The organism is Thermosynechococcus sp. (genome assembly GCF_046299635.1).
Lineage (GTDB): Bacteria > Cyanobacteriota > Cyanobacteriia > Thermosynechococcales > Thermosynechococcaceae > Thermosynechococcus.
This window is the reverse complement of sequence record NZ_JBKBHV010000013.1, coordinates 1-57,671: the sequence shown is the minus strand read 5'-3', so window position 1 is coordinate 57,671 and position 57,671 is coordinate 1. Positions and strand designations below refer to the sequence as shown.

General features: G+C 53.6%; 48 protein-coding genes and 1 tRNA gene. 20 read left to right on the top strand and 29 right to left on the bottom strand.

Annotated elements, in window-relative coordinates:
- Positions 1-38: 38 nt before the first annotated feature.
- On the top strand, positions 39-2,132 hold the full coding sequence (locus tag ACK4IR_RS07185; protein WP_409873704.1) for an AMIN domain-containing protein: 2,094 nt from the start codon (positions 39-41) through the stop codon (positions 2,130-2,132).
- 44 nt (positions 2,133-2,176) lie between these two features.
- On the opposite strand, the gene ACK4IR_RS07180 is transcribed toward ACK4IR_RS07185, so the two are convergent.
- The 3 genes from ACK4IR_RS07180 to bchL all read right to left on the bottom strand — a co-directional run bounded on the left by ACK4IR_RS07180 (position 2,177) and on the right by bchL (position 4,646).
- On the bottom strand, positions 2,177-3,559 hold the full coding sequence (locus tag ACK4IR_RS07180; RefSeq protein WP_409873703.1) for a ferredoxin:protochlorophyllide reductase (ATP-dependent) subunit N: 1,383 nt from the start codon (positions 3,557-3,559) through the stop codon (positions 2,177-2,179).
- Positions 3,560-3,592: 33 nt separating this feature from the next.
- The gene (locus ACK4IR_RS07175) at positions 3,593-3,736 is read right to left on the bottom strand and encodes a hypothetical protein (RefSeq protein WP_409873702.1); all 144 of its coding nucleotides are present in this window, start codon (positions 3,734-3,736) and stop codon (positions 3,593-3,595) included.
- A 64-nt stretch (positions 3,737-3,800) separates the two neighbouring features.
- The gene (gene bchL / locus ACK4IR_RS07170) at positions 3,801-4,646 is read right to left on the bottom strand and encodes a ferredoxin:protochlorophyllide reductase (ATP-dependent) iron-sulfur ATP-binding protein (protein WP_409873701.1); all 846 of its coding nucleotides are present in this window, start codon (positions 4,644-4,646) and stop codon (positions 3,801-3,803) included.
- Positions 4,647-5,266: 620 nt separating this feature from the next.
- Here bchL and ACK4IR_RS07165 point away from each other — a divergent pair.
- Positions 5,267-5,899 (top strand): CPP1-like family protein, encoded by a 633-nt coding sequence (locus ACK4IR_RS07165; RefSeq protein ID WP_409873700.1) that lies wholly within the window; start codon positions 5,267-5,269, stop codon positions 5,897-5,899.
- Here the strand turns inward: ACK4IR_RS07165 and dnaN are convergent.
- The 5 genes from dnaN to cgtA form a co-directional block, all read right to left on the bottom strand.
- Entirely contained in the window at positions 5,896-7,005 is a 1,110-nt protein-coding gene (gene dnaN / locus ACK4IR_RS07160) for a DNA polymerase III subunit beta (RefSeq protein WP_409873699.1), read from the bottom strand. The two genes, ACK4IR_RS07165 and dnaN, sit on opposite strands and share 4 nt — an antisense overlap.
- Positions 7,006-7,107: 102 nt before the next feature.
- Complete coding sequence (gene murJ, locus ACK4IR_RS07155; protein ID WP_409873698.1) at positions 7,108-8,673, bottom strand: murein biosynthesis integral membrane protein MurJ; 1,566 nt, start codon at positions 8,671-8,673, stop codon at positions 7,108-7,110.
- 76 nt (positions 8,674-8,749) lie between these two features.
- Positions 8,750-10,021 (bottom strand): sensor histidine kinase, encoded by a 1,272-nt coding sequence (locus ACK4IR_RS07150; RefSeq protein ID WP_409873714.1) that lies wholly within the window; start codon positions 10,019-10,021, stop codon positions 8,750-8,752.
- 2 nt (positions 10,022-10,023) lie between these two features.
- On the bottom strand, positions 10,024-12,555 hold the full coding sequence (locus ACK4IR_RS07145) for a CHAT domain-containing tetratricopeptide repeat protein (RefSeq protein ID WP_409873697.1): 2,532 nt from the start codon (positions 12,553-12,555) through the stop codon (positions 10,024-10,026).
- A 35-nt stretch (positions 12,556-12,590) separates the two neighbouring features.
- Positions 12,591-13,601 (bottom strand): Obg family GTPase CgtA, encoded by a 1,011-nt coding sequence (gene cgtA, locus ACK4IR_RS07140; RefSeq protein WP_409873696.1) that lies wholly within the window; start codon positions 13,599-13,601, stop codon positions 12,591-12,593.
- A gap of 191 nt (positions 13,602-13,792) precedes the next feature.
- On the opposite strand from cgtA, the gene ACK4IR_RS07135 reads away from it, so the two are divergent.
- From ACK4IR_RS07135 to ACK4IR_RS07125, 3 genes are read left to right on the top strand one after another with little or no spacing between them, the layout of a single operon-like run.
- The gene (locus ACK4IR_RS07135) at positions 13,793-15,160 is read left to right on the top strand and encodes an LCP family protein (RefSeq protein ID WP_409873695.1); all 1,368 of its coding nucleotides are present in this window, start codon (positions 13,793-13,795) and stop codon (positions 15,158-15,160) included.
- Positions 15,157-16,053 (top strand): ROK family protein, encoded by an 897-nt coding sequence (locus ACK4IR_RS07130; protein WP_409873694.1) that lies wholly within the window; start codon positions 15,157-15,159, stop codon positions 16,051-16,053. Before ACK4IR_RS07135 ends, ACK4IR_RS07130 begins: the two co-directional genes overlap by 4 nt.
- A gap of 44 nt (positions 16,054-16,097) precedes the next feature.
- Positions 16,098-16,400, top strand: coding sequence for a hypothetical protein (locus ACK4IR_RS07125; RefSeq protein ID WP_409873693.1), 303 nt, complete (start codon positions 16,098-16,100; stop codon positions 16,398-16,400).
- Here the strand turns inward: ACK4IR_RS07125 and ACK4IR_RS07120 are convergent.
- Positions 16,397-17,560, bottom strand: a complete 1,164-nt coding sequence (locus ACK4IR_RS07120) for a pyridoxal phosphate-dependent aminotransferase (protein WP_409873692.1) — start codon at positions 17,558-17,560, stop codon at positions 16,397-16,399. The genes ACK4IR_RS07125 and ACK4IR_RS07120 overlap by 4 nt on opposite strands.
- Before the next feature lie 164 nt (positions 17,561-17,724).
- Positions 17,725-17,797 (bottom strand) — tRNA-Glu (locus ACK4IR_RS07115).
- A gap of 118 nt (positions 17,798-17,915) precedes the next feature.
- On the opposite strand from ACK4IR_RS07115, the gene ACK4IR_RS07110 reads away from it, so the two are divergent.
- Entirely contained in the window at positions 17,916-18,746 is an 831-nt protein-coding gene (locus ACK4IR_RS07110) for a glycosyltransferase family 2 protein (protein ID WP_409873691.1), read from the top strand.
- Here the strand turns inward: ACK4IR_RS07110 and ACK4IR_RS07105 are convergent.
- Entirely contained in the window at positions 18,743-20,737 is a 1,995-nt protein-coding gene (locus ACK4IR_RS07105; RefSeq protein WP_409873690.1) for an elongation factor G, read from the bottom strand. The two genes, ACK4IR_RS07110 and ACK4IR_RS07105, sit on opposite strands and share 4 nt — an antisense overlap.
- 277 nt (positions 20,738-21,014) lie before the next feature.
- On the opposite strand from ACK4IR_RS07105, the gene ACK4IR_RS07100 reads away from it, so the two are divergent.
- Complete coding sequence (locus ACK4IR_RS07100) at positions 21,015-22,067, top strand: tetratricopeptide repeat protein (RefSeq protein ID WP_409873689.1); 1,053 nt, start codon at positions 21,015-21,017, stop codon at positions 22,065-22,067.
- 3 nt (positions 22,068-22,070) lie between these two features.
- Here the strand turns inward: ACK4IR_RS07100 and hmpF are convergent, their stop codons facing one another.
- The 7 genes from hmpF to ACK4IR_RS07065 form a co-directional block, all read right to left on the bottom strand.
- Positions 22,071-23,756: a pilus motility taxis protein HmpF gene (gene hmpF / locus ACK4IR_RS07095; protein ID WP_409873688.1), complete on the bottom strand. Its 1,686-nt coding sequence runs from the start codon at positions 23,754-23,756 to the stop codon at positions 22,071-22,073.
- 278 nt (positions 23,757-24,034) lie between these two features.
- Entirely contained in the window at positions 24,035-25,231 is a 1,197-nt protein-coding gene (locus ACK4IR_RS07090) for a homocysteine biosynthesis protein (protein WP_409873687.1), read from the bottom strand.
- A 5-nt stretch (positions 25,232-25,236) separates the two neighbouring features.
- The gene (locus ACK4IR_RS07085; RefSeq protein WP_409873686.1) at positions 25,237-26,037 is read right to left on the bottom strand and encodes a hypothetical protein; all 801 of its coding nucleotides are present in this window, start codon (positions 26,035-26,037) and stop codon (positions 25,237-25,239) included.
- Between the two features lie 22 nt (positions 26,038-26,059).
- Positions 26,060-26,824: a response regulator transcription factor RpaB gene (gene rpaB, locus ACK4IR_RS07080; protein WP_409873685.1), complete on the bottom strand. Its 765-nt coding sequence runs from the start codon at positions 26,822-26,824 to the stop codon at positions 26,060-26,062.
- A gap of 220 nt (positions 26,825-27,044) precedes the next feature.
- Complete coding sequence (locus ACK4IR_RS07075; protein ID WP_409873684.1) at positions 27,045-30,464, bottom strand: phycobilisome rod-core linker polypeptide; 3,420 nt, start codon at positions 30,462-30,464, stop codon at positions 27,045-27,047.
- Positions 30,465-30,687: 223 nt separating this feature from the next.
- Entirely contained in the window at positions 30,688-31,674 is a 987-nt protein-coding gene (gene thiL, locus ACK4IR_RS07070; RefSeq protein WP_409873713.1) for a thiamine-phosphate kinase, read from the bottom strand.
- A gap of 2 nt (positions 31,675-31,676) precedes the next feature.
- The gene (locus ACK4IR_RS07065) at positions 31,677-32,186 is read right to left on the bottom strand and encodes a TIGR02652 family protein (protein ID WP_409873683.1); all 510 of its coding nucleotides are present in this window, start codon (positions 32,184-32,186) and stop codon (positions 31,677-31,679) included.
- Positions 32,187-32,362: 176 nt separating this feature from the next.
- Between ACK4IR_RS07065 and thiO the strand changes: the two genes are divergently transcribed.
- Entirely contained in the window at positions 32,363-33,478 is a 1,116-nt protein-coding gene (gene thiO, locus ACK4IR_RS07060) for a glycine oxidase ThiO (RefSeq protein WP_409873682.1), read from the top strand.
- On the opposite strand, the gene rpe is transcribed toward thiO, so the two are convergent.
- Positions 33,453-34,148, bottom strand: coding sequence for a ribulose-phosphate 3-epimerase (rpe, locus tag ACK4IR_RS07055; RefSeq protein WP_409873681.1), 696 nt, complete (start codon positions 34,146-34,148; stop codon positions 33,453-33,455). The two genes, thiO and rpe, sit on opposite strands and share 26 nt — an antisense overlap.
- Positions 34,149-34,345: 197 nt before the next feature.
- On the opposite strand from rpe, the gene ACK4IR_RS07050 reads away from it, so the two are divergent.
- Positions 34,346-35,026 (top strand): hypothetical protein, encoded by a 681-nt coding sequence (locus tag ACK4IR_RS07050; RefSeq protein WP_409873680.1) that lies wholly within the window; start codon positions 34,346-34,348, stop codon positions 35,024-35,026.
- 2 nt (positions 35,027-35,028) lie between these two features.
- Here the strand turns inward: ACK4IR_RS07050 and ACK4IR_RS07045 are convergent, their stop codons facing one another.
- From ACK4IR_RS07045 to ACK4IR_RS07030, 4 genes are all read right to left on the bottom strand, one after another.
- Positions 35,029-35,616 (bottom strand): tRNA-(ms[2]io[6]A)-hydroxylase, encoded by a 588-nt coding sequence (locus ACK4IR_RS07045; RefSeq protein ID WP_409873712.1) that lies wholly within the window; start codon positions 35,614-35,616, stop codon positions 35,029-35,031.
- A 1-nt stretch (position 35,617) separates the two neighbouring features.
- Positions 35,618-36,109: a universal stress protein gene (locus ACK4IR_RS07040; protein ID WP_409873679.1), complete on the bottom strand. Its 492-nt coding sequence runs from the start codon at positions 36,107-36,109 to the stop codon at positions 35,618-35,620.
- 191 nt (positions 36,110-36,300) lie between these two features.
- Complete coding sequence (gene ubiE, locus ACK4IR_RS07035) at positions 36,301-36,978, bottom strand: bifunctional demethylmenaquinone methyltransferase/2-methoxy-6-polyprenyl-1,4-benzoquinol methylase UbiE (protein ID WP_409873678.1); 678 nt, start codon at positions 36,976-36,978, stop codon at positions 36,301-36,303.
- Between the two features lie 286 nt (positions 36,979-37,264).
- Positions 37,265-41,962: a translocation/assembly module TamB domain-containing protein gene (locus tag ACK4IR_RS07030; RefSeq protein WP_409873677.1), complete on the bottom strand. Its 4,698-nt coding sequence runs from the start codon at positions 41,960-41,962 to the stop codon at positions 37,265-37,267.
- A gap of 162 nt (positions 41,963-42,124) precedes the next feature.
- Here ACK4IR_RS07030 and ACK4IR_RS07025 point away from each other — a divergent pair, with 162 nt between their 5' ends.
- Positions 42,125-42,844, top strand: coding sequence for an SDR family oxidoreductase (locus ACK4IR_RS07025; protein ID WP_409873676.1), 720 nt, complete (start codon positions 42,125-42,127; stop codon positions 42,842-42,844).
- Between the two features lie 41 nt (positions 42,845-42,885).
- Here the strand turns inward: ACK4IR_RS07025 and clpX are convergent, their stop codons facing one another.
- From clpX to tig, 3 genes are all read right to left on the bottom strand, one after another.
- Positions 42,886-44,196 (bottom strand): ATP-dependent protease ATP-binding subunit ClpX, encoded by a 1,311-nt coding sequence (clpX, locus tag ACK4IR_RS07020; protein ID WP_409873675.1) that lies wholly within the window; start codon positions 44,194-44,196, stop codon positions 42,886-42,888.
- Positions 44,197-44,228: 32 nt separating this feature from the next.
- Positions 44,229-44,918: an ATP-dependent Clp endopeptidase proteolytic subunit ClpP gene (gene clpP, locus ACK4IR_RS07015; protein WP_409873674.1), complete on the bottom strand. Its 690-nt coding sequence runs from the start codon at positions 44,916-44,918 to the stop codon at positions 44,229-44,231.
- An 81-nt stretch (positions 44,919-44,999) separates the two neighbouring features.
- On the bottom strand, positions 45,000-46,445 hold the full coding sequence (gene tig, locus ACK4IR_RS07010; RefSeq protein WP_409873711.1) for a trigger factor: 1,446 nt from the start codon (positions 46,443-46,445) through the stop codon (positions 45,000-45,002).
- 347 nt (positions 46,446-46,792) lie between these two features.
- Between tig and gltX the strand changes: the two genes are divergently transcribed.
- The gene (gene gltX / locus ACK4IR_RS07005; protein ID WP_409873673.1) at positions 46,793-48,250 is read left to right on the top strand and encodes a glutamate--tRNA ligase; all 1,458 of its coding nucleotides are present in this window, start codon (positions 46,793-46,795) and stop codon (positions 48,248-48,250) included.
- Here the strand turns inward: gltX and ACK4IR_RS07000 are convergent.
- Positions 48,247-48,714, bottom strand: coding sequence for a pentapeptide repeat-containing protein (locus tag ACK4IR_RS07000; RefSeq protein ID WP_409873672.1), 468 nt, complete (start codon positions 48,712-48,714; stop codon positions 48,247-48,249). The two genes, gltX and ACK4IR_RS07000, sit on opposite strands and share 4 nt — an antisense overlap.
- Before the next feature lie 155 nt (positions 48,715-48,869).
- Positions 48,870-49,028, bottom strand: a complete 159-nt coding sequence (locus ACK4IR_RS06995; RefSeq protein WP_409873671.1) for a hypothetical protein — start codon at positions 49,026-49,028, stop codon at positions 48,870-48,872.
- A 190-nt stretch (positions 49,029-49,218) separates the two neighbouring features.
- Between ACK4IR_RS06995 and lepB the strand changes: the two genes are divergently transcribed.
- The 8 genes from lepB to ACK4IR_RS06955 all read left to right on the top strand — a co-directional run bounded on the left by lepB (position 49,219) and on the right by ACK4IR_RS06955 (position 55,520).
- Positions 49,219-49,773: a signal peptidase I gene (lepB, locus tag ACK4IR_RS06990; RefSeq protein ID WP_409873669.1), complete on the top strand. Its 555-nt coding sequence runs from the start codon at positions 49,219-49,221 to the stop codon at positions 49,771-49,773.
- Positions 49,774-49,914: 141 nt separating this feature from the next.
- Positions 49,915-50,571 carry a hypothetical protein gene (locus tag ACK4IR_RS06985; RefSeq protein WP_409873668.1) on the top strand — a complete coding sequence of 219 codons (657 nt, stop codon included), beginning with the start codon at positions 49,915-49,917 and terminating at the stop codon, positions 50,569-50,571.
- Positions 50,572-51,297: 726 nt separating this feature from the next.
- On the top strand, positions 51,298-52,131 hold the full coding sequence (locus ACK4IR_RS06980) for a DUF975 family protein (protein WP_409873667.1): 834 nt from the start codon (positions 51,298-51,300) through the stop codon (positions 52,129-52,131).
- A gap of 4 nt (positions 52,132-52,135) precedes the next feature.
- Positions 52,136-53,461 (top strand): aspartate aminotransferase family protein, encoded by a 1,326-nt coding sequence (locus tag ACK4IR_RS06975; protein ID WP_409873665.1) that lies wholly within the window; start codon positions 52,136-52,138, stop codon positions 53,459-53,461.
- Positions 53,462-53,509: 48 nt separating this feature from the next.
- Positions 53,510-53,815, top strand: coding sequence for a hypothetical protein (locus ACK4IR_RS06970; protein WP_409873663.1), 306 nt, complete (start codon positions 53,510-53,512; stop codon positions 53,813-53,815).
- A gap of 103 nt (positions 53,816-53,918) precedes the next feature.
- On the top strand, positions 53,919-54,386 hold the full coding sequence (locus ACK4IR_RS06965; RefSeq protein WP_409873662.1) for a VOC family protein: 468 nt from the start codon (positions 53,919-53,921) through the stop codon (positions 54,384-54,386).
- Positions 54,383-54,661 (top strand): glutaredoxin family protein, encoded by a 279-nt coding sequence (locus ACK4IR_RS06960; RefSeq protein WP_409873661.1) that lies wholly within the window; start codon positions 54,383-54,385, stop codon positions 54,659-54,661. The genes ACK4IR_RS06965 and ACK4IR_RS06960 overlap by 4 nt, the downstream gene beginning before the upstream one ends.
- Before the next feature lie 145 nt (positions 54,662-54,806).
- A complete protein-coding gene (locus ACK4IR_RS06955; RefSeq protein WP_409873660.1) occupies positions 54,807-55,520 on the top strand; it encodes a potassium channel family protein in 714 nt (237 codons plus the stop codon).
- A 73-nt stretch (positions 55,521-55,593) separates the two neighbouring features.
- Here the strand turns inward: ACK4IR_RS06955 and ACK4IR_RS06950 are convergent, their stop codons facing one another.
- The gene (locus tag ACK4IR_RS06950; RefSeq protein ID WP_409873658.1) at positions 55,594-55,815 is read right to left on the bottom strand and encodes a hypothetical protein; all 222 of its coding nucleotides are present in this window, start codon (positions 55,813-55,815) and stop codon (positions 55,594-55,596) included.
- Positions 55,816-56,474: 659 nt separating this feature from the next.
- Here ACK4IR_RS06950 and cruF point away from each other — a divergent pair.
- Complete coding sequence (cruF, locus tag ACK4IR_RS06945) at positions 56,475-57,401, top strand: gamma-carotene 1'-hydroxylase CruF (RefSeq protein ID WP_409873656.1); 927 nt, start codon at positions 56,475-56,477, stop codon at positions 57,399-57,401.
- The last annotated feature ends 270 nt before the right edge of the window (positions 57,402-57,671 follow it).

Sequence of the window (57,671 nt, the reverse complement as noted above, 5' to 3'; positions counted from 1 at the left end):
TTCGTACGTTTGGTGGCATTTGTGAGGAGTCAAGCATCGTGAGTCAGCTTTTACATCGTCTCGGGTTAGGGGTGGCTACAACAGCCCTCATCGCTGCAAGTCAAACGCCTACTTGGGCAGCAGCAACTGAAATTACCGGCATTCGCCTTGTAACAGCACCCAACGGTATTCAACTCCTCTTCAACGTGCAGGGGAATCTACGGCCAGCGGTTTTCACCGTCAATCGTGGGAATGCCTCCATTGCCGACATTGCCAATAGCCAACTTCGCTTACCCCAAGGGGGTGCTTTCCGCCAAGAGAACCCTGCTCCCGGCATTTCCTCTGTAGAGGTAGTGCAACTGGATGCCACCACCATCCGCGTCACTGTGAATGGCATTAGTGCTGCCCCCATTGGCCAAGTGATTCGCGAAGGGCGCGACGGCCTACAAATTAACTTCATCACCACTCAAGGCCCTGCCGGTTCTCAAGTGCCCCCCACCGGTCAACCCATGGCCATGCCCCCCGGACCAAGTGCAGTGCCGCCTTTTCTGCCGCGCCCGGTGCCGCCACCCGTTGGCGATATGCTGGTGAGTCCCCTCAGTGCCGAGCCGGATGTGATTCAGTTGGGCACCAATCAGCGCATTCCCCGCTTACTTTTACGAGAGGCACCGGTGCGGGAGGTTCTCTCTCTTCTGGCCCGTGCCGCTAATATGAACGTCGTGTTTCCCGAAGGGGGCGGCGAAGGCGGGGGGACTCGCATTTCCCTTGATATTGAAAACGAGTCGGTGCAGGATGTTTTCAACTATATTCTGCGGGTCACCAACCTCAAGGCCAATCGCCAAGGCCGCACCATTTTTGTCGGCCAAGACTTACCGCCAGAGGCACAAAATCGCATTGTTCGCACCATTCGCCTGAACCAGTTGCGCGCCACGCTCAAAAGTACTCTTAGCCGTACACTGAGTTCTTCTGCAGATACCGGTGGAACAGTTGGCGGTGGTGGAGGCGGTGTAGCAGCAGCCACAACGGCTACAACCTCTGTCAACCGCCAAATCACAACCACAGAAAACGAAGAGCAACGAGGCGCCTTAGAAATTTTAGAAGCCTATGGTGCTAATGGGGGAGGTCAACAGGGAGGACAAGGCCGAACCTTGTTGGCGGGTTTAGAGGCAGTGGCCGACTCTCGCACCAACACGATTACCTTGATCGGCTCTCCCCGTAAGGTGGAGACGGCGGTGCAGCTGCTGCAACAGTACGATGTGCGCAAGCGCCAAGTGATGGTCAATGTCAAGTTTATTGATGTCAACCTGTCGCGTGAGCGTAATGCCAATGCAGATTTAATCACAAACTTTGGTGGCAGCCTTTGGGGGGCAATTTTTAATCCTAATGGATTAACTATCATTCGTGGTACAACACCCAATGTTGGAGGTCTGACCCCTCCTCCTTTGCCGCCGATTCCCGGTGCCACAGTGGACAGTTTGCTCAGTAACTTTTTTGCACAGCTTCAGTTATCTATCAAAACCGGAAATGCCGTTGTCTTGGCTAATCCTACACTGGTTATTCAAGAGGGGAGCGCAGCTCAAGTCAACTTAACCCAAGAAATCTTTTCAGGCATTCAATCTACGGTTAGCTCTCAGGGAACCGGTGCAGGAGCCGCACTCCAATCGCAGTCAATTCAACCTATCATTCGACCTGCTGGTGTTATCTTTAATGTCACGGTAGAACAAATTGATGACAATGGTTTTGTTACATTGCAACTGTCTCCAGAAGTGAGCGCGCCTAGTAATACTTATTCAGTAGTTTTTCCCGGCGTTACTAACCCCTCTACAGGTACCCTGCTCTCGCAGCGGCGGATGGAGTCAGGGCGGATTCGCTTGCGGGATGGCCAAACGTTGATGCTGGCAGGCATTATTCAAGATCGGGATCGCTCCTTGGTGACCAAAATTCCGATCCTCGGTGATATTCCCCTATTGGGGCGACTGTTCCGACGGGAAAGCAACCAGCGTCAACGCAATGAGCTGGTGGTGATGGTGACACCAAAGATTATTGACGATACGCAGAATGCCGAGTTTGGCTACCAGTACTCACCGACGCCGGGGAGTATGCCGCCAGAGCTGCAAAATCGGATTTTGCAACCGCCACCGCAGCGCTTCTAAGTGTGGTTTGCCCCCTCTCGATACACGCAGAGGGGGTTCATTTTTTAGTTGGCAATAAGTTTTTGCCAGCCTAATCCCGCAAGGGCTTGGTTGCGCCGCAGGGGACGAGTCACCAGTTCCAAGATGTCGCGAGCATTGCCAAAGCCATGGATTTGGGCAAACGTGAATTCCACCGACCACTTGGTGCTGATGCCACGGGCTTCGAGGGGGTTCGCATGGGCCATGCCGGTGATCACTAGGTCAGGTTGCCATGCTTTGATGCGCTGAAGCTGGTTGTAGTTATCGGGTTTTTCAACAATGGTGGGTAGGGGATGACCCATTTCGGCACAGGTTTGCGCCAAGAGTTCTAGCTCCGCTGCTTGGTAGCGTTTATCCATGTAAGGGATGCCAATTTCATGGACGCGCATACCACAGCGAATCAAAAACCGCGCTAGGGAGATTTCTAGGAGATTGTCCCCCATGAAAAAGACCGATTTGCCCCGCACTAATTCAAGGTAGTCGCTGAGTTTTGCCCAAGTCTCGACTTCCCGCTCCGCTAGACCTTGGGGCTGAATCCCAAACGTGGCACAAATCTGTTCGATCCATGCACGGGTACCATCAGGACCAATGGGAAAGGGGGCTGTAATCAGTTGACACTTACGACGGCGAATCAGCGTGGTGGCAGTACGACTGAGGAAAGGATTCACACCAGCGACGTAGTAGCCCTCGTCAATCACGGGCAATTCCGTATAGCGTTTGGCAGGGAGCCATCCTGACACCTTGATGCCCTGTTTTTTCAATTCCAGCGTCAGTTGGGTGACGACAGGATCTGGGAGGGAACCAAAGAGAACAAGGGGTGGGTGGTCGTGGTATTGGTGTGATTCAGCTTGGACTTCCTCTTTTTTCTTGCCAAAGTTGAGAAGGCGTTGGATGGGGTTGCGTTCCTCTAGGTTACTGACAGCCGCCGATGTCGGACAACGTGCAGCCATGGCTGCTAACACTGTATCTTCCCCTTGGGTAAAGGCATAGTCGAGACCATTGGCACGGGCAACAACAATGGGAATACCGATTTCGGCTTCGAGTTTGGGAGCCAGTCCCTCCAAGTCCATTTTGATAATTTCCGTAGTGCAGGTGCCAATCCAGACAATGACACTGGGGTTGCGATCGCGCTTAATTTGGAGGCAGAGGCGCTTTAACTCTTCATAATCATTGAGTTGCGCCGAAATGTCTCCCTCCTCTAGCTCCGCCATGGCATAGCGGGGTTCAGCAAAAATCATTACCCCCATCGCATTCTGTAAAAAGTAGCCACAGGTCTTGGTACCAATGACTAAAAAGAAACTATCCTCAATCTTTTGGTAGAGCCAAGCCACACAGCTTATGGGGCAAAACGTATGGTAATTGCCTGTTTCACACTCAAAGTTGAGGGCAGTGGGAGCAGTCGCAGTCATAGGGAGAGCCTCCAAATTTAGAAACTATCGAAACTAGGTTTGCTGACTTTCAGCGGTCTTCTCACGGTGTTCTTTAGCCCGATTGCTGACAAAGGGCTTGGGGGGCAGTTGCGCAGGGTTATCGCGATTGGCCAGTTCTTCGTCAGGTTTAAAGTTCAAGCCAAGGGCGGAAATCATGCGATGGGATCGTTGCTCAGTCTCACTCCAGCGAAGGGGTTGCGTGGAGCATTCTAGGGGAGGTTTAGACCGCTGCAAGTGAACGTTCTAGCCCTTGCGGATTTAAGTAAAAGTCCGATAGCAGGGCAAAGAGGTCGCGATCGGGGGCATCCTTGGGCACCACTCCCTCAGGCCGTGCCAAAATTTGATCGGCAATGTTCAGGTAGTAGTCGCAGACATAGTTAAGACTGGGATCACTTTCGGCCATCTCAAACAGCGTCTTGCCCTTGACCCGCGACACCCGAATGTCCTCGATCAGGGGCAGAACCTCAAGAACTGGCATGGGAACGGCTTCCACATACTTGTCAATGAGATCCCGCTTACTGGTGCGATTGCCAATGAGACCGGCAAGACGCAGCGGATGGGTGCGCGCCTTTTCGCGGACGGAGGCAGCAATGCGATTGGCGGCAAAGAGGGCATCAAAGCCGTTATCGGTGACAATTAGGCAATAATCGGCATAGTTAAGAGGGGCGGCAAAACCACCACAGACCACATCCCCAAGCACATCAAAGAGAATGACATCGTATTCATCAAAGGCATTGAGTTCCTTGAGGAGCTTGACGGTTTCGCCGACCACATAGCCACCACAGCCTGCGCCTGCCGGAGGGCCACCCGCTTCGACACAATCCACGCCGCCATAGCCTTTGTAGATCACATCCTCTGGCCAGACATCCTCATAGTGGTAGTCCTTGGCTTGGAGTGTGTCAATGATGGTGGGAATGAGAAAGCCCGTGAGGGTAAATGTGCTGTCGTGCTTGGGGTCACAGCCAATTTGCAGGACTTTTTTGCCCCGCCGCGCCAGCGCCACCGAAATGTTGCAACTGGTCGTGGATTTGCCAATTCCGCCTTTGCCATACACTGCGAGTTTCACGTTGACCTTGCCTCCAATGAAGCGACACGATGACCTAAAGGATATTGTCGGCTAGCGATCGCCAGAAGCCACAGTGGTCAAATAAATTATTTTCTTGTAATAAAATTTCAGATGATTTCAGAATTAGCAAAAAAATTTCCAAGGAATAGAAACTTGTCAGAACATTACTCATTTCCTTAGAAAACTATTTTAATATTTTTGCTGTTAATTTTGTTAATAAATAAAACAAAAATACAAAAGTCTTGTTTCCGAAATGCTCAGCAGCACCATTGCACCAGAGGCTAAAGTTTGTCTGCCCGGCGATCGCGCCCAAATGAAGTCTAAAAAAAGAAACTTTTTCCCTAGGGGGCGATCGCCCGTATCCTTGTAAAGAATCATTAAAAAATCTCGAAAGTAAATGATTTGTTACAATTTAAGCAGTTGCATCCCTTTGGGCGCCACTTTCTCTCGTTTTCCCTAGGAAGTGGTTAGAATTTGAGGGAAGGCCATTGTGCCACAGCGTTTTTCTCTGCCATCTGTCTGCATGAGCAAGTCGGCTTCTGCAAAAGGTACGCCATCATTAGGAAAAAGCTGTAGGCTAGCCTTCAAACCGCTGTTGATACTGCCCGTAAGAATGGCCAATGAACAAAGATCAATTTGCCATGAGTGACAACCCCTACGAAAAGCTGCAAGTGCCGGAAGACGCTTCTTTTGAGCAAATTAAGGAAGCACGGGATGCGCTATTAGCAGCTCATCCGGGGGATGAACGGCAGCGTACCGAAATTGAAGCGGCCTACGATGCGATTTTGATGGATCGGCTGCGGCAACGCCAACAGGGCAAAATTAAAGTGCCTGAGCGCATTCGCTATGCTGAGCAACTCAATGAGCTAGCCCCGGCCAAGCCGAATCGCATTGCAAATCATCCCGCCCTTCAATGGTGGCAACAACAGTTGGATACCCCCAGCCTGCGGGGCATGGCCATTACCTCAACCGTCTATGCCGTTCTGATGGCGATCGGGCTGTCTCAGGCAAATCCGGATACCTTGGCCTTAGTGCTGTCACTGGGGGTTGGCTTTAACCTCGTATGGCTCCAACGTAAGGAACAACGCCTTGGCCGTGCCTTCTTGATCACCCTGATTGCCCTAGCGGTGGGCACCGGCATTGGCGTGGGCCTCTACCAGCTTGGTTTGCCGGGGGTATTCCTCAATGTGGATCAACTGGTGGGCATTGGCGTTTTTGTTACCTTTTGGCTCACCAGCAACTTCCTGCGCTAACTGCGAATTTGGATCGGCATTACCAAGTACTTCATCTGCGCTTCCCCCAAGGGATGGAGGACGGCCGGCTGCGTTTCGCCGTTGAGTAGCAGTTGTACAGCCAAACTATTCATCACCTTCAAGCCTTCGAGGAGGTATTTGACATTAAAGGCTACCGTCATGGATTCGCCGGAAATCTGGGCGGGCACATTCTCCTCGCCACTGCCGAGTTGCGGAGCTTCCGCAGAGAGTTTGAGTTCCTGAGCCTCAGCATCAATGTTAATTTTGACAACATTATTTTTTTGAGCTGCTAGAATTGCCACCCGTTCTAGGGCAGCCGCGAGAGCCGATCGCTCCACAGTGACTTGGCGGGCAAAGGTTTTGGGAATCAGTTGGCGGTAATTGGGGTACTGCCCCTCCAGCAGCCGACTGGTAATGCGGGCATCATTGCCAATATCAAACACCACTTGGGTTGGGTCACAGCGCAGGGCGACATCTCCCTCTTGTTTGGCCATCAGCCGCTCTAGATCCTTGAGGGATTTTGCCGGAATCGTAATCGGCAAGAGGGCTTCAGGAACCGGCTGCTCGGTGACCGTAACGGCGAGGCGGTGGCCATCGGTGGCGGCAAACTCTAAGCAATCCCTTTCAAAGGTCACATGCAACCCGGTGAGAATTTGCTTGGTTTCATCGGTGCTAGCGGCAAATAAACTCCCCTGAAGTCCCCGCCGCAATGCCTCTGCGGTTAAAGTGACAGGGGTGACATCGTCTAAGGTGGGCAGGGCAGGAAATTCCTCAGCACTCATCCCCTGAATCTCAAAGAAGCCGCTGCCATAGTCGAGGATCACCCGCGTATCTTCCGCCGTAATCTCAATCTCACGGTTGGGCATGCGCGACACCATCTCGCTAAAGAGCTTGGCGGAAACCGTAATCGCCCCCGGCACCTTCACCGCTGCATCGAGCCAGATTTGCATCCCCAAACTGAGATCAAAGACGGAGAGGCCAAGGCGGCCACCCTCGGCTTGCAGTAGAATGTTTGCCAAAATCGGGTGCGACGGATTGCTGGGGGCAACGCGACTCAGGGGAGCTAGCTTGCTACTGAGAACCGATTGCGAACAAACAACTTTCATGGTGGACTCCAGAGCAGAGGCAGGTAAAGTTTGAATTCAAGGGGGGCGATCGCAAAAACAGCTTATGAACTAGCGGATTTTCTAGCATACTACGGCAATTGATTACCGATAGCGCTTGGGCAAAAACCGCCGCACTTTGCTCAGGAAAAACTCTAGCTCCGGTAGATTTAGGGGTGAGATAGCCGCTGCAAAAACAATCAGGCTGACACTGCCGGCGATCGCCAACTGCAACAGTTGCACCCCCAAGCCCTCCTGACCCCAGAGCAATTCCAGTCCTTTGAGGACACCCCAACCTGCGCCGCCACTCAGTAGGCTGGCAAGGGCAATTCCGACCAAGGGGACAAGTAGCTTGCCCCAAGGCAGCCCCCCCAGCCGGCGGTGCAAAATCCAAGTCAGGGCAGTAAACGATACCGTATTCACCCCCACGGTGGCCATGGCCAACCCAACGGCGCCAAAGGCTTTAGTAAACAAAAAGCAAAAGAGGGCATTACATCCCAGTCCCCAGAGGGTGATAGAGAGGGGAGTGCGGCCATCCTCCAGGGCATAGAAGACCCGCACAATGACATCGCGGGCAAGGTAAAAAAACATGCCAACGGCATAGACCACCAGCAGTGCCGCCACCAATTGGGAAGCCTGAAAATCAAAGGCACGCCGTTCATAGACCACCCGCACTGCCGGCAATGCCAAAGCCGCCATCATGGCTCCTAGGGGCATCATACTTAAGGCCGTCAGTATCAAGCTTTGGCGAATGCGCTCCTTCAAATCCGCCCAGTGGTCGGGTCGGGCCAGCTTGGCAAAAATGGGCATGTAGGGCACAAGGATCACATTGGAGAGAATCCCTAAGGGCGTGAGGAATAACAGTTGCGAGTAACTCAAGGCCGAAGCCGCACCCACGGGCAGTTGAGAGGCAAAAAAGAGACTGATATAGACGCTAATCAACAGCATGCCCGACGAGAGGGTGGCAGGCCCCATGAGTTGAATTAACTCCCGCACCTCAGGACGATTGACATCAAACCGCAAGCGCAGCGTCCCCATGCCGGCCTGCCACTGGGCAGGAATTTGTACCAGCCATTGCAGTACCCCTCCTGCTAGGGTTCCCCACGCCAGCACCGCCGGGCCAAATTGATCGGCAAAGAACCAAATGCCAATAATTACCGCTAAGCTCGACAACAGGGGACTCATGGAGGGCAGCCAGTACTGATCGGCAGCGTTGAGCGTCCCAAAGCCGATGCCAATCAAACCGGCGAGCACCGCTAGGGGCGCCATGATCCGAAACTGCTCGGCGGCTAAGGCTTGAATCTCTGGATCGGCGCCGGGGGCAATGAGTTGAATCAGGGGGTCGGCCAGCAGCATTAAAATGGCCGTTAGCACCAGCAACAGCGCCCCCACAACGGTGGTGATGCTTTCCACCAAGGGAGCAGCTTTTTCCGGCGGTTGCTTGAGAACAACGCTGATGATTGAACTGTGAAAAGGACCGTTGATGCCCCCCAAGAGCACAAAGAGAAACCCCGGAATCACATAGGCATAACTGTAGGCATCCACGGCGGCACCCACCCCAAATTCGGCAGCGATCGCCTGCTGGCGAACCAGGCCTGCAACCTTACTCAACAGGGTGGCAATGGCAACAATGGTGGCAATATGGGCAAGGGAGCGGGATTTTTTCTTCACAGTGATGTTAATCCTGAGGCACCGACCTCAATGGGCTGAATTGCAAAACAAATCTGGCAATCATCCTATCAGCGATCTAGATCTCTTTCATTTCTGCGGGCAGCAGAATCGTAACACAGGTGCCTTGACCGACTTCGCTGGTGACCTGAATCTGGCCGCGGTGGGCTTGGACAATGGATTGGGCGATCGCCAGCCCCAAACCTGTTCCTTCCGACTTTGTGCCCTGAAGGCGATAAAAGCGATCAAAAAGACGCGGCAGCTCAGCGGTGGGAATCCCCGGTCCGTTGTCGGCAATGACGACGCGATAGAATTTACCCTGTTGCTCTAGCTGCACCTGAATCTGCCCCCCGGCGGGGGTATATTGCACGGCATTACCGAGGACATTGGTGAATAGGCGACTGAGGTGATCGGGGTTGCCCCAAAGGCGGTAGGCTGCTGCCTCTGAGGTCTGGGGATCTGCAATTTCTAACTCCAGTTGCAGTTGCTTCTGCCGGATCAGGGGTGTCTGCTCCTCAATTACACCCAAAAGGATGGCATCGAGGTGGCAGGGCTGGGTTTGCAGGGGAATCATGCCGCTGTCTTGGCGAGCCAAAAAGAGCAGATCATCCACCAAGCGGCTAAGGCGGCGACTGAGGCGTTCAATAACCAAGAGTTGTTGGCGTTGGATCTCGGCATCCTCGGTGGCTAGAGCCACTTGCACATTGGTTTGAATCAGCGCCACAGGATTGCGCAGCTCATGGGAGGCATCGGCCGTAAATTGCTTTAGATAGGCATAGGACTGCTGCAAGGGGGCGATCGCCAGCCGTGAAAGAAACCAGCCACTAATACTCACCAGGGTGAGGGTGATGGCGATACCGACCAAGAGATCCCAAAGGAGGGCTTGACTCGGCTGGGTCACCTCGAACCAAGGATGACTGACCCGCAAATAGCCTAGGAGGCGATCGCCCACGACCAAGGGAACCGTCATCTGCCGCAGCCAGCGATCCTCACCCACCTGTACGGTTTCCGTCCTTCGACCGAGGTGCAAAGGCAGATCAAGGGGGTCTGAAAACGTGCTCCAAACCAAGCGCCGATCGGGGGTAAATCCCTCAAGGTCAATGTGATCTTCCTCCAAGGCCGCCAAGGGATGACTGCCCAAACTGGCTTTCCAATCAATTGTTTCCCCTGTGCCTGGGTCAATCATGAGGGAGCGACTCACCACCTCCGCCACATGGCTGAGGGTATCATCAATGCGCTCGATCAGCGTTCCCCGCACGTAGAAAAAGAACCCTGTGGCAAAGAGGAGGAGCAGGAGAGCCGTCACCCCCCCATACCAGAGCGCCAAGCGGTATTGAATGGCACGCACCATCGTCATTGTGGCAACGCCAAGGGCGACCAATCCCCACTAGAGACAAACGCCGCCCAATAGTAGGGGGATTCCTCCTGGAGGCGCTGAAGCTGCACTTGCCGTAGGGCTTCTGTGCGCCCCATCCCCCGGCGCAGGTTCTGGTAAAAGGCCACCATTATCTCGCGGGTGACTTGATCATCCACTTTCCATAGCGTACCCACCTGCGATCGCGCCCCCGCCAACGTGAAAGCTCGCCGCAACCCATAGACCCCCTCGCCATTCACCACCTCCCCTCGCCCTGTATCGCAGGCGGAGAGCACCACCAATTCGGTGCTGCTCAAGTTCATGCCGCTAACCTCCAAGGCCGTGAGCACCCCATCATCCACCTCTGAACCGCTCTGGCGCCGGTTAAACCCCGCCAAGGCCAAGCCGGATCGCAGGAGGGGGTTTTCAAGCAGACCCTTCTCGCCTAAGTTGGCCAAAAAGAAGCCATGGGTGGCCAAATGGAGAATTTTAGGGGAATTAGCGGCTTTAACCGCTGCTTCTGTGGCCGCTGCCCGGCGAAACACTTGAGCCTGGGGTAGGAGAGCCTTGAGGGCTTGCGCTTCTTTAGCCGTCCCCGATAGAGAATCAAAGGACAGCCCCCGCAAGTCAAGGGAGCGTAGGGTGGATGAAGAGGGAGAAGGGCTGCCAAGGGAACGATCAAAATTCGGGTCGGCAACGATCAAAGGCGGATTGGCCGCGGCGGATCGGGATTGCAGGCGCAAAAGTTCCCGCCCGGAGGTCAGCAGGGTAATCAGATAAGATTCCACCAAATAGCGCCCTTGGGCATCCACCAGCGCCTGAAAAGGAATGGTGTTTAGCTCCCCCTCCGGCGCAATGAGTAAATGGGTGGCATTGCCAATCCACGCCCGAATAGGGGTGAACACCCGCTCAGCAAGGGCTTGAGCCGCCCGTTGTACCTCAGCCTTGGGTAGGCGAGGGTCGGCCAAATGTAACCGAGTCTGGCGCACTTGGGCATCAATTTCAGCGGCAGTCCCCAGATCTTTGCCAAGGGGTTGACCTGTAGCCCGCAAAACATAGACCCCATAGCGCGGTTCACCAAAGCGCTGCCTGCCCAAGTCGTAGGGGCGATAGCGAATAAATTCAATCAAAGCCGCATTGGCCGGAATTGCCCGTTGAACCGCAGCAAGGGTTACAGGTTGCCTGAGTTCCCCAAAGGCTGCACCGGCAAGACTTAATTCCGCTTCCAGTTGATCGGCTTGGGCTTGCAGGCGCTGCAGTTCGGAAAAAGCCGCCGCCGCGGGCGAGGCAAACACAAGCTTGGCAATCCTTGTGCGCAGGGTGATGAGTTCTTGCAGCTTGGCTTGATCCGCAGGCGCCAGTTGGCGTCGCAGTCGAACTTGGTTTTGGCTGAGGAAATCGAGTAACCGACCTTTGCGGCGCAAAATCGTGGTCAAGGCAAAGGCAGTGGCTTCAGGATCGTGGGGCAGATGCTGGAGATGCAACGTGAGAATGGCATGGGTGGTGTCTTGAAACGTCCCCAAGTAGTTGCGCTTGTACTCTTCTGAACCGACAATCAGATTTTGGCTGAGGTTCTTTTCTTCGATCTCCTCTACGTTTTTCATTAAGGTAAGGGTTCGCGCGAGATCCCCCTGTTGCCAATAGACCGCAGCAAGATTCCCCAAGGTAGCCGCCGTATGGGGGTGATTCTCGCCTAGGCGCGATCGCGCGATCGCCAGCGTGCGTTGATAGAGCGGCAGAGCCGCTGCGTAGTCGCGGCGGTCATAATAGAGGGTGGCTAAATTGTTCAAGCTGGCGGCAATCTCAGGGTGGCCGGGGGGCAACGTGTGTTCCCGAATCTGAAGGGCACGTTGGTACAGGGGCAAGGCGGCGGTGTAATTCTTTTGCTCCCGATACAGACCTGCTAAATTGTTGAGCGTGGTTGCCACGTAGGGACTTTTCTCTCCCAGGGCTTGCTCAAAGATGCGCAGAGCGCGTTGATACAAAGGCAGGGCGCGGGCGTAGTCTTTCTGCTCGGTGTGCAGGAAAGCCATGTTATTGAGAATGACTGCCACTTCAGGATGATGGCTCCCGAAGGTCTTTTCGGCGATCGCCAGCGCCCGCTGAAACAGCGGCAATGCCGCAGCATAATTCCCTTGAGCACGGTAGAGATTGGCCAAGTTATTCAGCGTTGCAGCCACTGCCTGTTGATCTGCACTCTCTGTGCGCCCATAGATGGCCAAGGCTCGTTGGTAAAGGGGGAGTGCCGCCGCATAATTGCCCTGCTCAACATAGAGTTTGGCCAATTCGTTGAGACTTGCGGCCACAAGGGGATGATCCTGCCCTAGGGTAGTTTCCACTAGGGTGACAAAACGCTCTGCTAGGGGGATGGCGACTTGGAGATTGCCCTCCTGTCGCAGTTGCTCAATTTGATCCGCCAGTTCCTGAAACGGCGGCGGCGAAGGCTCGGAGAGCGTGGGGGAACCTAAACCCAGAATCAAGCTACTTCCAAAGGCGATCGCCCCCAAGAGAAGGCATCCTCTGGTGTTCATTGTTTCCTTGGCATTTCTCAACAGCACCCATCGAATCAAGCATATAGATGGGAGACGCTAACCCCCAGTTCCTGCCAAACGGCCTCTAAGAGCGGCTCTAGCCCCTGACGAGCCACCGCCGAGATGGCAAAAACCCGTTGCCCCACATAGCCAGCGAGGGTCTCTTGAATAGCCGTGATTTGCGAGGTATCTAGGGCATCAATTTTATTGAGGGCAACAATTTGCCGGCGATCGCCCAAGCCATGGCCATAGGCCACCAGCTCATCGCGAATCGTTTGGTAGGCAGCCACCACATCCTCAACCGTGGCATCAATCAAGTGCAGCAAGAGGCGCGTGCGCTCAATATGGCGAAGAAACTCATGTCCTAGGCCTAGACCCGCATGGGCACCGGCAATGAGACCGGGAATATCGGCAAACACCGTGCCATCGCCGTTGGGTTGACGCACCACCCCCAAGTTGGGCACCAAGGTTGTAAAAGGATAGTCAGCAATTTTGGGGCGTGCCGCCGACAGCACCGAAATCAACGTGGATTTACCCGCATTGGGCAGGCCAATAATACCCACTTCCGCCAGTAGTTTGAGTTCTAGCCGCAGATGCCGCTCTTCCCCCTCCCGTCCCGGTAGGGCATAGTCGGGTGCCCGCTGATGATTGCTGAGGAAGTGCTTATTCCCTAGCCCCCCTTTGCCCCCCTTGGCCACCAGCAGCGTTTGACCGGAGGTGGTGAGGTCGCCTAGTAATTCCTCTGTTTTTGCATCCCAGACCATGGTGCCGCAGGGCACTTCAATCACCAAATCGGCGCCACAAGCTCCTGTACGGTTATTCGGCCCACCGCGTTGGCCATCTTCTGCCTTGAAAACATGGGCATAGCGAAAGTCCAGTAGTGTTTGTAAATTGGACACAGCCTTGAGAATCACCGAGCCACCATTGCCCCCATTGCCCCCCGATGGCCCCCCCGCAGGCACATACTTTTCACGGCGAAAGGCAACCATACCATCGCCCCCTTTCCCGGCTTTGACATGAATTTCCACAAGGTCAATAAATTGCATTTTGGCCGCAATGAGCTGTATATGGGGTGGATATTGAGTATTGTATCCTGCCAACTTATTGACAGTTCTTTTTAAGGGGATGGCACAGACTCCAAGGAGTGAAACTCAGTATCGAAGACGCTTGATGCATGTCAGCTGCAAAAAGAGCGATATAGTAGGCTTAAGGGAATTTTAAGTGTGGCGAGGCACTAGTGTTTATTCGATGGCAACGCCGACGACGACCCGCTCCGCCTGAAGAGGAGATTTTATTTTGGCGACTGGTGTTGTGGCTAGGGGTTGCCTTGATCTCCGGCAGCCTAGGGACACTGTGGGGGCTACTGAGTCAGAGTACACCGCTGATGCAGCGATCGCTCACCCCTCAGGAGTGGCAGGTGTTTCAACGGAGCGATCGCTGGACAGGGACAAGGCTCCATCAATCCCTAAATTTATTGCTCATTGGCTCCAAGGTCTTAACCGCCGACTTAGATCAACCGCCCGACCCCAATCTCACCTACCATGCCTTGGTCAACTCCGTGGAGGGGCTGTCGGACTCACTGCTGCTGGTGCGTTTTGATCCTGTCCAGCAACGCCTAGTCGTATTGTCTATTCCCCGCGATACGCTGACCTTTATCCCTGGACGGGGGGATGCCAAAATCAACGAAGCCAACGCCCTCGGCGGGCCGGCACTGGCGGCGCAAACCGTGAGTGACCTGTTGGGGGATGTACCCATTGATCGCTATTTGCGCATTAATGTTCAAGGCATTGAGAAACTGATTGATGCCCTTGGGGGAGTGACGCTGGATGTACCCACCGCCATGCGCTATCGGGATGACAGTCAGCGCCTCTACATTGATTTGCAACCGGGACGACAACACCTGAATGGCAACCAAGCCCTACAATTTCTGCGCTTTCGCTACGATGCCTTGGGTGACATTGGCCGCGTGCAGCGACAACAGATGTTTTTGCGGGCATTGATGGAGCAAACCGCTCGTCCGGAAACCCTTGCCCATGCCCCCCAAATTCTCAGTATTATTCGCGAAAACTTGGATACGAATTTGACGGTTGAGGAATTGATGAGCTTGGGGCAATTTCTCACCAGCTTGCCGCGATCGCGGGTGGAGTTTCTCCTGCTGCCGGGGAACTTTAACGGCTCCACTGATGAAGTAGAAGTGAGCTATTGGTTGCCCAATTATCAACGGATTGCTTGGCTAACGGATCGGTATTTCCGTGACACCTCTATTGCGGATCCGCGGGAGACAGGTTTGACGACCCCCGCCCAAGTGCAGATTGCCATTCAAAATACCACCCTGCCCGAATCATTGGTTATGCACCTAAGTCAGCAATTGGCAACCGCTGGTTACCCCGTTCCCTTGGTAGCGGAGCCATTGCCCCAGTCCATCCCGATTACCCGCATCATTGCTCAGCAGGGAGACTTAGCAGCCGCCCGCCGTGTGCAGTTATTGCTGGGATTTGGGGAAGTGCGGGTAGAGAGTACCGGTGTGCTAGCATCGGATGTGACGATTCAACTGGGCGAAGATGCCCGCGATCGCCTGCAATTGAAACCGACAAAATCCCTGTGAGTGAACCCTACGTTATTGGCGTTGATCTCGGTGGCACTGCCATCAAAATGGGGCGCTTTGACCCCAAGGGGAATTGCCTCAATGCCCTGACGTTGCCGACTCCCCAGCCCCCCTTTCCAGAACAGGTGATCAAAGCCATTGCTCAGGGGATTAAAGAACTGGATGGTGAGGATCGGGCGCTGGCGATCGGGATGGGGATGCCGGGGCCTGTGGATGCCACCGGTCGCATTGCCCGCCGTGCCATTAACCTCGACTGGTACGAAGTGCCCGTGAGCGATAGCCTCGAACACCTGACGGGCAAACCCACAGTGATTGGTAACGATGCCAACTGTGCTGGGCTAGGGGAAGCATGGCTGGGGGCGGGGAGTCAGTTCAAGGATTTAATTTTGCTCACCTTAGGGACAGGCGTTGGCGGTGCAATTATCCTCAATGGCAATCTCTTTGTCGGTCGGGATGGATCCGCCGGTGAGTTGGGGCTGATTACCCTCGACTATAACGGTCCCCCCTGCAATAGTGGCAATCGTGGTTCCCTTGAGCAACACGTTTCTGCCCAAGCTCTGCGGCGGCGGTGGGGGTGTGAACCCCATGAGATGGCAGAGCGTGCCAACAATGGCGACCCTGAAGCGATCGCCCTCTGGCAAAACTATGGTCGTGAATTAGCCGCCGGCATTGCCAGCCTAGTGTATGTCCTCACCCCGGAAGCGGTGATCATTGGAGGAGGAATTAGTGCCGCTAGTGACCTCTTCTTTCCTGCGATGATTGCCGAATTGGAAGAGCGGGTGCTGCCCACCTCCCGTAATCGCCTCCACTGCTTGCGAGCGACCCTGGGAAATCACGCAGGCATGGTCGGTGCCGCCAAACTAGCGTGGAAATACGTCAAAGATGATCTCTAAGTGACCTTAGCTAGGATTAAGTTATTCTGCTTGCACCAACAGCTATGGCTCCTACAACTCCCGTGGATGGCTCCCCAGTACTGCTCAATGTCCGCAATGCAACGGTGCGAGTAACCCCCGAGCAGTTTGATCAATTCTGCCGCGATAATCCTGACTTGCGCCTAGAATTGACCAAGGCTGGAGAGGCGACTGGGGCGCGCTTAGGGCTGCTGATTAATTCCCAAGACCGCCAAGTAGAACTCTACCCCCCGCAAGAGGACGTGGTTGTTCTGAACTCCCCCGAGGTGGTTGATTGCAGCGAGGTGATGCCGGGGTTTTTCCTGCCAATGACACGGTTGTGGGTTTAGAGCTGCTCGACAAATTTTGCCAGTCGCATCAGGCCTTTTTCAATGGTGGCTAAATCCGTAGCGTAGGAGAGGCGAATGTGATCATCCATGCCGAAGGCTTTACCGGGAACGGTGGCCACTTTTTCCTCCTCTAGCAGGCGATCGCAAAATTCTACGGAACTTAGGCCCGTTTCACTAATATCCACAAACAGATAAAAAGCGCCTTGGGGTTTGAGACAGCGCAGCCGAGGAATCTCACAAATGCCCTCATACATGCGCGTCCGGCGATCGCGGAAAGCAGCTACCATCTCGGCTACGCAGGCTTGACTTCCCTCTAGGGCAGCAAGGGCACCATATTGAGCAAAGGTACACACATTTGAGGTGCTGTGGCCTTGAATCTTCGCGGTTGCCTTAATTAAATCCGCCGGTCCAGCAAGGTATCCCACACGCCAGCCCGTCATGGCATAGGCCTTGGCAAAACCACTACACACAATCGTTTGCTCAAAGGCGGCCTCACTCACAGCACCAATACTCAGGTGCTTGGCGCCATCGTAGAGAATCTTTTCGTAGATCTCATCCGAAACCACCCACAGTTGGTGCCGCACAATCACTGCCGCCAGCGCCCGAATTTCCGCCGGTGTATAGACCATGCCTGTGGGGTTGCTGGGGGAGTTGAGAACAAAGAGCCGTGTTTTCGGTGTAATTGCCGCTTCTAGTTGCGCCGGCGTAATCCGATACCCCGTTTCAGCAGTTGTCGTCACAATTACCGGCGTGCCACCGGCCAAGTGCACCATTTCCGGATAGCTCACCCAGTAGGGGGCAGGAATAATCACCTCATCACCGGGATTGATCAGAGCCAGCATCAGGTTAAAGAGAGCCTGTTTGCCCCCATTGGTGACGAGGATATTTTCAGGCCGATAGGGTAGGTGGTTGTCGTTATTCAGCTTGGTGGCGATCGCCTGCCGCAAGGCCGGTTCCCCCGCCGCCGGACCATAGCGGGTTTTGCCTTGATCAAGAGCCGTTTTGGCCGCTTCACGGATATGGGCAGGGGTGTCAAAGTCGGGTTCGCCGGCACTGAAGCTACAGATATCTTCTCCAGCCGCACGCATTGCCTTGGCTTTGGCATCAATCGCCAGTGTTACCGACGGCGTGACCCGCATCACCCGCGTTGCCCAGTCCATCCTGTGTCTCCTGCACTACTTTCCGTATTGTGGCACTTTGACAGGAGATCGGCGACTTGAAAATACCCACCTAGCGCCTAGATCACTAGAGGGCGAGCTAATTACCCTAGCCTGTTGTGAGGCTTGGAGTAGTCAGTGTTGGCATTGAGTTTTGCGGTTTGGGATACCCCCAGGGGAATTCGAATCCCCGTCGCCTCCGTGAAAGGGAGGTGTCCTAGGCCTCTAGACGATGGGGGCGAGACTCAGCATTAGTTAATGTAGCGAATGCACTAAGCGTTTGTCAACACCTCGGGAAATTTTTGCATGGAGCGCGTCGTCAAGGAGAAAATGAGGGCGAGTTGCTGAGGAACTTGTCGTGGAACTTGCTGGCCTGTGTTCCTTCTCGATTGTGATGCCCGCCTACAATGTGGTGAGCCAGCGGGGAGAAACGGTTTTTCGGGAAACCCTTGAAAGCATTGCCATCAGTTGCCGCTACTTGCAACAGCACTTTCCCTACCCGACTACGGGGGAATTGATTCTGGTCAGCGATGGTTCAACGGATACCACCTGTGATGTGGCGGCTGATCAATGGTCGAATATAGTACCGCTGCAATTGGTGGGGTTACCCACGAATATCGGCATTGCCGCAGCACGGAACATGGGAGTGCGCTTGGCCAAGGGAGAAGTGATTTTTTTCTGTGATGCCGATGATCTATACCGCCCTGAGCACCTGTTTTTAGCCCTATCGGTGTTGAATCAGCCTCTACCGGAACCTTATGCCCCCAGCTATTTTGGGGCGGTGCGCACGGGGGTCTATTGCCGCGATCGCCTGCATCCCTACTGGCACAGGAGCCTCGAGCAAACGTTGGTGCTGAATCTCGCCGTACGTCGCGAAGTCCATGAGTTTGTTGGCGGTTTTCCTGAAGATGAAGTCTTCCGCCAGTTTCGTTATGGCGCTGAGGATGTGGCCTATGCCCATTGGTTGCACCAGTTTTGTCACACCGCCCGTCTCCAGCAGCAGACCGTTGAGTACCGCCGCTTCCCCAACAGTTTCTTTGACCGTCAGCTCAAGAAATTTCAAGCGGCTCCCGGCACCGTGGCCGACGACCTTGAGGCGGGCGATCGCCAGCAGGAGGCACAGATTCAGCAGATTATGGCCGCACGACTTCAGGAATTGCAGGCCAAGGCAGCTCAGCTTGTAGCCTAGACTTTTTTGGGACGCCGGACAATCGTCGCGGCCAATTTCTCCGGTACCTCCTGAAGGTGGTCAAATTGCCAATGGAAGCCACCGCTGCCCATGGTTAAGGAGCGCAACTCCACCACAAAGTCGTGCATTTCCGCTTGGGGCAAATAAGCCTCAATCTCTTCCCAGCCGGGCCAACCCTCCTTACTGTGGTAGCCCAAGACCTGACCGCGCCGCCCCGTTAAGGCCTGCATCACCTTAGCCGTAAAGGCTTGGGGCATCCACACCTGTACCGCCATGATCGGTTCTAGGAGTTGCGGCTCACACTGGGGAATTCCCGCTTGCATGGCAAGGCGAGCCGCTTGGCGAAAGGCCTGCTCAGAACTGTCCACAGAGTGGTAGGAGCCGTTGGTGAGGGTCACCGCCACATCCACGATTGGAAATCCCAACGGTCCTTGGTTGAGAAATTCCCGCACCCCCTGCTCGACACCGGGGATGTATTGCTTGGGAACCACGCCGCCGACAATGGTTTCACTAAATTGGAAGCCGCTGCCGCGCTCTAGAGGAGCAATATCGAGGTACACATCGCCAAATTGGCCATGCCCCCCCGTTTGATGCTTATAGCGACCATGGCTGTTTTTTGTCCCACGGCGAATGGTTTCTTTGTAGGGCACTTGGGGGAGATGGGTTTGCATGGGTAGGTTATATTTGCGGCGCAGGCGATCGAGGGCAATCTGCAAGTGAATGTCACCCTGTCCCCAGAGAATAATTTCATGGGTATCGCCATGCTGTTCCCAGCGCAGCGCCGGGTCTTCCTCAAGGAGTTTTTGCAGGGCACCGGTGAGCTTCACCTCATCACTGCGTTTACTGGGGGTAATGGCCAAGGCATAGACGGGTTCCAGTTGCGGCGCACAGGGCAAAGGCATGGCCTGACCGCTGACACTGAGGGTCTCACCTGTACGAATACCCTCTAGCCGCGCCAAGAGAACGATCTCACCCGCCGTTGCTTGCCCCAAGGATTCCAGTTGCGTGCCTTGGGCACGGTAGATACCACCCACGCGCCCCTCATTCAGGCTCATACCATCGGTCAAGGTGCCCTGCCATACCCGCACAAGGGAGAATTTGCCGCCGCCTTGGGGCAGATAGAAAGTCTTCAGCACTTGGGCAAGGGGTTCCTCACCCTTGATCTGGCGATGGGCAGCGGTTTCGGTGGCATCGGGGGCTTCGCGATCCAGAGCCGCCAAGAGGGGACGCACCCCGTAGTCCGTTTGCGCACTGCCAAAGAAGACGGGCACAATTAAATCGGCTCCCAACTCCCAGCGCAAATCCGCCATGATTTCACTTTGCGGTGGCGCAATATCCTCAAGGAGTTCCTCTAGGAGGTGATCGTCATAGTTGGCTAGAGCCTCCAATAGCTCTGCTCGTGCCGCCTGTTCGACCGCTTGTAATTCCGAAGGAAAGGGGACTAAATCCGCCGCTGCCCCCGCGTGGTAGTGATAGGCCTGCTCCGTCACCAAGTCAACGTAGCCCAAGAGATGATCCCCCTGCCAAATGGGGTACTGGTGGGGTACAAGGGGACGACTGGAAACTTGGCGATAGGCGGCGAGGATCTCCATGTAGGGGTCGTGGGCGCGCTCCATCTTGTTGACAAAGAGCATGTGGGGGATCTGCCAGTCGTCGAGGAATTTGAACAGAGGGGTCAGGGTAAAGGCGCGATCGCTGAGGGGTTCACAGACCACGATCGCCATATCCACGCCCACGAGAGCATTGAGGGTTTCTTGGAGCAATTCCACCGAGCCTGGACAGTCGAGAAGCGTCAGGTCTAAGTCCCCATACCGGGTATAAGCGACATTCAGTTCCACCCCCATCTGGCGATCGCGAGCCTCAGGACTGGTATCAAGAAGACTACTGGCCTTCCCATGTGTGGCGTGGGTCAGGCGCAAAATACTTTCTGCGAGGGTCGTTTTGCCACTGTTGTAGCTGCCTACCAAGGCAATGTTGCATCGTCTCGCCATCGCACACCTACCTTTTGATTTGCCATTTGGGTCAAAATTGTCCAGAATAGACCTTTGCAGCCCTTTTCACAAAGTGGTACACACCTAGAAATGTGAAAACCACTACAAGAGAGGCTCCCCTTCCTTTGATGTATTCCATAGAAAAGGGCTGTCGTTTGCCTTAACTAGATCTCTTAACTCTTGGCGATCGCCTTTGGCGGAATTTGCATCATCTTTTAAGGGAGCTGTAAACAACCGTTAAGTTGCGGTTAACGTTTGCGAGGAGGACTCACTCACGATGCGCTTCAATTCCCTTCTATGGGCTAGTATTGCCAGTCTCGGCTTTTGGCTAGCATCGCCAGTCCACGCCAATACTCAAGTCAGCACGCTAATGGAGGAAGGGCGACGGCTAGTGGAAGCAGGAAACTATGCCCAAGCCTTGGCCATTTATCAGCAACTGCTCCAGAGCGAGAGCCGTAATCCCCGCGTGCATTCTGCCATTGGCTACATCTATGCCCAGCAAGGACAATTTGCCGAAGCCGCCCGTGCCTACCAACGCGCCATTGAGCTGGATCAACAAAACGCTGATTTTTACTATGCCCTAGGCTACAGTCTGGGAATGATGGGGGAAAACGACGGTGCTGCTGCCGCCTACCGCCAAGCAATTCGCCTAAATAACCGTAATGCCCAAGCTTATGAAGGACTGGCGGTGATTCTTGCCCGCATGGGAGATTCCCAAGGCGCTATGCAGGCCTACCGCTCTGCCCTCAGTCTTGACCCTCGCAATTGGGCAGCTCAGAAGGGATTAGGTGTTTTGCTGCTCCAACAACGCAATATCCCTGAAGCCCTTAGTAACCTGCAACAGGCGGCAACCCTTGCCCCCGGCAATGCCTCGATCCAACTCAATTTGGGGATGGCTCTCCTAGCAGCTGGGGACACGAGTAATGGGTGGCAGGCAATTGATCGTGCGGCTAACTTGGGTCAGCGAGATGCGGATCTCCTTGAACAGGTGGCAGAACTCGCCGTTGCTGCCAATCAACCGGAGCGTGCCATTCAAACCTATCGCCGTCTGATCACGCTGCAACCCGAACGGGTAGCCACCTACTTCAGTTTTGGTGAACTCTTAATGCAGCAAAATAATCCCCTTGAAGCTGCGGCGATGTATCGTCAAGCCACGCAGATCAACCCCAAAGATGCCGAAGGATTTTATCGCTTGGGGAAAGCCTTGGCCGCCCAAGGTCGGCGTCAGGAGGCTCGCAGTGCCTATCAAATGGCTCTAAAGCTGTACCGCGAACAAAATAACCGCAGCGGGGAAACCAAAGTCCGAGAAGCAATGCGGCAGCGCAATTAGCAGCTAAGCCCCCTGCCCCAAATTCATGATCACCTGCTGCAACTCAGAAATGAGGGCACTGGGGCGGCCATTGAGGATATTTTGGTTCAGTCCCTCTAGACCTTGACGCAGGTGATTGAGGCGATCTTGGACGGGCTGTAAAATTTCCCGCAGCAGATTCGCCTGCCCGCGCTTGGCGGCGAGTAAACGTTGGTCTTCAATCAGTGCCTGTTCTTCTTGACTGAGTTGGTCTTTTTGCTGCTGTTGCAGCTTGCGGCGCTCTTCGAGGTCGTGGCGTAGACTTTCTAGATCGGTATAGGCCTGCTGCAATTCTTCGGCCAGTTGATTGACGGCCACACTGTACTCTTGAAACTGGCGCTCGAGTTCACTGAGGATGGGAATAAGGCTAATGCCCTGTTGGGAGGCAGGATCTTTGCGCGCCTCTAGCACTTGCTTGTGAATTTTGTAGATCGCTTCTTTTTCACGGATATTTTGCCGCTGTCCTTCAAGCGCTTGATTGAGCAGATTACAGCGCTGGCGTTCGTCCTCCAGTTCTCCTGCCAGTTGCAGGCGATCGAAGTCACTCGCTTCTTTGACTCTTTGCTCTAGTTCTGCCAAGGACTCCAGCGCCATCTTTAGCTCTTCTTCTTGATCGTTGACAAAGGCAGAGGCACGTTTGAGGTCATTGCCGCGGTTGGCCACTTCTTTTTCCAGTTCCTCCATGGGCATTTTCATCAGGGCATTGACATCCACTGCCTCTGTGAGATCACTAACCATGGCTTGGCGCATTTGCTGGATCATTTCCTCCTGTTGGACAAGGAGGTGGCGTTCTTTTTCAAGCACGGATTGTTTGTAGCGGCAGAGTTCCTCCTGAAGGGCGATCGCCCGGCTATCCTGCCAAAAGACTTCTTGGGCTTTGCGCCAAGCCTCTTCTTTTTCTTGAAAGGCTTGAAGCTGCTGCTCTAAGGTGGCTTGTTGTTGGTTCACTTCTTGCTCAAGGTGCTCTAGCTGCTGCCAGTATTGGTTGAGCAAAGACTGCTGTTGGTCTAAAATCTGAAAGCATTCTGTGAGGGCGGGATGCCCACTTCCGTTCAGGCTATTCGCCAATTCCTGCAAGATTGAGTCCACTTGGCGAATTTGCTCAGGGGAGAGGCCAACACTGTGGCTAGATTTGAGTTGTTCCCAGCGCTGCTGCTCTTGGTGTACTTGGTGGCGTAGATTTTCAAGGGCTTGGCGCTCTGCTTGAATTCGCTGTTCCTCGGCGGTCAATTCCTCCCGCAGTTTGTTGAGTTGTGCCAATTGCTCCTCAGCGCCTGCTAGTTGTGCCTCGAGTTCTTGAAGTTCTTCTTTGCGCTGTTCAAATTCCTGTTCCCGCTGACTGAGAGCCTCTGACTGATACAACAAAGATTGCTTCCAGCCTTCAATTTCTTCCTCTTGGCTTTGGAAACGCTCGCGCATCCGCGTAAAGCCGTGCAAAATACCTGTAAGGCGGCGCGTCGCTTCATCCACATTGTGAATTTGGCGGTTGGCGGCCATTTCCACAAAAACCAGCACGCCGTTGCCATAGTCGCGACTGTTGTCAAAGGGAATCGTCTCTTCGTTTTGGGGGACAGGGTGCCAATACCCGGCCTGCTCGCGCATGAGCAACTTCAGTTCGGATTTCGTCCCCATGAAACCCGTTTTTTTAATCACCTCGGCGAGATACTGCACAGCCCTTGACCTCTACCCTAACGCTGAGACTGACACACAACGGCAACAGATGACAACCGTAATAATACGCATGACGGATTTGAGTTAGTGAAGGATGCAGCTTTGCGTTTGCCAGCGATCGCTTCAATCCAGAATCCTATATCTTTATTAAACACCCATCCGCCAGAGTTCAGCAGTGGCCTAAATCACTAGGTCGGGGACTGGAGAATTGTCAAGGCCAAGGTAGTTTAACTATTTGTCAGTATAGCGAAAGGAGGGTTTCCACTCGCCAAACGTCATTAATCATCACTGGCAGCGGGCATCCAAGGTTGTTGCGGCAAGAAGGCGCGATCGCGTGGCAATGGGGCAGTGGGTTCTGTGAGTGTAAACTGGCCACTGCGGATCCAGTCCTTGAGGATTTCGGCAATGCGGTGACTAAAGTAGAGACTGGTGAGGGGAGCGGTGCGCACGGTTTTGCCTTCAATCTTGATTTTACCCGACTTGAGTTGCGCATAGTTGACCATGCCAAACGTGGGACGCACTCGACGAGGAATTGAAAAATCAATAATTGGGGCAACGACATCCTCATCGCGAATGGCGCAGCGGGCAATGACTTCTTGATCCAGTACCGGTAAAGGAACGCCCACCCCCAACATGAGGGACGCCCCATAGTGCTTGAAATAGCAACCACGCACCCAAAAAGGATCCATCTGTTTGGCATCGCCGATGAGGGCAAGGGTGGCTGCTGGTCCAATGGGGGTGTCGTTCGCAAGGCGTTTTTGCAAGGGGAAGTGTTGCGTACCTTCCCACGCTACATAGCCAATGCCACCGCCAAGAAAAATGCGCGTGCCAATCCCCACCAGTCGCAAGTAGGGATCATTCAGTAAAGGCGAGAGGGCACCGCCACAAGCATAGACGGCATTCCCCAATTGTGGTTGTAGTGGGCCAAGGTAGGTATAGAGCGGGCGATCGCCCCCATTGACCCCCACAATAAAATTTTGATAAAGATTACGGGGATTGTAGAGATAGAACTGATTGATCGTCTCTTTGCTGATCACCGTTTCTAAGGTGGCACGGGGATAACAGTCGGTGACATAGCCCACTGCCCGCAGGGGAACTGCTTTACCCGCAATCAAATCGGCAATGACATGGCCTCCCCCGCGTTCCCGCAGACTGTCAGCTTCGCCCCCTTCAGAACTTAGCTCCGGTGATTGTGCTGCTCCCAAGTATAGATCCACAGCGCCAAAACCACTGTAGGCGGGAATGCCATCGAGCCAACACTGCCGCAGCTTAATCGGGGGATCCGTCGGCCCCAAATTGATGATTGCCCCCGAAGACTCCATCGGTTCAAACGTGCCTGTGGTGATCACGTCCACTTGGCGGGTCGCTTCGGCAATGCTCAAGCTTTCAAGGCGGGCTTTCAATTCTGCCAGCGTCCAAACCGTGGCCTTACCGGCTCTAATCTTTTCATTAATTTCGGGAATGGTACGTTCCACAGGAATTACCGCAGATCCTCGGGGTGGCGGATTTGCCACGTACCATCGGGGAGTCGCGAGACTTTGCCCCCAAGGCGTTCAATATTCTCTATTGCCGTTTGGCGGGAGCGATCGCTCACTGCATTGACCAGTGCCCAAATCCACGAATTAATCTGGGCCATGCGGCTGTCGGGATCTCGCCGTAGGGTGCGTGCCAAGGAGCGATAATACTCTGCTGAGTCACGTACTTGGGGATCGGGATTGAGTTCTGCCCAAACTGCGGCGCGATCGTAGGACTCTGCTGCCGCTTGTCCCTGACCCAAAAAGAGAAATTCATCCATGGCCCGAAACACCCATGCCAAGTAACCTGTCGGCTGGTGATAGGGATCCATCAAGGGCAACCCCTGCTCCATTAACGCCACAGAGGTTTGGGGCTGTCCGGCATACACCGTGATGGCCGTTGAGAGATAGGGATAGATCTGGGCAAAGCGAGGGTCTTTGGCAACAATCACCTCAAAAAAAGCGGGCACGTCATCGTAACCCGTAACTTGGCGGGCAGCGGAATCACCAAAAAATTGCAGAAATTGCAAAAATGCCCAATCGGCAACCAAATTGTCAAAACCAAAGGAAGGGAGATTGGCCAAAAGCCGCATTTGCGTAATGGTTTGGGTATTCTGGCGCTCATATTCGGCATCGGTGAATTGTTCTCCCGTTTGAGCTTGTAATTGCCGCAGAGCATCCTGCTGCATAAAAGCAACAATAACAAGGGCTAGAGTGGTCAGCCCTAGTCCCAAAACATCTGACCAACGCCAGTGTGGCTTACCCATAGGTCAACCTCAAGCCAACGGGTTATGAGTTTTTGTTACTGGCTTCTCCCGGTTCAGTAATCCGCTGAAAGAGATACCCCGTTCCCCGTGCCGTCAAAATCAACTCTGGATTACTGGGGTCTTCCTCTAGCTTAGCCCGCAATCGGGAAATGTGGACATCCACCACCCGCGTATCCACATGGCGTTCTGGGGTATAGCCCCACACCTGCTCGAGAATTTCTCCTCGGGAGAAGGGTTCGCCGGAGCGACCCACCAGCAATTCCAAGAGCATAAATTCCATGCCCGTGAGGCGGATCCGCTCATCCCCCTTATAGACTTGGCGTTTGTTGGTATCAATGCGGATATTGCCCACCTGAATCACCCCGGAGCTAGGGATGCCAGAGGTACTGGTTTTTTCAATGCGGCGCAGCACCGAGCGAATGCGGGCTTCCAACTCTTTGGGAGAAAAAGGCTTGACCACATAATCATCGGCACCCAGTTCCAGCCCCGTAATGCGATCGGCGACATCGCCAAGGGCAGTGAGCATAATGATGGGAACATCGGATTCTTTGCGCAGTTCTTGACAGACGCCATAGCCATCTAGTTTGGGCATCATCACATCCAGCACCACTAAATCCGGCTGCTCCTGCCGGAATACGGTCAGGGCTTCTTCGCCATCGGCGGCAGTAACGACGGTATAGCCAATCATTGACAGCCGCGTTTCTAAAATCCGGCGAATACTCGCTTCATCATCAACAACGAGTATCTTTTCTTTTTTGTCTTTTTGGCTCTCCAAAGTAACGGACACTCCTACTCAATGAGGACGGTAATGGATAGAAATTAAAATGTGAATTTTTTGTACTCTATCATTTTTTTACTGGCTATAGAAAGACTCCCAGCCCTGACTAGGACAGGATTTTGCGGGTTTTTCAGAATTGAAAATCTTTAAGATATTTTAACGTGGTCTTTCCCAACAAAAAAGCGGACACCCCTGCAAGAGCATCCGCTGGTGTACGGATTAACGTTCCCTAGTCGCGACGGCTGGGCTGAATCCCCACCAACGAGGGTGAGAGACTCGACCAAGATTGCTTCACCAAGTCGGCATCGGCTTTGACACTGCCAATGTAGTTGCCCGCCGGTAGCGTCGGGAAGCGTTTGTAGGGCACGACATCTTCGCCAAAGTAGCGGCTGTACTCAGGGCTATTCACCATTGTTTCGACAGCGGCCTTGAGGCCTTGATCCGCCAAGATTTTGTTGTATTGGCGAATTTCCGCTTGGGTGGCCGGCGCACGACCGAGGAGGTGACGGAAGAGGAACTCAATCACCTTAGTGTTGGGATAGGGGGTGTAGAAGCGGTGGCGATAGATCTCGGAGCTGGCCAGTGTACGCACAAACTCGCGGACGGTAATTTCACCGTTGCGCAGGCGACTCTCGAGATCGGGGCGCCGGAACTGGCTCGGCACTTGGCCACTGAAGACATCCATCACTTGGCAGTAGATGGCATTGATCACCAGCTCCACCTCAGCACTGGGGGCACCCACGGTCATGCGGAAAATGCGAGCGGGACGGCGCCGGGTCGTACCCACACCCACTTCCACCGATTGACCATCGCCATTGCGGAAGGAGCGTCCCAATTCGATGAAGCGGGGTTTGCTGGGATCTGCTTGACGCGCCTTGGCCTCTTGCTCGGCGATCGCCCGACTGAGGAGTGGCAGCTTCGTATTATCGAGGCGAGGTTTCACCGGTGCGAAGCTGGGCACGACAATCGCATCACTTTGCTTCGTGAGTTGATTGTGCAATTTCTCAGTGTTGGGGAAGTTGGCCGCCGGCAAGGTGGGGAAGCGACGATAGGGCACCGTATCCTCGCCAAAGGCTTCAGCGTATTCCGCACTACTAACAAGGGCTTGCACAAAAGCCTTTAGGCCTTGGGTGGCGAGGATTTGGTTGTAACGGCGAATTTCCGCTTGATCGAGGGGTGCCCGCCCCAAAAAGTGCTTGGTGCCCAGTTCGATCACCTTGGTGTTGGGATAGGGGGTGTAGAACTCCTTCTGATAAAGTTCTGAGCAACCCAAGCCTTCGATGAACTCCTTGAGGGTAATCTCACCGTTGCTGAGCTTCGATTCGAGGGCAGTAAATTCATCGCGGACAATGTAGGGGGCGACATCCCGCTCAAAGACCTGACGATAGGCAGCTTGAATCACCAGTTGTAGATTTTGCTTGTCGTTGAGATCCGTGAGCTTGAAGACCTTGCTTTGCTCGCGGCGCTTGCTTACCCCTTGATTGACCCGAAATTGAATCGCCGGCTCTGTCCGCAGTTCGGTCACCGCCCCCAATTCGACAAAACGAGGTGTTTCTTCTTTCTCAGGCGGTACGCCAGTTTCACCAATCGTGCCCGTGCGTAGCGATCGCAAGGCCAGACCTTGGGGCGTAATGTAGCGTTCGTAGGGAACCGTATCTTCGCCAAAGGCTTCACTGTACTCTTGGCTATCAATGATCGCATCCACCAAGCCATAGAGACCTTTCTTCGAGGCAATGTCGAAGTAGGCATTCATCTCTTGGCGACCATAGGTGGGACGCCCCAAGAGGCGACGGTGAATATATTCAATCGCTTTGGTGACGTACAGTGGTGTCCAGTAGAGACTGCGGAAGAGATTCGATTTAGCCAAAATCCGCACAAATTCACGGACAGAAATTTCACCGTTTTCCAGCTTGATCTCGGCCACTTTTTGGCGTTGCCCTTCATAGACATCGCGACCAAAAACTTGGAGATAAGCGGCACGAATCACCCGCTGGGTCGAACTTTCCGCAAACTTCACACTGTCGCCGCCCGTGGCGATCGAGCGTTTGCCGATGCGGGCATTGATGCTGGGAAGCTGATCCAGTTTGAAGACTTTTGGCCCTAGGCTGCCGGGGGCGACCCCACGCGCTGCGGGATTGCTGACCTGATTGTTGATCCCCGGCCCGCGCGTAATCAAAATGCGGCGGGTGTCTTTGTTGAAGGGTTGGGGGCGGGCACTGGGGTTTTTCTTCTCTTTGGGGAAAATGGCGCCAAACTGAATTTCTAGGGGATCGTTGCCGGCACCGTAGGGGTGCTGATCCGGCAGCGGCTGATCCTGAGCGGCAAAGGTGGTAATGAATTGCGGGACTTTGCGGAAAGGGGCACTGTACTTGAAGAGATCCTGTTGGGCACCCCAGTTGCGACATTCTTGAGCCTCTTGACCCAGACCCCGTAAGTAGGGCACTGTCTCTTCACCAAAGTAATCACTGTATTCCTTGGAATCCACTAGGGCATCCACCAAGGCAGGGAGACCCCCTTGGGAGAGAATGGCAAAGTAGGTTTGCACTTCCTCGCGGCTAGATGGCCCACGACCCAAAATATGGCGGAAGGCCAGCTCTAGGACACGGCTGTTGATATAGGGTTCGTAGAAGTTTTTGCGGTAAAGGGGTGATTTGGCCAGTTGGCGGATGAACTCCTTCATGGAGATGGAGCCATTTTTCACCTTGGATTCAAGGTCAGAGATACCCAAGCCATAGGCGCGGGAAATGTCCCGTTCAAAAACTTGCCGATAGGCAGCTTTGATCACCTCGTTTTTCTCAGCGGCTGATAGTCCCGGTTTCATGACAAATTTGGGACGGCGTTCAGCAGCGTTGAAGTAAATCTGGGGCAGTTGCAGACCTTGGAGATCCGTCGAGTTGCGCTGCCGCACCTTATCAGAGGGGGCAGGGGCAATAAATTCGTTGATCAGAACTTCAAAGTAGGTTTCCACAATGCCCTTGGCTTCAGCATCTTTTTCAAAGTAGCTCAGCGCTGCCCGCCGCATTTCCTGTAGCGCAGCAATGGTGGCATCGGTGGAGCAAGCAGCCTCAATGATTTCCCGCAAGCCGCGTGTATTCACCGCCAGAATGTTGGGATCGCCGGCCACAATGGCGTAGGTGGTATAGCGCAGGAACCAATCTAAGTCGCGCAGGGATTTTTCCATGCGAGCAGGGCCATAGCGGGCAATGTTGATGGGTTTGAAGCCCACGGGCGCACCGCCACTGGAGGCACTAAAGACAGAGCGCAATCCCTCTAGGAATCCACCACGGGTGTCCACATAGGTTGCGGTTCCCAGTTTCATGGCTTCTTTCATGTCAATCGCTTCGCCCCTCGCCCCTGTGGTGAATTGGGGGGCTTCTTCAGTTTGGGGACGGGAGAGAAAAGCCATGGGGGAACCACCGACAAAGATGCGGTTGGCAGCACGGGAAACGATGATATCGGCGTTGCGGGTGAGGGTGGTGGCAATTTCAAGGCGTTTTGCCCCGGAGCGCAGATAAACAGCGAGTTCATCCAGTTCACCCCGATTCAGGAAGCGATCCTGCTGTTCGGCTTGAACAATCGTTGAAACGGGGACTGTTTGATAAAGTTGCGGGCGGGCAACCGAGCTTCCACCACTTGCTTTGACAACCATGGTTACTAAGAGGCTCCCTTTACTTTTAGTTAACGCGCTAACTTAGATTAGAACGATTCGGGGGTAGCTTGGCATTTTTTTAAGAAATGTATAAATTTATGGGGATTTGTCGGCGATCGCCCCCAAGCTTTATGAATTTTTGTAATATTCCTTGACGGCTAGACCCTATCTTGGCCTCCCTCTCAGCGACCGGCACCGTGCTTCAGCGGCGTCCACCAATTGCCTAAAAGTGCTGAAACAGTTGCTCGGGCTGCAGGGGCAATAAGTCACCATTGAGCTTGAGTTGCACTGTTGTTTCAGGGGTAATTTCGCCAACAATGGCGGCTTGGTCACCTGCTGCCCTACAGAGAGCCTGAGCCAATTCCGGAGCAAGGCACAGCACCAGCTCAAAATCTTCACCGCCGTAGAGGGCCCAATTCAACGCTTGGGAGCGATCGCCATAGGGCACGGTGGGAATCTGCTCAGCCCAAAGGACGGCACCCACCCCGCTGGCCTGACAGAGTTGCAGGACAGCCGCCGCCAGACCATCACTGCTATCCATACCGGCAAGACGCGGCGGGGGCATCTGTTGGCGCAGCCATTGCACAAGATCCAATCGCGGTTGGGGGCGCTGATGGGCTTGAATCCACGCCTGCCGCAGTTCTTCGGGCACGGTGCTGGCCCACTGGGGATGTAAAAGGCACTCCAGACCGGCACGGGAGGCACCATGCACCCCCGTGACCACAATCACATCCCCCACCTGGGCGCGATCGCGATAAATAATCTGTTCTGGCGGTGCACTGCCCAAGACGGTGATGCTGAGACTGAGAACGCTAGAGCGGCAGGTATCGCCGCCAATAATACCGGTGCCGTAGGCTTGAGCACAGGCCGCCATCCCTTGGTAAATGCCCTCAACGGTTGCCACAGGACAGTTGCGAGGTGCCGCTAGACCCACGGTTGCTCCCAAGGGCAAGGCTCCCATGGCGGCTAGGTCGGATAAATTGGCAGCCAGCGATCGCCACCCCACATCTACCGGTGTCATCGTTGCCGGCATACCGCTCATCCCTAAACTAAAGTGCACCCCCTCAACCAAGACATCGGTACTGACAACGAGTTGTTCAGCGGGGGGTAGTGACAGAACCGCGGCATCATCGCCAATCAATTCCCTGTGGCAGTAAGGGCGCAGGCGGGCAATCAATTCCAGTTCGCCACAGTCGGCGAGGGTGCGCATCACTAGTCAAACATCCGAAAATAGGGGGGGCGGATGGGGGTACCCGGTTCTTTTTCCAGATCAAAGTTAATTACCTCCCAGCGCTCCTCTTGGCTGGCGGGGGGGCTAAACTCAACGGGTAAACCAAACAGGCGCAGCATTTGTGGATCCGTGGAACCTCGCCAAGGGGTACTGCGTTCAAGGTAGGCGCAAAAGAGGTCACGATAGCGTTCGGCAATAATGACTTTGGTGGCGCGGTAGCCTTGGGTATAGAGGCGATCGAGGGCATCGTGGATTTCAAAGCGAATCCCGTCGGGGTGGGTGTGCTGACGATACCATTCCCCTTCCCAGAGGCGCCAAATGCGACCCGATTGCAGATGCATCAATTCCCCGGTTTTGGCATCCGCTTCAAAAGGACCGTGGCGCGGGCACAGATACGTATCGGTGAGGGTCAGAGCAGGAATGACTTGCCGACAGTGGGGACAACGAATTTCAGGACCAAAGATCGGGTAGTGAGAGCCGGATGAGATCATGGAAAATTACCACACAGCGGCAGCAAATCCACCGCGATCGCCCCTATTATAACGAGTTGACTTCAGGAGGGAAAAATAAGGCGCCGTTCGCCCGCAAATGGGTGGTTTGGACTACCCTTAAGGGGTGGCAAATGCCAAGATAAAGAAATGTGTAAATTGAGATTAAGCATCAAGTAATGATCCTTGGGGATGAACAGCGGGACATTTTGATTATTGGTGGCGGCACTATGGGGCTGGCGATCGCCATCGAGTTGGCATTGCGGGGGGCACGACCCACAGTTCTTAGCCGCCAGTTTCGCGAAGCCGCTCTCCATGCAGCGGCGGGAATGTTGGCTCCCCAAGCCGAAGGCTTACCCGCAGGCGCTATGTGGAATTTGTGTACGGCCAGCCGCAATCTCTATCCCAGTTGGATTGACAAGCTGGAGCAATTGACCGGAATGGATGCGGGCTACTGGCCCTGTGGCATTTTGGCACCGGTCACCGATGAGCGGCAGCGCGATCGCTCCCACCCCATGGAATCCGACAGCCGCTGGCTAGAGGGGGCTGAACTGGCGAACTATCAAGCGGGCTTTGCGGAGAGTGTGCTGGGGGCTTGGTGGTTTCCCCAAGATGGGCAGGTCAATACGTGCAACTTGGCCAAGGTTTTGGTGAGTGCCGCTCGAATACTTGGCGTCGAGGTGATTGAGGGCATTACTGTGCAGCGGTTTGAGCAAACCCCCCAAGGGAACATCACCGCCTTAGAGAGCGATCGTGGGCGTTGGGCTGCGGGGATTTATATTCTGGCCACAGGGGCTTGGGCGCAACGCCTCCTTCCCCTACCCGTTACCCCCCGCAAGGGACAAATGTTGGCACTGAAGCCGCCGGGGCAACCCCTGCTAAACCATGTGATCTTCGGCGATCAGATCTATCTGGTGCCGCGTCGCTCCGGCAAAGTGGTGGTGGGTGCCACCAGTGAGGATGTGGGGTTCCAAGAGGGGACGACGGTGGCGGGTCTGCAAGCCCTGCTCAATCGCGCTACTGCCCTTCTGCCGGAATTGGCCAGCTACGAGGTGATTGATACGTGGTGGGGCTATCGTCCGACTACCCCCGATGAGCTACCCATTTTGGGGCAAGGGCCGGCGGCGAATCTCTACCTTGCCACAGGCCATCACCGCAACGGCATTTTGCTTGCCCCCATTACAGCAAAGTTGATAGCCAACTTGATCCTGCACCAGACGGGCGATCGCCACCTCAAAGCCTTTTCGTGGGAGCGCTTTCACCCCCCGTCTAGGCAGTCACCAACTCAGGGCTAGGCCGTTTACTGTTGCGGATACCGGCGATCGCGGCAGCGTAGTCAGAGGCATGAAAGACCGCTGAACCCGCCACGATGGCATTGGCACCCGCCTCAAGAACTTGCCATGTATTGTCCACCTTGAGACCGCCGTCCACTTCAATCCATGGATCTAAGCCGCGCTCTTCGCACAGTTGCCGTAACCGCCGAATTTTGGGCAGGACGGCTGGAATAAACTTCTGGCCCCCAAAGCCGGGGTTGACACTCATGATGAGCACAAGGTCACAGACATCAAGAACGTACTCAATGAGTTCGAGGGGGCTAGAGGGATTGAGCACTACCCCCGCCTGTTTGCCCAGTTCACGAATTTGGCAGAGAGTGCGGTGCAGGTGAGGCGAGGCATTGTGTTCAGCGTGAACAGAGATAATATCTGCCCCTGCTTTGGCAAAATCTGCCACATATTTTTCTGGCTCGACAATCATTAAGTGGACATCGAGCGGCTTTTGGGTCAAGGGGCGAATCGCCTCCACAATCAATGGCCCAATCGTGATATTGGGAACAAAGCGACCATCCATGACATCCACATGGATCCAGTCGGCTCCCGCCCGATCCACCGCTTGGATCTCTTCACCCAAACGACTGAAGTCGGCAGAGAGGATGGAGGGAGCAATCACGACGGGCTTAGCACTCATGACCGATTGATTCCGTAAATAACGTTACAGTTGTTTTTCAGTGTACCGAGCGATCGCCCCCACAGCAACCCTACGCCGCGAAGACCACTTCGGTAACTGCCTACGCATAGCCACTGCCGGCCAACAGTACATTTTATAGTAGGCAACAAAGAGCACGTCTGCACCACCAGACCATCATGCACGGGTGAGACACCAAAATGTTGAAACAGCGCACCAAGATCATTGCCATTGCAGCCGGGGTACTGACCTCGGTAATGAGTGGTTGCGGCTTCATGATCACCGAAACAGAAATGACCACCCAACCTGAGCAACCGGTTACTCCCCCCGCAGCAACTCCGACGACACCTGAACCCACCGAACCCAGTGCTGCCGGATCTGCGGTTGCCGCCTTAACCCCACCCACCAACCCCAAAACCTACATTGAGGGGCTTACAAATGTCGGTCGCCCAAATCCTTTTGAGCCTGTTCCCTTACTAACTGCAAATAGGGGCGGTATCAACGGCGAAATTGGTGATACTAGCCGCACGGGAAATAGTGCCAATGGGATGCCGAGAGCAGTGGGCAATGGTGCAGGAACGGGTGGTACCGCCAGCCGACCTATGACCCCACCACCACCTCCACCGGTTGATGCTCAAGCAGTGAAAGTTTTTGGTGTGGCTGCGGTGAATGGCCGCCTCCAAGCAATTATTTTCTCACCCAAGGAAAACATTACCCGTACTGTGCAGGTGGGGGATACGATCGCTGGCAATGTGATTGTGCGTTCTATTGATGCCTACGACACCACACCCACAGTGGTTTTAGAGCAATTTGGCCAAAGCGTGCGCCTTACGGTCGGTCAGCCCTCCACTGCCCAAGAGGCAACACCACCGGCAATCTAGGGCTAGCTGTGAATTCGGGGCAAGGGATAGGGCGTGCTGAGAATCGTGCTCTCAAGGGCAGCCAACTGCTGCAATCGCTCTTGCACCACCTCTAGACCAAAGGACGTATAGGCCAAGTACCAATAGGTGCCATAGTGGCGTGCCTCAGAGGTTACTAAACTGGCAAAAAATTCCGCCAGTTCCCGATCCGGGCAGTGCTGAGCCAGCAGTTGCAACCGTTCGTGACTGCGGGCTTCAATCAACGCGCAAACCAATAGGGTATCCAAGAAGCGCTGGGGTTCCTGTGGGCGGACAGCAGCATTCAGTCGAGAGGCGTAAGGGGGTGCACTCAGGGGCGCAAGGGCAATGTGGCGGCGTTCTAGTTGCTGATTGACTTGGCGAAAGTGATCGAGTTCTTCTTGGGCAATATCGGTTAGGGCATCCACTAAGGGCTTGTGGGAGGGGTAGCGAAACATCAGATTGATGGCAACGCCAGCAGCTTTGCGCTCACAGTGGGAGTGATCCAGCAAAATCGTATCTAGGTGAGCGATCGCCTGCTTGACCCACTCAGAACGGGTGGGCTGCACAAGGAACTTCATGCGAACGGACATCTCAATCACGGCGACGCTGCACGGTGAGCACAGAACAGGGGGCATTGTGAAGCACATAGTTGCTGACACTGCCGAGGAAAAACTCGCTTAACCCCTTCAGACCCCGCCGCCCCAGCACAATCAAATCGCTTTCCCAATCTTTAGCCAGATCACAAATGGCACGACCCGCATCCCCCAAGGCTTGGGTAAATTCTGTGGCCACCCCCTTTTCAGTGGCAATTTGGGTAAGGTTGCGCAGCATATCCAAGCCTTTTTGCTCAAAGTTTTCCCACTGCTCAGCATAGGCACGCATCACTTCCTCATGGAGTCCCACATATACGCCCGACGCCAAAGGAGTGGTAAAGATCGGGTCAGGATAGGATTCATTGGTGGGTGAGAGGACATGAATTAGCATCATGCGGGCTTGATAGTGCTGTGCCAAATCCAGCGCGGTCTGAAAAACTTGTTCTCCGAGTTCACTGTCATCAACTGCAACAAGAATTTTTTTATACATACTGCCCTCCACATGCCCTCTAATTTGCCTACAGCCTTTTTCAGAGCCATTGAGTATGACGCAGAGCCACTAAACCCAATTCCTAAAAGCTCATTTTGCTGATGCCTGCTCAACCCTATAGAAAGAGGCTCTACTTATAGCTTAGAGGATTCCCGGAGGGCTTAAGTCTAACATTTGTAACATAGATCATTTTATTTTTGTGCAATCGTAATAGCCATCAGTCCCCCTAGAAGGGGGTAGTGCTTGACCTGCTGAAAGCCCGCTTTTTGAAGCAATTCACAGAGGCTAGGGGGGGTAGGGAAGGCCTGAATACTTGGCCACAAATAGTCATACTCCGCCGCCAAGCCGTACTGACGGGCAGTGGGCACCACCCACTGTTGCAAATACCATTGCTGAAATTGCCGGAGTGCAGGGGTTTGGGGATGGCTAAAGTCGAGGATGACTGCCCGCCCACCGGGAATAAGCAGCCGAAACATTTCTCTGAGGGCTTGGGGAATATCTGACACGTTGCGTAGCCCGTAGCCGATGGTGATGCCCTGAAAGGTTTGATCCGCAAAGGGTACAGCCAAGGCATCCCCCTGAAGCCATTCAATTTGGGAGTAATGGTAACTCCGTTGGCGGGCGATCGCCAGCGGTGCCGCAGCAAAGTCTAGCCCCACCACCCGCCCCTGCCGTCCCACCCGACGCGCCAGCAGACGACTCAAATCCCCCGTGCCACAGCAGAGATCCAAAGCCGTTGCCCCTCTAGGCAGTTCCAGCCAGTCCACGGCCATTTGCTTCCAGACATGGTGAAGGCCAAAGCTCAATTGATCATTGAGGCGATCGTAGAGGGGGGCAATGCGCTCAAAAAGGGCTTGGATATCCGTCATGGTTTAGCTTTTGCACCGGCAATGCTGACGCCAATCGCTCATCTCACGCCACAATGGCTAACAGGATGCGTTTCGATACCTACTGCCAGCGGCTGTCCCCTTCATCGTAGGAAATCTTGCCGGCAGTCCTCAAGAGGGCTTGCCCATCCCATTGCGTCGATCAGCCTTCAATTCAAAGCAGCGCCAAAATCCCCCGCCCGGAAAGAGCGCCGCAACTGCGTAGAGCCGCTGCAAATTTCCGGCGCAGACTTCCCCCCTGCCGGCGATAGCTTGATTTTAGACGACCTTAAAAACGGTAGCGAAACTCAAGAAAACCTGTGCCCTGACCGGCGGTGCTCACCTGTCCGCCAAGGCGAATCTGCTCTGTCACCTGAAAGCCGAGGTTAAAGCGGGTGGGATCACTAGGGGCAGTCAGCAACTGCGAGAGAGAAACCGAGGTAAAGCTATTCAGTTGAAAGCCGAGTTCAGACCCCACGGCAAGCGTTGGGGCTTGGCTTTGGGCTTGGCGATCGGGGGGCACCACGGCTGGGAAAATCCGAAAGGAGGCGCGGTTACCCGTGGCCTGATCAATCAATGCCTGTAGGTTGTTAAAAAGAGCGGATCCGGCGAGACTAGCCACCACTGTTTCTCCCCCCACTTGGTTGAGATCGGCGATTGAGCCACCTCCCATCAAGGTCAGGAGTTCAGTCGTGCTGCGGGAGGGAGTACTCGATAACTCAAGCACCGCCGGCAAATTGGTTTGGAACTGACTGGCACGACCGTTAATGCGGGCAGTAATAAGAACAGTATTCAGCGTTCCCACACTGGTGGCTGTGACGGATCCAAAATCCGATAGGCGGGTAACGGTGCCGGGGGTATAGACCTCTGTGGCAGTGGCTGCAAGGGTGAGATTGAGTTCAGGATCTAAGCCATTGGCAGGGGTAAAGAGGACATAGTTATCAGCTCGCTGCTGGAGCAAAAAGAGGGTGGTAAACAGATTCAGTTGTCCCCCAGTGAGGCGAATTTTACCGGCGGGCTGGAGACTATCGAGGCCGCCATTGAGGGTCAAACTGCCGGTGGCCGTTAGGTTGAGCACGGGCGATCGCGTCACCCGCAAGGAGTCTGAGATATTTATTTCCAAGTTGTCAAAGGCCAGCGGTTCAAAGGGACTGTCGGCAGGAGTGGCTAATCCATTGTCATTGGCAAAACCATTGATCGCGCCTAAATCTAGCCGGCCTTGGCTCAGTTGTACATTACCTCCCAAATCAGGACTCAGGAGCGTATCCGTAATGACGAGCGTGCCATCTACTGTACCGCGATAGATATTGCCCGCATTCACTTGCAATCGTCGCAAGGAGGCGGTGAGGGGTGTTGCAGCATCGGGATCATTTGGAGCCAAAGGAGTGTGAATGGGCAGCACTCCTGCCATGGTAATTTGCCCTTGGCTAAAGAGACCTTGAATCCCATCCACCCGCAGGCGATCGCGATCGAAGCGCACCCGCGCACTGAGATTGGTTACCGGTTCCTCAAAGGCAGGAGTTTGAATAACCGCATCATCCACACTAAGAACACCATTCACAATGGGGTCTTCCCATGTGCCCCGCAGTTGGGCTTGAAGCAACCCCTTTCCTTGTTGCCATTCCACTTGATCGGTAAAGAGGTTGATCAACGACAATCCCTCATCCTTGAGGCTGACATCTAGGGCTAAGTGCGGATCAACCACTGGTCGCGGGTCAAGGGGATAGATCAAGGGAACCGAACCTGTGACCGTTAGGGGTTCTGGTGTGTTCAAGCGGGCGATCGCCTGAAGGGCGAGGCGATTTTGGGTATAGTGGAATGTGGCATTGGCGGCTTCAAGGGGACGTTGATTCAACCGACCCTGTGCAAGAGTCGCTTCACCGGTGAGAACGGGCTGCTGCCATGAGCCAGTCAACACTGCTTGGGCATTCACCTTGCCCTCAACATCCACCCCAAGGGGCAAAAGACTGGCCACAAGACTGACAGGGAATTGCTCTAGCCGCAATTGGGCATTTTGCTGGTTGCCGCCAAGAATGCCATTGACGTTTAATTGCCCACCGTTCACGAGCATATTCAGGGTCGTCAGCAGCAGTTGATTTTGGGCAAAGCGACCGCGACTCAGAAACTGATCAATTCGGTAATTCCCCCACTGCCAATTGGCGCCCTTGAGATCAAAGCTAGCCACCAGACCTGATTGCGGGGTTTGACTGAGATTGATTTGGCCATTAAAAACCCCCTGAAGTTGATCCAAGGGGGGCAATAGCTCCGGCCGCCGCACCAAAGCCGCTTGGGCTTGCAGCATCTCAATTTCAGCAAGGCGGCGAATTTGCGTTAGCAGAGGGGCTTGAGTGCCTTCCCCGGCGGTAGGTGTGCCCAAATCTGCGGCGGTGCCGCGAGCGGTGGGTTGGCCAATCCCAAGAACCGTCGCCAATCCCGTCAAATCTGCTAAATTGCCTTGGGCAATCGTCAACTGTGCTCCCAATTGTTGGGGTTGGAGATCCGCAGTAAATTGATAGCGACCCTCACCTTTTTCAAACAGGCCAGATTGAATCGTCAGGCGATCGCGACTCAGACGAAATTGCGCTTGCAGGCGATCGCCCCGCCATGCCCCCAACCCCGGTCGTTCCACGGTAAAATTGCCCTGCCCTCTTGTCCAATTTTGCAGGCGTAGATCGCCGGAGGCGACTCCCGCGAGAATGGCATTGTCGGGGAATTCTGGAGGACGTAACCGCAGGGATTCTACAGGAAACTGCTGAAGACGCAGATCAAAGTTTTCTCCTTGACGCTGGCCTATTAGTAGCGCCTGTTGCCGTTGGAGCACAAGCGAATGGGGTAGGCCATCCACATCCAAACGCAACGCCAAGCGATCGCCGCCGCCCTGTAGATTGAGAGTCGCCCCCTGTTGTTGGCTTAAGGCGACCGTGCCCGTGAGCTGGGGTGCAAAGTGCAAATCATTCACTGCCAAGCCTTGGGTGAAGAGCGATCCCTGAAACTGGAGATTGTTGAGGCGACCGCTGAGTTGACCTTGAAAGGAAGTAGTACCCGCAAGGGTGAGGGGAACAGGGAGAATCGGTGCTAAGACGGTGCTTAAGGTAGTCAAGGGGAGATTGCTTGCGTGGATGCCCAATTGAATATCTGTGGGTTCTAAAGCCGCTAGATCAACGCCGATGGTTCCTTGGGCGCGAATGGCACCGAGGGTAGCTTCCCGGACTTGCAGTTGCTGGCCATCCCAGTTCACCTGTGCCAGTAGGGGAGATCCCGTGGGGGTTTGATCTACTTGCAGATTGGCACTGGCTCGAATCGCTGGCAGCGCTAGTTGATCCACCCGTCCTTGGGCGATCGCCTGCCCACTCAGGCGACCTTGTAAATTTTGATGCAACTGCCGCAGGGGAATATTCTCGGCCTGAGCCTGTAACTGCCACTGACCGGCGGCAGCTTGCACTTGACCCCGCAGCCTCCCCCCTAAAAACTGCATTTGAAACTCAGGAACAAACAGTTGTCTTTGGGTCAGGTGGGCGGTGCCCCGCAGTGGATACTGAGCCGTCGGCAGTTGAAAGGCCGCCTTAGCCTGCCAAGCCTCTGGAGTACGCAGATTGCCGCTAAAGTCCAGCTGCGCAAAACCTTCCCCTAGGGAGATGGGCGGAGTCACATCATAGCGGCGGGCGATCGCCGGCAAATTCACCTGCTGCACTTGTGCCTGACCGCGAAATTCCCCTGTCGGCTGTATCCCTACCGTTGCCTGAACCTCACCCCCATCCGCTAACTGAGCGCGGACATTCATGAGTCTCACCCCTTGATCAAGGGATGCCACAAAAGGCAGCCGCACCTGTTGCAGTTGTAGTTGATCCACTTGAAGCGACACTTGGCTGCGCAGTTCACCGCTGATTTGGGGATTCTCCAGATCTCCCTGCAAGCGAAGGGTTGGCACTTCCACTTGACCCCTCAGGGGAACAGGGGGGGTAATCTGCAACGCGGTGAGGGTAGGGGCAAGATCAAACCTCGGCACTTGCGCTTCAATGTTCCAGCCGCTTTCGGGACTAACGGTACCTTCAGCCTGCCAGCGGACATTGGCGATCGCCCCCCGCAAATAGTGGAGCTTTGCCTGATTGCCCTGTAATTGCACATGGGCGTGTAATCCCTTGATATCTTGGGGTACAAAAGCCGTGCGCAGCCGACCATCCCGCAACCAAATTTGACCCGTAACGGCAGGAGTTTCCGCCAAGGGCAGAGTGAGCCGCACTTGTCCCTCCAGTTGGCCCCCTTGGACACGAATTGTCTGCGGCAGAATCTCATTCCCTAGAGCAAGGGGAATCCGGCGGAAGCGCAAATCCAGTTGCCCTGATTCTTGGGCTTGGTTCCAGTCTCCCTGCAATCGCCATTGACCACCCCCGCCTAGTTGCCCTTCTGCTTGTCCTTCGAGGGCAAAATTCTGGCGATCGGGCTTCAGTGTCAAACGGCCATGGACTTGACGCAGCAGGTAGGCTCGACGCCGAAAGGGTTGAATCAAAACAGAACCCTCGTGCACCTTCACCGTGAGCTGATTCAGTTGGAAAAAGGCTGGTTCCTCCTCTGGCCACTGCAATTGCGTGCGCCACCAGCGCCCTTGGGCATCCTGAACCACCGTGAATTGGGGCTGATGCAGTGTCACCTCAATATCTAGGGGCTGACGAATGACGATTTGCCAAGGATTAAAGGACACGTCAACGTGGCTGATGAACAGATTGTCCAATTCGGGGTTGCCTTCCCCGCGGGAGTAACCGGGAACAGAGGATGGCCCGAAACGAATGAAATTTAAGCCGACCTGCTGCACGTTACCCAAGCTCACCGGTCGGTTGAGCCGCTCTTGCAGTTGCTGAGCAATTTGCGGAGCCAGTTCATAGCTGATAAACCACCACGCCCATGCACTGCCCGCGATCGCTCCCATAAAAACCCTCCAGCCCAACCAGCTATACCAAGGATGAGAGGGGGGGTGTGGTTGCTGCGTCATTGACTCCAACTCCGTCACACCTAGGCAAGAAGCCCAACGGCTTAATCCTAATACGCAAAACAAAGACCCGTCTTTCTAAATTGGATGTCGCAAGCCGCCGGCAGGTTCTCGTGGATTCAAGAAACGCTAGGATAAAAGGGTGAACGTGAAGAAATGTAACAGATGCGTGTGCTCACAGATCGGGTTGTGTTGGTCGTAGGTGCCACCGGTGGCATCGGTCAAGCGGTTGTCAATGAACTGAAAAACTCAGGCGCTAGGTTGGTATTGGCCGCCCGCTCTGGCGATCGCCTGCAAGCCTTGGCAGAGCAGCTTCCCTCCTCCGTAACCGTACAGATTCAGCCCTGCGACATTACCCAACCGGCGCAAGTGAGTGAATTGATGCAAGCCATTCGCAGCCGGCAGGGACGACTCGATGTCGTGATCAATGCAGCGGGAGCCGGCCTGCTCAAGCCCTACCAAAAAATTACGGCAGCTGAGCTGGATCAGCTGTTAGACCTAAACCTTAAGGGCTGCTTTTACACCACCCAACAGGCCGCCGAACTGATGAAGGAGCAGCAGCAGGGACACATCTGCACCGTTGTCGGCATTCTCGGTAAGCATTCCATGGCCATGGCCTCCGCCTACTGTGCTGCCAAATTCGGGGTCGTGGGCTTCAGCAAATGCATGGCGGAAGAACTCAAGCGCTACGGCATTCGTTTTAGTCTTTTCTACTTTGGCGGTGTGGATACCCCCTTTTGGGATGCGATCGGTCTCAAGATCGATCGCCAAAAACTGCTGCAACCGGCCACTGTTGCCCGCTTCATCCGCGCTACCCTAGAGACTGATGCCCATGCAGTTCCCCTTGAGTTGAGCTTGATGCCCGATAGCCACGTTTTCTTTTAGGAGGTCAACGGAGCTGAGCAGGGTGTGCTGGCGATCGCCCCTTACGCCGACAGTGTTGGTAGGGAAGAAGGATGCAGGAGCAACTCAGCCGTGGAGCGTTTTTCTACCATTTCGGGGGTGATGGTACATTCGCGCAGGTCTTTGCGGGAGGGCAATTCGTACATCACATCCAGCATGATCTCTTCAACAATGGCCCGCAGGGCACGGGCACCGGTCTTCCGACGGTAGGCTTCTTGGGCGATCGCCTCCACCGCCGCCGGTTCAAAGCGCAACTCCACACTGTCCATGCGCATTAGTTTTTGGTACTGCTTCAGGAGTGCATTCTGAGGCTGGGTGAGGATCTCTGCCAAGGCGGCCACATCCAGCGGCTCTAGCACAGCCACCACCGGAATACGGCCGATAAACTCCGGAATCATGCCGTACTTCACCAGATCGTGGGGTTCCAGTTGCTTGAGAATATCCGCCGAGCGTTTTTCCTTAGGGAGGGGTTCGCCATCGCGGATAAAGCCCATCGCTTTTTTGCCCACCCGCTGCTCAATCGTTTTCTCTAAGCCAACAAAGGCACCACCACAGATGAAGAGAATATTCGTCGTGTCAATTTGAATGCAGTCTTGGTAGGGGTGCTTGCGACCTCCCTGCGGCGGCACATTGGCGATCGTCCCCTCCAGCATCTTCAGTAGCGCTTGCTGTACCCCTTCCCCAGAAACATCACGGGTAATTGAGGGATTTTCACTTTTACGGGCAATCTTATCAATCTCATCAATATAGATAATCCCCCGTTGCGCTTCCTCCACATCCATGTTGGCGGTTTGCAGCAACCGCAGCAGGATATTTTCCACATCTTCCCCCACATAGCCCGCTTCTGTGAGGGTAGTGGCATCGGCAACAGCAAAGGGAACATCGAGGAGCTTCGCCAACGTCTGCGCTAGGAGGGTCTTGCCAGAACCCGTCGGTCCAATCAGCAAAATGTTGGACTTTTGCAGTTCGACATTGTCATCTCCGCGTTGATCGCCATCGAGGAGGCTCAGGCGCTTGTAGTGGTTGTAGACGGCAACCGACAGGATTTTTTTCGCTTCGTGCTGCCCGACTACGTGCTTATCAAGAAATTCCTTGATTTGCCGAGGCTTGGGTACCTGACTGAGGGGGCGACTGCGGGGTGTACTGCGGGGCGATCGCGACGGTGGGGGTTCTCGACGAGGAGTAACGGTGGCCAATTCCTCATCGAGGATTTCATTACACAGTTCGACGCATTCATCACAGATATAGACCCCAGGGCCCGCGATCAGCTTACGCACCTGTTCCTGTGACTTACCACAGAAGGAGCACTTGAGGTGGGTATCATATTTGGCCATAGGGAACCTCTAGGGTTGCACGTCGGGTGTACTTAATGGCTAGGGAGGGTCTGCCGCGTCACCACTTGATCAATCAGACCATAGGCCTTGGCTTCTTCAGCAGACATAAAGAAATCCCGTTCCGTATCGGCTTCAATGCGCTCGATCGGTTGTCCCGTGTGCTGCGCTAGAAGCTCATTCAGTTTGCGCTTGTGGTAGAGAATTTCCCGCGCTTGGATTTCAATATCCACCGCCTGACCTTGAGCACCACCGAGAGGTTGGTGAATCATGATCCGTGCATGGGGCAGCGCCATCCGCTTGCCGGGGGTACCGCCAGACAGTAAAAAGGCACCCATACTCGCCGCCAAGCCAAAGCAGAGGGTACACACATCGGGGCGAATGTGCTTCATTGTGTCGTAGATGGCCATACCGGCTGTCACCGAGCCACCGGGCGAGTTGATGTATAGGTAAATATCTTTTTCCGGATCTTCGGCATCCAAGAACAGGAGCTGCGCCACGATGGAGTCAGCAACCGCATCATCAATGCCCCGGCGATCGCCTGCACCTCCACCGAGGAAAATAATCCGCTCCCGCAGCAGTCGCGAGTAAATATCAAAAGCGCGTTCGCCCCGACCCGACTGCTCAACCACCATCGGCACAATATTGGCATGGGTAGGCGGCAAGTTAAGCGCTGGCGAGCGAAGAATGGCACTAAGGGGATGGTCGTAACGCGATTGCAGCATAGTGGTCTAGAATGATGGGTTGTTTGTAATTGTAACTAACTGGCTTGTTCCCGTAGGGATCATCACCTTCATTATGCCGAACTATTCTTGGGATGGGGCAGAACTTGCTTTTTTCCCGGAGTGTTTTTGCGGTTTAGATGGGTTGTCAGCAGCCGCCTGCGCCTCGGCAGCGGTATCTTCTAGGGCTTCAGCAGGAGCGGTGGGCTGCTCAGTCGGGTTGTCGGGCTGAACTGGCTGAAACGTATTTTGTTCTAGGAGCCAGTTAAGGGCTTCCTCCCGCTGCATTTCATCGTGGGCAAATTCGCGGAGTCGTTCCAGATCCTTTGCCGTTTGGTTTTCCACCACCTCTTTATAGCGGTTCAGCCGTTCCTCAACTGCTTCGGGGCTGGGTTCAATGCTCTCTTGACGAGCGATCGCCTTTAGTAATAGATGGGAGTGCACCTCCTTAGCCGCCTGCGGCTCTGCCTCTTGACACATTTTCTCGTAAAGTTCCTTAGTCATGATCTTGTTGAGATCAACGCCTTGGGACTGAACTTGCATCAGCGTTGTCCGCACTTTCACCTCTGCTTCTTTGCGGATCAGCGTTTTCGGCAATTCCACCGGATTTTGGGCAATGAGAGTATCAATGAGGGCAGCCTCTTTCGCTTTTTTGTCTTGGTTTTCGGCCTGCTTTCGGTGATGTTGCTCCAGATGTGCCCGCAGTTCCGCCATTGTGCTGAATTCACTGTGCTCAGCAGCAAAGGCATCGTCTAGAGGCGGTAGTTCCGGTACTTTAATTTCCAAGAGTTCAATCTCTGCCGTCAACGGTTTGGGTGTCGCTGCTTCTTCAGGAGCACAGACCGGAACGGTTTTCGTTTCACCGACACTCATACCGACCACGGCGGCGGGAATCTCCTTGAGCAAAAAGGGCTGCTCTGCATCGAGGGACAAGGGCAGTTCATCTGCTGAAAGTTCCTTCACCACCTCCCCCTTTTCATCTTTGGTCACTAGCTTGAGGGTGACCTCATCGCCCCATTGCGCCGGCCGGTCTTCGACGGGGATGAGGGTAGCATGCTCCCGCTGGTACCGCCGCAGGAGCTTCTCAACGGTTTCGGGATTGTAGGTGACAGGCGGGTACTCAATCGTCAGCCCTTTGTAGGCTGTGACCCTAACTTCGGGTTCGACATCAAAAGTGACACTGAAGGTAAACTTTTCACCGGGTCGAAACCGGTCTGCAACCTGCATGAAGTTACCCTCAACTTGCAAGTTGCCAAGGTAGGGGATATTGTTCTTTTCGACAACGGCTTTGACCGTATCCTCTACAAGTTGTTCAACGACACGAGCACGAATTTCTGTACTACCGATTTGCTGCAAAACAAGTTGCCGCGGTGCTTTTCCCCTACGAAATCCCGGTAACTTCGTATGGCGAAGGATACTGTTGACCACTTCGTCATAAACCTGTTGCGAGCGCTCACCCGCAACCTCAATTTTGGCAAAGAGCTGGCTGTTAGAGCGCGGTTCTGTGGTAATCGAAATGATGTCAGTCACGTCAGTCAAGGTCATTCCCCTTCGCAGATGGTGTCGGTGGAGTCTCCGCCGGTTCAGGGCAATCCCACAAATTGCCCAAGCCTCTATTTTAACGCTTCAACGCAGATTTTCATCCTCTTTTGTTGGAAGTTGTGCCGACCTTGAAGGTAACCGGTTGGAAATGGCTGACACTGTACCCTGTCCAGTTTTGATGCCCCCAACCCTTGTCAAAATCTCCCCTGCTGCCATCCTTACTATCAGGAGGCTAGCCCCCCAAATTCTTTTCAACCGTCGGTCTTTTTCCCTTTGCCTAGAAGCCCTGTAGCCAATGCGGTAGGATTAAAAGGGTCTTGTATTCGAGGTCAGCAGTGACAGTTCGTGTTCGCTTAGCACCGAGTCCGACGGGAAATCTGCACATTGGGACCGCCCGCACCGCTGTATTTAATTGGCTCTACGCCCGCCACAAGGGAGGCAAATTTATTCTGCGGATTGAGGATACCGATCGCGAGCGGTCTCGACCCGAATATACCCAGAATATCCTTGAGGGCTTGCAGTGGCTGGGCCTGACGTGGGACGAAGGTCCCTATTTCCAGAGCGATCGCCTTGATCTATATCGTCAAGCAATTCAAACCCTCTTGGACAAGGGACTCGCCTACTACTGCTACTGCACCCCTGAGGAACTCGATGCCCTGCGAGCCGAGCAAAAAGCCAAGGGACTGGCTCCCCGCTACGACAACCGTCACCGCCATTTGACCCCAGAGGAGCAAGCAGCCTTTGAGGCGGCAGGACGCACCCCCGTCATTCGCTTCAAGATTGATGACGATCGCCAGATTGAGTGGCAAGATTTGGTGCGCGGTCGGGTGAGTTGGCAGGGAGCCGATCTGGGGGGCGATATGGTGATTGCGCGGGCAGCTCCCCGAGGCGAGATTGGCTACCCCCTCTACAACTTGGTGGTTGTGGTGGATGACATTGCCATGGGCATTACCGATGTGATTCGCGGCGAAGACCACATTGGCAATACACCAAAGCAGATTTTACTCTACGAAGCCCTTGGCGCCACCCCCCCCAACTTTGCCCATACCCCTTTAATTCTCAACTCGGCGGGGCAAAAGCTCTCAAAACGGGATGGGGTCACCTCCATTTCTGACTTTCGAGCCATGGGGTATCTCGCCCCGGCTTTGGTTAACTACATAACACTGTTAGGTTGGTCACCGCCGGAAGGGATGGGGGAACTCTTTACCCTTGACTTGGCGGCGAAGCACTTTAGTTTTGAACGGATTAACAAGGCGGGTGCTCGCTTTGACTGGGACAAGCTCAATTGGCTTAATCGCCAATACATTCAGCAACTGCAACCCGACGAACTGTTGGCAGAACTCATGCCTTTCTGGCGAGGGGCAGGCTATACCTTTGATGAGCAGAGCGATCGCCCTTGGTTACTGAACCTTGCCCAACTCCTTCAACCCGGTCTCAATACGCTTAAGGAGTCTATTGATCAGGGGTCGGTGTTTTTTATGCCCACCATCACTTTTGATTCTGAAGCAATGGCTCAACTGAGCCAACCTCAAAGTGCAACCATCTTGGCCTACCTACTAGACCATTTACCCTCAGAACCAACGCTAACTGTCGAGATAGGGCAACACTTGATTCAGCAGGCCAGTAAAGCCGCCGGTGTGAAAAAGGGGGCAACGATGCGATCGCTCCGCGCTGCCCTCACGGGCGCTGTCCATGGGCCTGATTTAATGGCCACGTGGCAAATTCTCCACCAACGGGGCTGGGATCAACCGCGCCTTACAGCAGCCCTAAAACAGGTACAGGCCAACTCCTAGGGGCTAGGGGGGCGATCAAAGATTGTTTGGCTGAAATTAGCCCCACTCAAATTTGCGCGATCGAGATCCGCCCCCTTTAGGTTGGCACCCATCAAATTCACATCAATCATATTTGCTCCTTTCATGATTGCATTCTCCAGATTGGCACCACTCAGGTTGGCATTGACAAGGTTGCTGAGGGTGAGGCGTGTTCCAACCAGTTGTGCCCCTGCCAAATTGGCATTAACCAAAATCGCTAGGTATAGACTGGCACGGTTCAAGTTTGCCCTTTCCAAGTTGGCACCAAAGAGATTCGCACCGGCCAAATAGGCGCCCTCCAAGTTGGCACCCGCTAAATTTGCCTTGAACAAATTGGCATCCATCAGGTTCACGCCCCGCAGATCACAGTTCGGGCATTGGCGCGTTTCCAAGAGTTGTCGCACATGGGCGGGGTTTTCAGCGTTAGCAATTGCTGGTGCAACCAATGGTAGGAGGACTAAAGAAAATGCTACTGCTCGTAGCTTCACTAAAAAATTAGGTTTTGTAAAACTTCGTTCTGTTAAGCGTTGCATTACTGTCAGTGACTCTTCTGGTGACTGTTTGAATTTCCCAATTCTAGATGAAAGGCTGTACACACCGATTAAGACGAGGGCAAATCAAAGAGGAATAATTTTGCCAGCAGACCCGGCGTCGCCACCAATAACGTGGCCAAGAAGCCCCACAGTCGGGCATTCGTCTTAGCCTGCCGTTTAGAAATCTCCTGCAACGTGGACTCGACTGTATCAATCCCCTGTCCCAACTGTATCCCTATGGAATTGATCCGCTCTTTTAGCTTAGCCTCCACAGCATTGATACGCTGCTCTAGCTTGGCTTCCAGCGGTCTCAGCTTTTCATCCAGAAGATTGAAGTGCTCTGTTGTGGTGACAATGTGGATGTCTGAAAATAGAAAAAGCTCTGCATTTTACAAAAAGGCTATGTCTGCTTCGGCAATGAATTCACCCTCCCGCTGGCGATCGCTACGCAATAATGCGCTGTTGATCGGGATGGCGGTGCTGATCACACTACTGATCCGCGTTTTTGTGGCGGAGTCGCGGTTTATTCCCTCAGAGTCCATGGAGCCAACGCTTTGGCCGGGCGATCGCATTGTGGTGGAAAAAATCACCTATCGCCAGCGATCGCCCCAACCGGGGGATATTGTTGTTTTCCGCACCCCACCCCTTTTGCAGACCCTCGGTTATCCAGCTGATCAAGCCCTGATTAAACGGGTAGTTGCCACAGCCGGAGATACAGTTGCCGTTCATGATGGTCGAGTTTGGGTCAACGACCGCCCCCTCGAAGAGCCGTACATTGCTGAGCCACCCGTCTATACACTATCCCCAGTCACAGTCCCCGATAATATGATCTTTGTTATGGGGGATAACCGCAACCACAGCAACGACTCCCACATCTGGGGATTTTTGCCCCTTGAGAATGTCATTGGTCGGGCGATCGCCTGCTACTGGCCCCTCAACCATGCTGGTCGTCTCGCCTCCAAAAATTTTTAGATTGGTTTTGACTCAGATATGGATATGGCACGCAGGCAAATTCTAAGTTTTACGAATACAAGCTATTATCCTTATATAGTTTTGCCGGCTTCTCTTGTTGAAGTCTTAAATAGATCGAGGTCTATTTCAGGTGACCCCATAATGGCTAAGTTATTAGTTTCGGGGGGCTTGATTCTAGGTTCAGTTGCTTTAATTGAGTCTGTAGCGTTTTGGCCAGCAGTGTTCATGGTTGGTTTGGCAGGTTTTTCTATAGGAATGCTTTTTGGTAGTTCAGGTGATAATTCTAAAGCTCCCGATGCTAAATCAAGACCTCGTCCTGGCAAATGGGAGAAGAAGTTACGTCAAGCCATTAAAAATGATCTCGTAGTAAGGGGAGGCATTAGCATAGAACTACTTGAACGGAGTAAATCAATGAAGATAGAGAAATCCAAATATCCCTACTTACCAGACATTGCTCTAAAGGTGTTAAACAACAACATCTCAGATTATGTGTGTCTGTATATTGATGTTGAAGTAGATGAACCGTGGACTCTAGACAAAAACGGCAATAAAATGCCTATTCATACGATTGATGATAATAAACAAAAGAGTAGAGATAGTTTTTTTAGAGAAAAGAATTGGATCGTAATTCGATTCTCGGAGCAACAAGTCTATTACGAAACTGACAAATGTGTGAATCTTATTCACGATTTAATTATCTGCATATTTCAGTTAAATGATAGCCTCCTTAAAAGTACTTATCCAAGTCCTCAGAAAAGATGGAGTTGGCAAGAGGCAGTCAAGATAGAAAGACCATAAGTGAAAGTGATATAGCTGTTCCAATAATAGATTGGGACATTGTCTAGTGCAATAATTGCCAATTGTCTCATCAAAGGAAGCACTTGAGCCCGCATACCACTGAAGTGCACTAAAGTTGCCGTAAATCTGCTGCCTTCGCGCTGACCACCCTATGCACATTCCACTCGCGAGTCAAAGACCCTCTCAATTGATACACATCACTTTGACGTGGCCATGATTCTCTACCCATGTCTCGAACTATTCTTGATAGGGGCGTCGCTCTTCTTTACACTGTTTTTAGCAACACATTTGTTTTTGGGGGTGATGTTCATCTGGCGTGGGGTATAACTAATGGTCGAAACCTGTACCCCAAATTACCAAGCGCGGTTGATTAAACGGTCATCGAGATGAGAAGCAACATCCGCCGCTAAGGCTGTCCAATCCAGTTTCTAAAGGCGACGGGCTAGGTTATCCCGCTTCAACTAGCGGTGGATAGTGGCACGACTCACTTGGAAGAGTTGAGTGGCTTCACTGACTGTGCCTTCTTGTCTCAACCTCCTCTTGTAAATCTACGCTGTAGCTCATAATTCTTTTGTGACTTTTGTAACTCTTCTAGTTTAACCTGCTTCTTTTAAGAATATATCACTCTTTTTTTTGTAATAGTTATCTATCGAGAAGTGACACACTGACGATTGGCGCCGCCTCAAGCGATCGCTAAGCTGAAGGCAAACCCTTGGAACCGCCATCATGTACAGTGAGTCAGAACATACTCCCCAAGCGATCGCCAGCCGCCCTTATCGGGTACGCATTGGTCAATACCTCAATGAGGGCTGGCAAATTTTCAGCACCCAACCCGCTGCCTACATTGGCTTTTTCATTCTTGCGACCATTATCCATGGTTTGCTCAACAATATTCCGGGGGCTGGCCCAATTATTAGCAGTCTTTTGGCAGGACTCTTCTCCGCAGGCTACTACTTTTTTGGTTTTCGGATTGTCCGCAACCAAAGACCGGAATTTACTCACTTTTTTGATGCGTTCAAAAACAACTACTTTCTACCCATTTTTTTGACGAATACGCTCATCGCTTTGATTACTAATGTATTTGTTATCAGTGCCAGTGTTCTATTCATGATTGCAGGGTTGCCCTTCTTTCGCGGGCTTCTCGAGCAAGCGGCTGTTGAAGGTGCTGCACCCAACGAAGATATAGAAGAATTATTAACTCTACTCGATCAACTCCCCACACTTCCTGACGTGGTCACACCTATTTTAATCTTGGCAGGGGTGATCCTGCTGCTACCGGGAATTTACTTTGGGGTGGCCTATCTATTTGCGGTGCCGTTGGTGGTGGAGCACCGATTTGACGTGTGGCCAGCCCTAGAAACCAGTCGCCGTTTGATCTCCCGTGCTTGGTGGAGCTTCTTTTTCCTCAATGTGTCAATTATTTTCTTTAATATCTTAGGCTTTTGCCTCTGCTGCGTGGGGATGCTGGTGACCATTCCTTGGAGTAGTTGTGTCATTGTGGCGGCTTACCGCGATATTATTGGCCTGATACCCACCCCTGACACTACTGACGGGTTTTAGTGCAATGACACTGCCCACCCTTGCAGATCTCAACCTTGACCCCTTTTGGATGCCTTTTACGGCGAATCGCCAGTTCAAGCAAAATCCCCGCCTCCTTGTTTCGGCAGCGGGGATGTACTACAGAAGTATTGATGGCCGTCAGATCCTCGATGGCACGGCTGGGCTGTGGTGTGTCAATGCAGGACATTGCCGTCCGGAAATTGTCAGCGCGATCGCCCAACAGGCTGCAACACTAGATTTTGCCCCCACATTTCAGATGGGACATCCCGGTCCCTTTCAGGTGGCCGATCGCCTGCGGTCAATCACCCCCGACCCCCTCAACCATGTCTTTTTTGCCAATTCTGGCTCTGAGGCGGTGGATACAGCCTTAAAAATTGCCCTTGCTTACCATCGGCTGCGGGGAGAGGGGACGCGGCAACGACTCATTGGGCGCGAACGGGGCTATCACGGCGTTGGCTTTGGTGGGATTTCAGTCGGGGGGATTGCCCCCAATCGCAAGTTCTTTGGTTCTCTCTTGGCTGGGGTGGATCATCTGCCCCACACCCACAACTTGGAGCACAATGCCTTCAGCAAGGGGCAACCGGCCTGGGGGGCACATTTAGCCGACGAGCTAGAACGTTTGATTGCCCTTCACGATGCCTCAACCATTGCGGCGGTGATTGTCGAACCTCTCGCCGGCTCGACGGGGGTCTTGATTCCGCCCCAAGGGTACTTGGAACGCCTACGTGCCATTTGCGATCGCCACGGCATCTTGCTCATCTTTGATGAAGTAATCACCGGCTTCGGCCGTTTGGGTGCTCCCTTTGCCAGTCAGTACTTTGGCGTGACTCCGGATCTCATCACCGTTGCCAAGGGTCTAACGAATGCTGCTGTGCCCATGGGAGCCGTGATTGTCCGCGATGACATTTACGAAACCTTCATGCAAGGGCCAGCAGGGCAAATTGAGTTTTTCCATGGCTACACCTATTCAGGACATCCTCTTGCCTGTGCCGCTGCCTTGGCCACCCTAGAGATTTACGAAAAAGAAGCCCTGTTTGAGCGGGCAGCTGCTCTAGCGCCCTACTGGCAGGAGGCCGTCCACAGCCTACGGGGCTTGCCCCATGTCATTGACATTCGCAACTTGGGCTTGGTGGCGGGCATTGAATTGGCGCCACGGGAAGGTCAGGGGGGTGCACGGGGCTATGATGCCCTCTGCCGTGCCTTTGAAGCGGGGCTGCTGATTCGTGTCACGGGGGATATTATTGCTCTCTCGCCACCGCTGATTGTGGAGCGATTGCACATTGATCAAATGATCGAGATTTTAAGTCGCGTTCTGCGGGAACTTCCTTAGGCACTAGGGCGTCAGAATCGAAGGATCACTCTCTCCTTGGAGGCTTCTATGTTACGCTTCCTCCCACTGGCCGTCGGTAGCCTAGTGACACTGCTGGCGATCGCTCCTCCCAGTCGTGCCGCCTATCCCCTCTTTCCCAATCAGCCAGGTGTCGATGTTTTTTTTCCAGGGCTAGAGTCCTTTGGTCGGCCACGGACACCGCAATATGCTCCCTACGATCCCATCTTTTACCGTCCAGCGGGGCAGTCCCAGACCTACATTATTGTGCCGGTGCCCTATCCACCTCGCCCGCTGATTTACCAGCCCCCCTATGCACCGGTGTATTACCCCTATTATCCGTTCCGTTGCAGATAGAGCAAAGCATGAGGTGAGAGCTAAACATTGGGGAGATGTCTGATCAGGAGTTTTCCTGCTAGAATAGCTACTGATTTAGCCATTTTTATTTGAGACAGAATCTATGGCTCAGTTGGCGATCGCCCCCGTTTTATTTCACTTAGCTTTTCCTGTCAATAATCTCACGGACACCAAGGCCTATTACATTGAGGGGTTGGGCTGTGAACCGGGACGCGAAAATTCCCACTGCCTGATCATGAAGCTCTATGGCCATCAACTGGTGGCCCATGTAACTGATGAACTCTTAATACCACCCAAAAGTATTTATCCGCGCCATTTTGGCTTGATTTTTTTGGCACAAGCAGACTGGCAGAACCTCTGCGATCGCGTGATTAACAAGGGGCTTAGCTTTTACCAGCCACCCCGCACCCGCTTTGCCAATACCCCCTTAGAGCATCAGACGTTTTTTCTCGAGGATCCCTTCCACAACCTAATTGAAATTAAGCACTACCGCCATGTAGAGGCAATCTTTGGCCTGCGGGATCACCGTCATATTGGCGATACTCCCCTTGTTTCTGCGTCCCAACCGTGAGTCATCTGATTCTCTATAGCAAGCCCGGCTGTCACCTCTGCGAAGGATTGCAGGAAAAGCTGGCTAGCTTAAGTGAATTTACCCTTGAGATACGCGACATTACCAGCCGCGATGACTGGTGGCAAGCCTATCAGTACGAGATTCCTGTCCTTTATCTAGTGATGGGCGAGCAAGTCCTTCCTGTACAGCGCTTTTCTCCGCGTGCGAGTGCTGAACACATTCGGCAGCGACTCCAACAACTAGCCAATTCAAGCGGATTACTCTCTACCCATTAGCGGCATACAGCCCTTTGCACAGAGAGGGAATTACGTGCAAAAATCTAACAACCCCAATGGGAGAAGATTGCATCTCCCCTATATATCCCATATGTTTAGAGAAGGGGCTGTCATCTGCATAGCAGAGCCAATAAGGAACTCACCCATGGTGGATTTTGGAGCAATGTTCTTTCGCGGGCGCGGGGTCAAGATCTCGCAGCAGTTTGCCGTAATTGGCCTAGGGCGCTTTGGTCGAGGAGTATGCGAAACCCTACACGGCATGGGCTATGAGGTATTAGGAAGCGATAATCAAGAGCGTTTGGTCAATCAAGTGCTCCAAGAGCATATTGTGAATCATGCGATTCAATTGGATTCCACAGATCCCCAAGCCCTGAAGGAGGCAGGTCTTTTTGAGTTTGAAACGGTGATTGTGGCTATTGGCAATCATTTGGACGCCAGCGTTATCACGACGTTGAATCTGAAGGAGGCAGGGGTGCCCAATGTCGTTGCTAAGGCTTCCTCAGAGGTTCATAAAAAACTCTTAGAGCGAGTAGGGGCAGATCGCGTTGTCTTTCCAGAATATGAAGCGGGCTGTGAACTGGCGCGATCGCTCACCCGACCGGCCATTCTGGATTGGTTTGACCTCGACCCCGAAAAAAGTATTGTGGAAATCAAGGTTCCCGAGGCCTTTCACAATCGTACCGTTGCCGAGGTGGAACTCCGCACTCGCTATGGCCTCAACCTAATTGCGCTGCGCTTTGACGATAAGTTTGAGATCAATCCTAGTCCCAGTCAAAAGCTCAATAAAGGGGACATCATGGTCGTAATTGGTGCTAATAACGACATTGATCGCTTTTTGCGTAGTCAGCACATTTGCTAGATAGTCTAGATAGTAAAGGCGTTAAGGAGAAGCCTAGGTATTTTGCTGTTTGGCAAGGGAGTGAGACACGGTTTTAGAGACCCGTGTGAAAGCGAACGTCTTCTATAGGCTCTGTGTATTCCTTGAGCGTAAGTTTCCCTTTTTTCTTGGCATAGACTGACGGTGCTAAACTGTCGCCATCCATCACAACATCAATAGCCCATGACTGATTGGGCAGTCGGTATAAAATAATGCTGTTAGAAGAATAATTCTGCTCTAAATCAGCTTTTTTGTTAAGATACAACACCGTTGCCAAAGCAGCTTTGCGGTTGTGGGACACAAGTACTTAAGTACTTTATAAACATGATAAACATGAAATTGATTGGGGCGCATTCCTTTTCTGAGGAGGTAATTTACTGCGGTGTTATAAACCGCATCCTCGCTGCTGTCTTCTGTTAGGAAGAATGTTAACCGATTCTTGATAAAAAATAGATTATTTCGTTTGCCTCTTTCATATAATACTGACATATTGGGGTCGCTGGCTCGTACTTTCCTAACGGGCGGTAACTGCTGGGAAGACTGGGCAAGAACTGGGGACAATCTGCCTAGAGGAGCGTTCAAGCAAGAAAATGGGGTCAGCGCAAAAGAGAGCACAACCACCAAAAGCCAGCGATCAAGGGATGTTTGAGAAATTGCTTGGGATTTCATCTGAGTTTCCCTCTGTCTTGCCGAGGTCTTTTGCTCCTCCTGCGGAACTGTGTGTAGCAACCTTACTCTGAAGAAGTAGTGTTCCTCCTGCGAGCAGGAATCTATGCCAATCCCCAAGCCGCTTCACTGTGGGGCAGGGGTAGAGTCGCGGGCAGGCGGTAGTAGGTAATAGGAGGATATGTTTTGAATTTTCACCAATATGGTTCGACCCAATGATACAGTAACGTATTAACATTTGTAAACGATCGCCCCTTTGAGATTGCCCCTATGAAACCCAAGAACGCGCTTTACGTTGCGGAGCAGGTGTGTCTGATTGGCCACATTGTGGCGATGGCCTTTGGCTTAGCGGGGCTGCTCCTCGTTGTGCCCCATCCGGAGTTTGTTCTGGCGTTGCCTAGGTGGGGTCAGCAACTTTTTCAATGGAGTATGGGGAGTGGTGGCGTGGTTTATATCATCCTCGGTGCGCTGGCGATCGCCCTCCATACCTATCGCCACTTTGGCCTTGGCAAACTCCTTGGCTTTTTGCTGCCGGCAGTGGGCATTTCCCTTAGCAGTGAACTGTTGGGCACGAGTACGGGGTTTCCCTTTGGCCATTACGGCTACCTGAGTGGTTTGGGGTACAAAATTGCCGGGCTTGTCCCCTTCACGATTCCCCTCTCTTGGTTCTACATGGGCCTAGTTACCTTCCTTTTTGCCTACAGCGGTTTCATCAGTCGTCCGTTGCAGCAAGGCAAACAGGTGGGTTTTGGCTCGGCTTTGATGAGTGTTGGCCTAGGAGCCATCTTTTTAACCGCTTGGGATTTTGTTCTGGATCCGGCCATGAGCCAAACGGCGGTTCCCTTCTGGCAATTTCAGGATGTCGGTGAATTCTTCGGCATGCCCTACCGCAACATTTTGGGCTGGACAGGCACCGCTGCTGTATTTATGGGCTTGGCGATGGTGACGTGGTGGCCCAAGCCGCTTATTGTGAACCGCGCCCAATTGATGACGCCCTTCATGGTCTATTTAGTGAATTTTGCCTTCGGCGCGATGATTACTCTCACCTCTTTGGATCAACATTTTTGGATTCCAGTAACCCTAGGATTTGTGTTGGGGGTGGTGCCAATAACAGTGCTGTGGTGGCTGGCTGAACCCTCTTTAGTTAGAGCAACAGAAGCGCTGGATTCTGCCGTAAGCCAAGCTAGGGAGAAATAGAACTCAAGGCTACCTAAGGACCACATAGACTACATGATGTGAACGCAAGGGTTGCCAGCGGGAAGGAGCATTAAGCGGCAGCTTCTTATACCAGCTCTTTGTAACCTTAAGCCTAATAAATAAGTCACAAGCGAGAGGATTGCTTATCCTAAAACTGAAGTCACCTCAATAGGAGACTCTCATGGCTCGCCCACTAGTCCTCAAGATCACAGAAAGTTCTGAAGAACTGTAACGCCGCCTACAGCACGAAACCGATGCTCGACACCAAGA

Coding starts and splice junctions, on each gene's coding strand:
- cruF (WP_409873656.1), top strand. CDS start 56,475: ATGAAACCCAAGAACGCGCTTTACGTTGCGGAGCAGGTGTGTCTGATT.
- rpe (WP_409873681.1), bottom strand. CDS start 34,148: ATGAGTGCTAAGCCCGTCGTGATTGCTCCCTCCATCCTCTCTGCCGAC.
- ACK4IR_RS07175 (WP_409873702.1), bottom strand. CDS start 3,736: ATGATTTCCGCCCTTGGCTTGAACTTTAAACCTGACGAAGAACTGGCC.
- lepB (WP_409873669.1), top strand. CDS start 49,219: ATGAATTCACCCTCCCGCTGGCGATCGCTACGCAATAATGCGCTGTTG.
- ACK4IR_RS07120 (WP_409873692.1), bottom strand. CDS start 17,560: ATGGACTGGGCAACGCGGGTGATGCGGGTCACGCCGTCGGTAACACTG.
- ACK4IR_RS07100 (WP_409873689.1), top strand. CDS start 21,015: ATGCGCTTCAATTCCCTTCTATGGGCTAGTATTGCCAGTCTCGGCTTT.
- thiL (WP_409873713.1), bottom strand. CDS start 31,674: ATGCGCACCCTCGCCGACTGTGGCGAACTGGAATTGATTGCCCGCCTG.
- ACK4IR_RS07085 (WP_409873686.1), bottom strand. CDS start 26,037: ATGGGTAAGCCACACTGGCGTTGGTCAGATGTTTTGGGACTAGGGCTG.
- ACK4IR_RS07145 (WP_409873697.1), bottom strand. CDS start 12,555: ATGAACACCAGAGGATGCCTTCTCTTGGGGGCGATCGCCTTTGGAAGT.
- dnaN (WP_409873699.1), bottom strand. CDS start 7,005: ATGAAAGTTGTTTGTTCGCAATCGGTTCTCAGTAGCAAGCTAGCTCCC.
- ACK4IR_RS07065 (WP_409873683.1), bottom strand. CDS start 32,186: ATGATCTCATCCGGCTCTCACTACCCGATCTTTGGTCCTGAAATTCGT.
- ACK4IR_RS07050 (WP_409873680.1), top strand. CDS start 34,346: ATGTTGAAACAGCGCACCAAGATCATTGCCATTGCAGCCGGGGTACTG.
- ACK4IR_RS07105 (WP_409873690.1), bottom strand. CDS start 20,737: ATGGCGAGACGATGCAACATTGCCTTGGTAGGCAGCTACAACAGTGGC.
- ACK4IR_RS06980 (WP_409873667.1), top strand. CDS start 51,298: ATGTACAGTGAGTCAGAACATACTCCCCAAGCGATCGCCAGCCGCCCT.
- ACK4IR_RS06965 (WP_409873662.1), top strand. CDS start 53,919: ATGGCTCAGTTGGCGATCGCCCCCGTTTTATTTCACTTAGCTTTTCCT.
- clpX (WP_409873675.1), bottom strand. CDS start 44,196: ATGGCCAAATATGATACCCACCTCAAGTGCTCCTTCTGTGGTAAGTCA.
- ACK4IR_RS06955 (WP_409873660.1), top strand. CDS start 54,807: ATGGTGGATTTTGGAGCAATGTTCTTTCGCGGGCGCGGGGTCAAGATC.
- ACK4IR_RS06975 (WP_409873665.1), top strand. CDS start 52,136: ATGACACTGCCCACCCTTGCAGATCTCAACCTTGACCCCTTTTGGATG.
- ACK4IR_RS07125 (WP_409873693.1), top strand. CDS start 16,098: ATGGCTCCTACAACTCCCGTGGATGGCTCCCCAGTACTGCTCAATGTC.
- ACK4IR_RS07150 (WP_409873714.1), bottom strand. CDS start 10,021: ATGGTGCGTGCCATTCAATACCGCTTGGCGCTCTGGTATGGGGGGGTG.
- thiO (WP_409873682.1), top strand. CDS start 32,363: ATGATCCTTGGGGATGAACAGCGGGACATTTTGATTATTGGTGGCGGC.
- ACK4IR_RS07030 (WP_409873677.1), bottom strand. CDS start 41,962: ATGACGCAGCAACCACACCCCCCCTCTCATCCTTGGTATAGCTGGTTG.
- ACK4IR_RS07075 (WP_409873684.1), bottom strand. CDS start 30,464: ATGGTTGTCAAAGCAAGTGGTGGAAGCTCGGTTGCCCGCCCGCAACTT.
- ACK4IR_RS06970 (WP_409873663.1), top strand. CDS start 53,510: ATGTTACGCTTCCTCCCACTGGCCGTCGGTAGCCTAGTGACACTGCTG.
- ACK4IR_RS06985 (WP_409873668.1), top strand. CDS start 49,915: ATGGCTAAGTTATTAGTTTCGGGGGGCTTGATTCTAGGTTCAGTTGCT.
- ACK4IR_RS07025 (WP_409873676.1), top strand. CDS start 42,125: ATGCGTGTGCTCACAGATCGGGTTGTGTTGGTCGTAGGTGCCACCGGT.
- ACK4IR_RS07165 (WP_409873700.1), top strand. CDS start 5,267: ATGAACAAAGATCAATTTGCCATGAGTGACAACCCCTACGAAAAGCTG.
- ubiE (WP_409873678.1), bottom strand. CDS start 36,978: ATGACGGATATCCAAGCCCTTTTTGAGCGCATTGCCCCCCTCTACGAT.
- ACK4IR_RS07180 (WP_409873703.1), bottom strand. CDS start 3,559: ATGACTGCGACTGCTCCCACTGCCCTCAACTTTGAGTGTGAAACAGGC.
- ACK4IR_RS07045 (WP_409873712.1), bottom strand. CDS start 35,616: ATGTCCGTTCGCATGAAGTTCCTTGTGCAGCCCACCCGTTCTGAGTGG.
- clpP (WP_409873674.1), bottom strand. CDS start 44,918: ATGCTGCAATCGCGTTACGACCATCCCCTTAGTGCCATTCTTCGCTCG.
- ACK4IR_RS07040 (WP_409873679.1), bottom strand. CDS start 36,109: ATGTATAAAAAAATTCTTGTTGCAGTTGATGACAGTGAACTCGGAGAA.
- cgtA (WP_409873696.1), bottom strand. CDS start 13,601: ATGCAATTTATTGACCTTGTGGAAATTCATGTCAAAGCCGGGAAAGGG.